The organism is Aquimarina latercula DSM 2041 (genome assembly GCF_000430645.1).
GTDB lineage: Bacteria > Bacteroidota > Bacteroidia > Flavobacteriales > Flavobacteriaceae > Aquimarina > Aquimarina latercula.
In genome coordinates, this window is record NZ_KE387186.1 from 185,254 (window position 1) to 242,924 (window position 57,671).

The following is a 57,671-nucleotide window of genomic DNA, read 5'->3' on the forward strand; positions in this document are numbered from 1 at the left end:
AATGCTAGAAATATTGCGGTTTTTTTGATCATTTTAAATTTTAATTCAATAGTGGTGTTTTAATTTTAGGCTAAAACTATGTTTAAAAAAGATATCCAAAAAAACTTAATGAGAAGAGGCTATAGTTGGATACCTTATAATTGTATTAGGTTTAGTATTTTTGTTTAATTATAATAGCAAAACTAAAAAAGTTAGCCATGACTAACAAATTAAATTTGAATAATTTAACAAAAAGCGAAGAAGATTATTTAAAAGCTCTTTTTCAGTTATTAGTAGAAGATAATTCTGTAAAGGTTGGAAATAATCAATTAGCGGAATATCTTAAAGTGTCTCCAGCTTCTACTAATAATATGATTAAAAAACTGAAAGCAAAGAATTATGTAGTAAGTGAGAAGTATGGGAAATTAGAGTTAACAGAAGAGGGCAGAGCTATTGCTGTTAGATTGATTAGAAAACATAGGCTTTGGGAAACTTTTTTATATAATTACCTAAACTTTAGTTGGGATGAGGTCCATGAGGTGGCAGAGCAGTTAGAGCATATAAAATCGTACAAACTGATTGATGAGCTAGATCGGTTTATGGATTTCCCAGAAAAAGATCCACACGGAGAACTAATTCCTACTTCAAAAGGTGAGTATAAAGTAGTTCCGAAAATCACACTATCCTCATTAGAAGAAGGTGCTGTGTGCAAGTTGATTGCTGTAAATGATGGTTCTGTTAATTTTTTGAGATTTGTTTCAGAAATAGGATTAGCGTTAAGTAGTGAAATTAAGGTACTCGAAGTACGAGAGTTTGATAAGTCTATTCGAATTCAGTTTAACAATAGTATAGAAACAGTAACTAGAAAATTTGCGGATAATGTATTTGTAAAGGTGTTGTGATTTAATAATAAATGTTAAAAAAAACAAGACTATTGCGGATTGTGGCATATACCTATTATCTTTGAGGCACACAATCAATTTATGGAGCTTACGTTAAAAAGACCGATCTGTTTCTTTGATCTGGAAACAACCGGTATAAATATTTCTAAAGATCGAATCGTGGAAATCTCTATTCTTAAAGTTTTTCCGAATGGAAATAAGGAGAGTAAGACTTGGCTTGTTAATCCAGAGATGCCAATTCCGCCAGAAACTACAGAAGTACACGGGATTACAAATGAAAAAGTAGCTAATGAACCAACTTTTAAACAATTAGCAAGTATAGTTAGTGATATGATAAAGGGTTGTGATCTGGGAGGTTTTAATTCTAACAGGTTTGATATTCCTTTATTGGCAGAAGAATTGTTACGTGCTGATGTAGATTTTGATATGAAAAATACAGTAGCAGTAGATGTTCAGACGATTTTTCATAAAATGGAAAAAAGAACCTTGGCTGCGGCTTATAAGTTTTACTGTGATAAAGATTTAGAAGATGCACATTCTGCTGAGGCTGATACCAATGCAACGTATGAAGTCTTAAAAGCACAGTTAGATAGATATCCAGAATTAGAAAATGACACAAAATTTTTAGCAGAGTTTAGTTCTAGAAAGCAATTTGCGGATTTCGCTGGCTTTATTGCTTATGACAAAGAAGGAAGAGAGATATTTTCTTTTGGAAAGCATAAAGGTAAATTAGTCGAAAAAGTAATGGAAGATGAACCAGGTTATTTTGGTTGGTTGCAGAATGCTGATTTTCCTTTATATACCAAAAAAGTGCTTACAGCTGTAAGACTTCGTAAGTTAAATAATAGTCTTAAGCTATAACTGTTATCACCAATTTTTATGAAGATTATTTGTATTGGGCGCAACTATACGGATCATATAGAAGAATTGGAAAATGAAAAACCAACTGATCCAGTGGTTTTTATGAAACCTGACACTTCAATTCTTTTAAAGAAACAGCCTTTTTTTATTCCTGATTTTTCTAATGATATACATCATGAAGTAGAAATTTTAGTAAAAATTAAAAAATTAGGAAAGTATATTGATAAAAAATTTGCTCATAAATATTATGATAAAATTGGACTTGGGATAGATTTTACAGCAAGAGATTTACAAAGTAAGCTTAAGGCAAAGGGATTGCCTTGGGAAAAATCTAAGGCTTTTGATGGCGCGGCTGTAGTAGGGAAATGGATTGATAAAAATGAGTTTTCTGATGTGAATAATATCAATTTCCGCTTAGAAAAAAACGAAGAAATTGTACAGGAAGGAAATACAAAATTAATGTTGTGGAAAATTGATGAGCTTATAGCCTATGTGTCACAATATTTTACCTTGAAAATTGGAGATATTATTTTTACAGGTACGCCGGCGGGCGTAGGAGCGGTAAAAACAAATGATAACCTGAAAGGCTATATCGAAGAAAAGGAATTTTTTTCAATTAAAGTAAAATAGTCTAAAGTGTTGATAACATTTTCTTTGGACTCATATATTCGAAATAACGTTTTCTTACCGTAAAATTTTCGTCTAAAAAAATAATTGCAGGTAAAGAGAAAGTAGTGTCCTTTCTAGATGCTAATAATGCTGGAATTTCGTGGATTGCATTTCTCGAGGTAGTATAATTCTTGTTTGTGAAAATTGAACCGTCAAAATTAATTGTATCTCTGCTCTCTGCATCCATTTTTACGGCATAATAATCCTTAGATATTTTTTCTATAATCTCTGGTTTGGTATATACAACTCGATCCATTTTCTTACAGTAAACACACCAATCTGCATAAAAATTGATAATTACTTTTTTTGGCTTTACGGCAAGAGAATCATCTAATTGCTCAAAAGTGATCCAATTAATGGTTTTGTTTTCTTGAGCTTCTGTTTTTAAGATTATTATCAAGAAAAAGAACAGTATGATTTTTAAAAATTTCATAACTAATGAAGTTTACCAAATTTTATCCCTATAAAGAATGTTCTAGGAGTTCCAGGACCATAAATATAATCAGAATCCCGAAGTGGTCCGATATCAAAATCATCTTGGTAGCTATTAAATATGTTTTTAATACCTCCGCTAAATGTAATTTGAAAGTTATCCGAAATATCTGAGTGATATTCAAGTTTTAAATTCATATCAAAAAATGAATCTGTATCTACTAGATCTAAAAAACCAGATTCACTTATAACTCTGGGAACTGTCATTCCTCCTGTGTAAGTACCAGTAACATCTATATTAAATCGCTCGCTAGGAATCCAGGATGTATTTAGATAGCCATACGTATTCGGGTTTCTTATGAATTCGTTTACAGCTACATTATTTTCTCCGGGTATACTACCATCTATTTCAAAAAGTATTTGACTTTCATTATAAGATGCTTTTTGAACGGTTCCGCCTAATTGGAATCGCCATTCTTTTGATGGAGATATACCGATTTCAAAATTAGTTCCAAATACCTTCGCTCCTGATCCATTCCTTACTTCTTCAAGAATAGAACCGTTTTCAAGAACTGCACCGGTGCTAACTAAAGTAAAAGGATCTTCAAGACTTGTATAAAATCCTTCAAGTAAAAAGTCTGCTTGAACCTTTTGTATGTTTTTTGTGTAATTTAAAGAAGCTGTAAACGCATTAGAAAATTCTGTATCTAAGTTTTCTGATAAAATGACAAACTGAGGTTCTCCACCAACTGATGAGATGTGCAAATCTTCATTAAACGCTTGTGGGGCTCTAAATCCTCTAGCATACCCTCCTCTAAATTTTAAAGAATTAAGAATGTTGTACGATATAGTTATTCTTGGACTTAGTACAGTTTGTTTTATAGAGACGTCTCGAGAAATTCCGCCTATATTGTATGCGCCATCAACATTTACATAATCGAGTCTAGTTCCTAGAAGTGCTGTGAAATCGTTGTTCGGTTTCCACTCGTACTGAGCGTAAGAACCAATAGTATGAACTTGTTGATCAATTAATCGGTTATATCCTGCAATAATATCTTCGGTATCGCTAATGTTGTACTCCGTTCCTATTGTAATAATATCCTTATTTTTTAAATTTTGAGTGAATTGAAAACCTGTAAGCAAAGCCAAATCCTTGGTAATCCCGTATGAGTTTAGCGCAAGAATACTATCTTGTCTAGTTCTAGAACCACCTAATCCACCATAATAACTATCTCTGTCAGTATATTGACCAGAGGTGTAGATTGATAAGTTGTTTGTTCCTTTTTTGTTTTCTAGTTCGTATGTTAAACCTCCTAAAAAAGTATTGTGATCTAGTTCTTCTGTAATATCCGTAAAATGAGGAGCAAGGTCAAGACGATCTCCTCCACGACGATATTCTTTAATAGTGGTTAGGTCTAATGAAATTTTACTTCGATCATTTGGTTTTAGGAATGTTTTTAGCCCAAAAGTAGTATTTTGTAGCGTTGTTAATTCTGTGAATCCGTCATTATTAGCATCAAACTCTTCTCGGTCTCTATTTAATCCAAATACTGTAATTCCAGACATTAAATCATCACTTACAAGAGATGCGTTGAAGTTTAAAGAGCGATCAGGAATTTCTCCATCTATAAGACCTAGGTATGTTCCTATTTCCCATGTGTTTAGAACTGGATCTTTGGTTATTATATTTATGGTTCCTGCAATAGCATTAGAACCATAAAGGGCGGAACCACCACTTCTTACTACTTCAATACGTTCAACAATGTTGGTAGGTATTTGTTCTAGTCCATAAACACTATTTAGTGCACTAAAAACAGCTCTGCTATTTATTAATACCTGGGTGTAACTACCATCTAATCCATTAAGTCTTACTTGGGTGAATCCACAGTTTTGACAATTGTTTTCGACTCTAACCCCTGGAGAATAGTTCAAACCCTCGGAGATTGATATTGATTGGGTAGCTTCTAGTAGTTTTGGACTTAAAACATTTACAACCACAGGAGCGTTTTTTCGATTTACTCTATTTCTAGTGGCGCTTACTACGACTTGATCTAGATTTAAACGATCTTCTCTAAGAATGAATTTTTTTACTGGATTATTAGTTGTTATTGTAATGTTTTCTGTCAAAGTCTGATGTCCTAAAGAGCTGATTTTTATGTGGTAATCTCCTGTAGGAATATTTTTGATTTCAAAAAAGCCGTCTCCATCCGCAGATGTATATGTATTAAAAGAAGGGTTCGATATTGTTATGTTAGCATAAGGTAATGAAGATTCAGTTGTGTTAATGTTGCCTTTTAGGTTTCCTGTTTGACCTATTAATAAATAAGAGTTTATTATGGTTAAAAAGAATAGAAATGGTTTCATAATTAAATACTATGGCTTCTTTATTAGTTTCGGCAAATTTAAAAAGTTAGTTAAGACTAACAAATTGTTTTAACAAATAATAAAGTATATTTTAGTTTAGTTTAAGTTTATTAAATTTTTTATATTGGGATAACCTATATTTATAGTTATAATAGATCTTTTGAACTCGTTATTTTATAATTTGATTAAAGAATAATCAATGAAATATTTTAGTTTGAAGATTGGAGATGTTATCTTTACAGGAAGACCAATTAGAAGGTTTGCAATAAAAGCACAATATTTATTGATTGGTTTTATAGAAGGATAATAATTTTTTTCAATTATAATTAAGTAAATGAGTAAAAGTTACAGCTTAGAGAGTGTAAATGAATTATCAGGTGGTGATGATGAATTTATAACAGTATTGGTTCAAACGTTTTTAGAAGAAATACCTCCTGATCTTGAAGGTATGGGGCAAGCAGTTAAAGATAACGATCCTAAGACTGCCTATCAATTCGCTCATAAAATGAAACCTAATCTACAATTATTTGGAATTGATCTTTTAAAAGAAATTAAACAAGTTGAAGCTTGGTCAAAATCTGGTATGGATCAATCTGAAATATCTTCTATTCTTGATCATATTACGGCAACTGTTAATGGTGCAATTGAAGACCTGAAAGTTGATTTTCAATAAATATGCTTGCAGAAATAATTACCATAGGAGACGAAATTCTTATTGGACAGATTGTAGATTCTAATTCCGCTTTTATAGGAAAAGAACTTAATAAAATAGGTGTTGATGTTTATCAGATTACTTCTATTCAAGATGATAAGCAACATATTCTCAATGCACTAGAAGAAGCAAAAAACAGAGTGGATATTGTGCTTATTACTGGTGGTTTAGGACCTACTAAGGATGATATTACGAAGCACACTATTTGTGAATTTTTTGATGATGCATTGGTTCAAAATGAAAAGGTTTTACGACATATCGAATCGATTTTCGCAAAGTATATACAAACTCCAATTACTGATATTAATCGAATGCAGGCACTTGTTCCTAGTACTTCTATAGTATTGATGAATCAATATGGGACAGCTCCTGGTATGTGGTTGGAGAAAGATGAGACAGTTTTTGTGTCTATGCCAGGCGTTCCCTTTGAGATGAAAAACCTTATGACGGATGAGGTGTTGCCAAAACTTCAAGAACGATTTGATAGACCATTTATAATTCATAAGACAGTGCTGACTTATGGACTAGGAGAAAGTGCAATTGCTGAAAAAATAGAGGCCTGGGAAGATGATTTACCAGCCTTTATTAAATTGGCTTATTTACCAAATCTAGGAAGAGTTAGATTGCGACTTTCTGCACGTGGAACAAATGAGAAATTGTTAATTGATACCATTGAAGAAAGAATAGTTGATTTAAAGGTTCTTATTGGTGATATTATTGTTGGTTATGAAGAAGATGAATCTATTGAGGTGTTAATTGGTAAAATATTGACCTCTCAAGGACATTTTCTTGCTGTTGCAGAAAGTTGTACAGGAGGTAAAATTGCACAGTCTATTACTTCTTATCCTGGGACATCTTCATTTTTTAAAGGAGGAGCAGTAACGTATGCTACTCAATCCAAAAGTGATATTTTAGGGGTTTCAGAGGAAATAATAAAACAGTTTACTGTTACAAGTAAAGAAGTTGCAGAGGCTATGGCTTTGGGTGCAAAAGATAAATTTAAATCCGATTATGCTATTGCTACAACAGGAAACGCTGGTCCAACAAAAGGAGATGGTGATGTCGAAGTGGGAACAGTTTTTATTGCGATAGCCACACCAGAAAGAGTTTTTTCTAAGAAATTTGTATTTAGCAATAACAGAGAGCGCACTATAGGTAAGGCTGTTAATAAATCTTTTGAGCTTCTTCTTGATGAATTGAGCTAGTTTTGTTAACCATTTAGTAGTTCTTTTGACCATATGATCGCCTCTTCTAAATTACTAAAATTATAAAATGGTTTCTGTGCAAAATGCTTTTCAATTTCAGTGGATTTTTCAGTTAATAGGTTATAAGTAATTACTCCGTATCCTTTAAAATTATCCATATATAAAAATGGACAATCTAAATAATCCGTTGGGATTATAGAGTGAGAATTTATTCTATTGGATATGTATGTGAATGGTTGTCCGTTTCCAAAGTGTTTTTGTACTATAGGGATGAGATCCTGAAGCTTTCCTAATGTAATGGTAACCCCCTCTTTTATTTCTGCAATAATATAGTTGTCATAAATATAGTAAGTACCTAGTTTCAGGTCATATCGTTCTATTAAAGTGTTGTTTGTGTTGATGGTCATAACTTTTGTCTTTTTATTAGTTATGAATCGGTCGAGTTCTTAAGTAGATAATTTCTTTTTAAATGCTGAATTTCAATATTTTATGAAATTTTTGTGAATTTCAAACGTTTTAGTTGTTTAGGATGCTAATCAGCTACTTATAAATTAGATGCTATTGACTTAGATATTGAGGACATTGCTTTTTTGTAAAAAACTTAAGTGTATTTAACTTATGTTACTTTAAAGGTTAATCAAGATCTGATAGTGGTTTAATAAGTTCTTGTGCCCATAACAAAGCTTCATTGAGATCATCAAAAATTTTAGTTTCATTTTCTAGGAAAGACTGTTCAAGAGTTGCTACCTTGGTGTTAATAGCATCATAAGTTACTACACCATACCCAATAAAGTTGGGAAATAATTTAGATGATTTAAAATGTCCAGTAGGAACAAAGGAATATGAATTTTTTCTATTAGAAATATATACAAATGGAGTAGAGGTTCCATAATAAGAATGAATTATCTCAAATAATTCACTGCAATTTTCGAAGGTTAGGGTAACTCCTTCTTTTACTTCAGAAATAATATGATTCTTATAAAAGTAAAATAATCCAATAGCAAGCTCATGCTTGTGAAGAAGCTTTTTGTTAAAATCATGAATCATGTCTAAATAAAATGTTTTCCAATTACCGTTGTAATATACTCATTTTCATAGAAAAGGTCGATTTAACAGCTTTAAAACAATACAGTTTTATGTTTTTAGTTAATTTTTTAAAAATAATTAAATACAATCAGGTGTAATGATGGATTTAATCAACTGTAATTATTTCGTCTACCCAAAGTACCGCTTCCTTTAGATTGTCAAATATTTTGGTTGGAACATCAAGAAAGGATTGTTCTAAAGAAGCTATTTTGTTATTAATTGCATTGTAAGTTACGACACCATATCCTTTTAAATTTGGGAATAACTTCCCGGATTTGAAATGAGTAGTGGGTTCAAAAGAGTAAGAATTGATTCTATTCGTAATGTATACAAAAGGGGTGCTGATTCCATAATACTCCTTTGCTAACAAAAATAATTTATTTGCTTTGTCATAATTTATGGAAGCTCCCTCTTTCATTTCAGAAACTAAGTAATTTTTATAAAAATGAAAAGACCCTATATCAAGCTCATGTGTACGAATGAAATTATTATTGTTGTCCGGTAGCATCGCATTATTTTTTTCTAATATACAATTTAGACGGTATATAATGGTAATAAATAATAAGGTATTTTATGTTTTCCTTAACAGTATTTGGAGTTTGATTTTTTGATCTAAACTTTAGTACAAAAAAAGCGGATCCTAAGATCCGCTTGTTTACTACTCAATTACCCCATATCAAGTAGTTAGTTACAGTTATGAAAACTAACTGGTGTAAAATTAATTCTAATCTTTGATTTACTATACAGGTATAAATACGTGTTTTTAAATAGAAAGTGTTGATGTAGTTAAAAACTAATAGCGGTATCTTTGTATTACCTGATTATAAGGTGCTTTTTTACATTAACCTCTTTAATAGTAGCGTTGTAATACTTTAAATGAGTTTTTTTTGAAAAAACAGAAAAAATTACAAAACTATTATTGGTGGTTCGGTAAATAATTCGTTAATTTGCACCCTGTTTTGAAATAATACCAAAATTAAGAAGAGATGTCAAGAGTTTGCGAGCTTACAGGTAAAAAAGCGATGGTGGGAAATAACGTTTCTCATGCGATGAATAAAACAAAACGTAAATTCAACGCGAATTTAATAAAAAAGCGTTTTTATATTCCTGATGAAGATCGTTGGGTAACACTTAAGGTGTCTACTGCAGCGTTAAAAAATATAAATAAAAACGGTATTGCTGCTGTTTTAAAAGAAGCAAAAGCTAAAGGTTTCTTAACAAAATAATTCAGCTTCTAAAAAGATACTATAATGGCAAAGAAAGGTAATAGAGTTCAGGTAATCTTAGAATGTACAGAGCATAAAGCTTCTGGTAAACCAGGTACATCAAGATATATTACAACGAAAAACAAAAAGAACACTCCTGATAGAATGGAAATAAAGAAATTTAATCCTATTCTTAAAAAAATGACTGTTCATAAAGAAATAAAATAAGACAATGGCAAAGAAATCAGTAGCATCGTTACAGACAGGATCAAAGAGATTGACCAAAGCTATTAAGATGGTTAAATCTCCAAAAACGGGAGCATATACTTTTGTAGAGTCTATTATGCAGCCTGATGCAGTAAATGACTTTTTTAAGAAAAAGTAATTCGTAAGAAAATATTTTAAAAAGAAGCCGTTTCAATTTTATTGGAATGGCTCTTTCTTTTTATATTTATACGATTTTATGGATATATCCATATTTAACTTATTAGCATTCTGAATATAACACATGAGTTTGTTTAAAAAAATATTCTCTTCTGAGAAAAAAGAAACCCTAGATAAAGGGTTAGAGAAATCTAAAACCACCTTTTTTTCTAAATTAAGTAAGGCAGTTGCCGGTAAATCTAAGGTAGATGATGATGTATTAGATAACCTTGAAGAAGTTTTGGTTACTAGTGATGTGGGAGTGAAAACTACCATAAAAGTTATAGAAAGAATAGAAAACCGCGTAGCAAAGGATAAATATTTGGGGACAGAAGAATTAAATCAAATTCTTAGAGAAGAGATTGCAGGTTTACTTTCTGAAACTAATTCAGGAGAAGCTACGGATTTTGAGATTCCAGCAAATAAAAAACCATATGTTTTAATGGTGGTAGGCGTAAATGGTGTTGGAAAAACTACTACTATAGGTAAATTGGCTTATCAGTTTAATAAAAAAGGTTTAAAGGTGGTTTTAGGCGCAGCTGACACGTTTAGAGCGGCCGCAATCGACCAGTTGCAAGTTTGGGCGGATAGAGTAGATGTTCCTATTGTAAAGCAAGATATGGGTAGTGACCCAGCATCTGTTGCCTTTGATACGTTAGAGTCTGGAGTAAATCAAGATGCAGATGTGATTATTATAGATACAGCCGGTAGATTACATAATAAAGTAAACTTGATGAATGAATTAACCAAAGTAAAGCGAGTGATGCAGAAAGTAGTAGGAGATGCTCCTCATGATGTTTTATTAGTTTTAGATGGTTCTACTGGTCAAAATGCATTTGAGCAAGCAAAACAATTTACAGCTGCTACAGAAGTAACTTCATTAGCTGTAACTAAATTGGATGGAACGGCAAAAGGAGGAGTGGTTATTGGAATTAGTGATCAATTTCAGATTCCTGTAAAATATATTGGTGTAGGAGAAGGGATTGAAGATCTTCAGGTATTTAATAAATACGAATTTGTAGACTCCTTTTTTAAGTAGTAAATACTGTTACCGAATAGTTAAAAAGGTGTTATGCTATAAGCATAGCACCTTTTTTTTATATTTTCATTCTTGAAAATACCTTGATAATCTTCGTTCAATGAAGAAAGTACTATATTTTTTAATATCGGTTTTAATTTTTATTTCTTGTAAAAAAGAAAAAGAGAAATCGCAAAAAGAGTTGCAACCTAAAGTAATTTGGGAGTCTTATGATGAATCTGAAGATTTAAAAGCAACACTAGATTTAGAGCAATCAAGAATGCATTTAAAACTTGTAAACTCTAAAGTTTTAGATAAAAATAAGATTTGGAAATCGTTAGAGTCTGAATTGGATTATTTTTCTGAAGAAGATTATAATACATTAAAACCTCTCATTTTAGAAAAGGATATTCCTTCTTTGCAAACAAGTATAAAACAAGGAGAGCTTACCTATGAGAAATTGGTGCTTTTTTATTTGTATCGCATTAGAAAATATGAAAGTGACAACTCACTTTCTTTAAATGCGTTGATATCTTTAAACCCAAAAGTAGTAGAACAGGCAAGAGTGTTGGATAAAGTTGATAAAAATATCATCGATATTAATTCAGTTTTTGGAATGCCAATCATACTAAAAGATAATATTGGTGCTAACAATATGTATACAACTGCGGGTGCTATAGCGTTGCAAAAGAATAAGACAAAAAATGCTTTTATAACGAAACGTTTATTAGATCACAATGCATTAATTTTAGGTAAAGCAAACCTTAGCGAGTGGGCATATTTTCTTTGTATTGGCTGCCCTGTTGGATATAGTGCGATAGGAGGTCAAACTCTTAACCCATATGGTAGAATGGTTTTCGAAAGCGGAGGATCTAGTTCTGGTAGTGGTGCCGTTGTTGCTGCGAATTTTTGTGTAGCAGCTATTGGGACAGAAACAAGTGGTTCTATATTGTCTCCCTCGAGTCAGAACTCTGTAGTAGGATTAAAACCTACTATTGGAGTTTTTAGTAGAAGTGGAATTGTACCTATTTCCAGTACGTTAGATACTCCAGGGCCTATGACAAAATCAGTGATTGATAACGCAATTTTATATAATGCATTTTTGGGTAAGGATACTTCAGATAGTGCCTCTGTTCAGGTAAAAACAGTTTCATTATCCGAAATTACAAATACCAACTTAGTAGGAAAAAAGTTTGGCGTCTTGAAAGCATATCTTAAAGATTCACTCTATGCCGGAGCGGTGAAAAATATTAAAAATTCAGGAGCAGAAATATTTGAGTTAGAGCCTAAAAATACTGATCTTCCTGGTTTTTTGACAATTTTAAATATCGATATGAAACACGATCTCCCTCAATATATAGCTAATTATGCAAGTGATAGTATCGCCATAAAAACTATTGAAGATATTATTACATTTAATCAGCAAGACTCATTGATAAGAATGCCATACGGTCAAGCATTGTTAGAAGGAATAATGAGTGATAGTACGACAACAAAAGAATTGAAAACGATCAAGGAAAATTTAAAGAGTGTGTCTAGAAATTATTTTGATACTCATCTAGATAAACATAATTTGGATGCTATTTTATCCATAAATAATTATCACGCTGGATACGCTGCTGTTGCCAAATATCCAGCCGTAACAGTTCCGATGGGCTATACGGATAAAGGAGAACCTAAGAGTTTAACTTTTATTGCAAAGTCATTTTCTGAAAATAAATTGTTAGCATTGGCATTTGCTTATGAACGAATTTCAAAAGAACGTCGAGCACCATTAAAGTATAATTAATTAATCAGTTCATTAATTTTAATCCATAGATCATTATCGAAACTTGATGGCCCTAATAATGATTCTCCAGAATCATTTCCCATTCTTACAATTACCAAATTCTGACTAGGAACTACATATAGTTTTTGATCATCTTTACCTAAACCTGCAATAAGGTCATCGGGTGCATCTGGTATTAATTCTCCTGGGAATTGATTTTCGAAAGCTGGAGCTCTAAAACTTGATTTACCATTCAACCACCATAAATATCCATAAGATTCATTAAGATTTTGAGAAGTAGTGGTCATTTCGGTAAAATAGCTTTGATCAGTAAGGATCTGGTTGTCACCCCAAGTTCCTTTGTTAAGGTTTAACAGACCAAATCGAGCCATGCTTCTTGCTGTACTGTAGTATATATGAGCAAAACCTAGACGAATCCAGCTGCCATTCATTCCAATTTTATTTTTCACCGAGATGTTAAAGTAGGTGTTATAGTCTGTATTTGTAGCTTGAGCTATGATATCAGTAAGAAGGGTATATGTTGCATTATGATAATACCAGAAATTACCTGGTTGATTAAGGTATGTTAAACATTCAAAATCAGTACAGTTTTGATTAGAAACAGTATAATCTAAACCAGTTGTCATGGTTAGGTGATTTTTTATCGTAATAGACTGTTCCTGAGAAGCGGTTAGATTTGCCCATTGAGTTCCTAAATATGTGTTAGAAGGTTCATTAATACTTAATAAATCGTCTTGTTGTGCAACTCCGATTGTAAATGCAGTCAATGTTTTTCCGGCCGAGTACCAAGGATTATTATCTGAGGATGCGGCTCCATTAAAGTATTTTTCGATTACAATTTTTCCGTTTTTAAGAATTATAAATGCTTTAGTGTTTTTTTCTTCAAGAAAATCATAAAGAGGTTGTTCTGCATTGATATTCCATTCTAAATCTAGAATTGAAGTATTTTCCCATTCTTCAGAGTTAATAGGTGGAAAATATAACTCATCTTGATTTGGATTTGGTTCTTCGGAAATTACTTCTTCGGTTTCATCAGAACAAGAAAGCATAGTGATTAATAAAAGGAATAGAAAGGGAATCGTTTTAGTTTTCATAGTTGGGGGGTATGAATTTTAGACTACACAATATACAAAAGGTTTAATTTACTTTTTTTACTTGATTGACTTATTAAGCATTATGTACTAAAACTTTGGTTATTCATTGTATCTTTGCACACCTTTATTCAGATGATATGAGAACAAAGACTTTAAAAAAGAATAAGATTAATGTAGTTACATTAGGTTGTAGCAAGAATGTGTATGATAGTGAGGTTCTTATGGGACAACTAAAGGCCAATAACAAAGAAGTGGTTCATGAAGAAGAAGGAAATGTTGTTGTAATTAACACTTGTGGTTTTATAGCAAATGCTAAAGAGGAATCTGTTAATACTATTTTAGAGTACGTACAGAAAAAAGATCAAGGTGTTGTAGATAAAGTTTTTGTTACAGGTTGTTTATCCGAAAGATATAAGCCTGATTTACAAAAGGAAATTCCAGATGTAGATCAATATTTTGGTACTACAGAACTACCAGGTTTGTTAAAGGCTTTAGGAGCAGACTATAAGCATGAACTTATTGGAGAAAGATTAACAACAACTCCTAAGAATTATGCGTATTTAAAAATAGCAGAAGGATGTGACCGTCCTTGTTCTTTTTGTGCTATTCCGTTGATGCGAGGTAAACATAAATCTACTCCTATTGAAGAATTGGTTACGGAGGCAGAGAAGTTGGCTGCAGATGGAGTAAAAGAATTGGTTTTAATCGCCCAGGATTTAACATATTATGGGTTAGATTTATATAAGGAAAGAAAGTTAGCAGATTTACTTCGTGAATTGGTAAAGGTTGATGGTATAGAATGGATTCGATTGCATTATGCATTTCCTACCGGATTTCCAATGGAAGTGTTAGAAGTAATGCGAAAGGAACCCAAAATCTGTAATTATATTGATATTCCATTACAACATATAGCGGATCCAGTTCTTAAATCTATGCGAAGAGGAACTACAAAAGCTAAAACTACAAAGCTTTTAAAAGAATTTAGAGCGGCTGTGCCGGAAATGACAATTCGTACTACATTGATTGTCGGATATCCTGGAGAGACACAAGAGGATTTTGAGACGTTAAGAGATTGGGTGAAAGAAATGCGTTTTGAGCGTTTAGGTTGTTTTACATATTCTCACGAAGAAAACACACATGCTTTTAACTTGGAAGATGATGTACCAGAGGAAGTAAAAATGGACCGTGCCAATGAGATAATGGAAATACAATCACAAATCTCTTGGGAATTGAATCAACAGAAGATAGGACAAGAATTTAAGGTTGTTATTGACCGTAAAGAAGGACAATACTTTGTTGGTAGAACTGAGTTTGATTCTCCAGATGTTGATAATGAGGTTTTAATAGATGCTTCTAAGTTTTATCTAAAAACAGGAGAATACACAACCGTTAAGATATATGAAGCAGAAGATTTTGATTTATATGGAGAAGTTGTTTAATTAACTTCCTAAAATGCTATTCTTTAATCTGATTCTATATTGTAATTAGGGTTTTGTTAGTATGAATGGTTAATCAAATATTGTTTATCCAGTTATTATTGTTATTAATTTTCTTTTCACCTAGGTGCACTCACTGCAGGTTTCATATTGTTATATAAAAAAATAGAATATTGGACTCTATAGGTTTTTAGATGGTTCAAACAAATTACAGTTTAAAACAAAAAAATCGAGGATTTTAATGATCCTCGATTTTGTCGCGTAATACTCTTTAGATTTTTTGGCTAATTCTAATTATGAGAGAACTTTATTTCTTTATTTTATTAAGGGACAAAGTTTTATAGTTAACGCTGTATTTTAAATTTAATTTTATTCGGGCGCAAAAGTATTTAAAAAAGAGATACGAAATTCTTAATTTCTGATGATGTTCATTATAGTAATATAATTGAGGTAAATGATAACTTGAGATTTTCGTAACGTAGTAAAGGTAAGGGGTAAGATATCATTAGTATAATAAAAAAAACTATTATTGGAATGTATTTTTTTTAGGTTTTTATTGAATTAAGTTCATTGTTGTTTTTTGTAAAAAAAACTTTAAACTTAACAATTTGATAATATTAGGTCTTAAATTCTGGGTTGTATTAAGATTTCTGTAGTAAAAAGATAAATACTCTAATTATAATGTATTAATTATGGTTTTGTCCTGTTTGGAGATAGATAGATTTCTTAAAATATTAATAGAGGTCTGATTATTTCAATTTCAGACCCCTATCACTATGTTGGTTTTATATATTAAATAGTTTCAAATAATTCATGTAAAGGTTTACGTACTTTTTTATCATGTTGAGTTGGATCTTCTTCCGAACGGTATCCAATTGTGGCAATAACTGCCGCAGAAAGTCCTTTTTCGGATAAACCTAATATCTCATCATATGCTTCGGGTTCAAAACCTTCCATCGGACAGGCATCAATTTTAAGTTCTGCACAGGCAGCTAATAAGTTTCCTAATCCAATATAGGTCTGTTTTGCAGTCCAAGCTTTCAAGATTTCACTAGGTAATTCCGTAATTTTAGATTTCATAAAGTCACCATACCCTTTTAGGTTACCCAAGTTTAAATTTTGTGTATCAGCTTTCAACTTTAGATAATCATCGATTACTTTTTCATTTACAGTTGTATAGTTACAAAATACAATTAAATGTGATGCGTCTACAACTTGTGTTTGCCCCCATGATTTCGGCTGTAATTTTTGTCGAATTTCTGGATTCGTTACAATCAATACCTTATATGCTTGTAAACCATAAGATGATGCTGAAAGAGAAATTGCTTCTTTGATTTTTTCAAGATCGGACCCCGATATTGTCTTCTTTGGATCAAATTTTTTGGTAGCGTACCGCCAATTTAGGTTTTCTAATAATTTCATAATTTATTGTTTTATTGTGTGATAGGGACTTCCATTATTAATATTTTAGAAGATTCGTTTGGTCTAATTTGAAGTTGTTCTATATCCCAGATTCCTAATCCATCTCTTTTATCTAATATTGTTCCTTCTATAGAAATGTTTCCTTCTAGTATAAAAACGTATACGCCATTGTCTTTGTTTTTTAATGTATACGTATGTGTACTATCTTTTTCTAAATAGCCAATATGAAACCAAGTATTTTGATAAATCCATACACCATCGTCTTCTTTATTAGGTGATAATATTTGATGTAAATTATTTTTTATTTTTTCTTGATCAATGGTAATTTGATCATATCTAGGAGTTACATTTTTTTGGTTTGGAGTCACCCATATTTGTAAAAACTTTACTTTCTTGTCAGGGTTTTTATTGTATTCGCTATGAAATACACCGGTACCCGCACTCATTACTTGAATATCACCTTCTTTGATTACAGTGGTGTTCCCCATGCTGTCCTTGTGCTCTAGATCACCTTCAAGAGGTATAGAGATAATTTCCATATTATCATGTGGATGTTTACCAAACCCCATTCCTCCAGAAACTGTATCATCATTAAGAACCCTAAGTGCACCAAAATTCATTCTTTCTGGATTATAATAATTTCCAAAACTAAAAGAGTGATGAGAATTTAACCAGCCAAAATTTGCTATTCCTCTTGTGTCTGATTTATGCATGATCGTTTTCATAATATATCCTTTCTTTATAATTCTTTTACAAAGGTCAAGTTTTGAATTATGATTTAAAATATGAGAATGCGGAGGAATATTATAAAAATCCGATCTTTAGTTTTTTTGTCTAAAGTTTGAAGGAGTAATATTTGTACATTTTTTGAAAAAATTACTAAAATTAGCTGGTTCACTAAATCCAAGATTATATCCAATCTCCTTAGTCGTTTTGTCAGAAAAACTTAATAACCTTTTTGCAGCAATAATAATTCGAGATTGTAAATATTCCTTTGCAGTTTTGCCTATAAGTGATTTTATAGTTCTGTTTAGGTGATCCGGAGTAACGTGCAATGCGTTAGCATATTGATGTACTTTGTGCCATTGGAAAAAACGTTGCTCCACTAAGTTTTTGTATTCTTTAAGTATCATAGATCCCGCTTGTAATTGTTGCGGATCTTTCGGATGAATATCACAAACGTTGTTACTATAAATCAAAAAAAGTTTTACGAACGCTCCTATCGCTTCTAATCTAAACTTAGAATTAGAATGATGTGTTTCGAAGATTTCTGAACTGTAAAAGCTTAATTGTGCTAATTGTTTTTCATTTAAGGGAAGTGGAGGAGTATAGCCATAATCCTGAAAAAGATTAATATCCTCTATAAATCGATAATCGATATTATTTTTTACCAGAAATTGTCTGGAAAATGTAATTACCCAACCATAAGATTTTTTTTCTTCTTTGATTTGATGGACTTGCCCTGGACTTATAAAAAAGGCTTGTTGATCTTTTAGAGTAAATTCGTTGAAGTCTATAATATGTATACCTTTAGCTTTAGAAACTAAAATGATAATATAAAAATCATGTCTATGAGGTAAATCTACTTTACCAGCTGTTTTATCATAAATGTCTTCCATTTTTTTGATGTCAAACATTATGTGGTTATCTATTTCATCAGTAAGTTTATACGTCTTAATAGAAGTCATTTGTTAATCCTAGATAGTACTTTTTTTGTTTTAATATACGACTCTATATTAGAACTTTAATTAATCATAAATAGAATAATTTATAATTAATAGTTTTTTAACTATTTAGATAGTATATGGGTGAAATATTTATAATTAAAAAGGGAAAGCTTAGATGAGCTTTCCCTTTTTAATAAATATTGTGTCTTTTTTAATTTTTATCAAAAAAGATGTGTAACGTGACTAGTTATTACCACCGATAATAATATCACCATCAGTGTTTTCATCATCTGTGTTATTGTTATCGTTTTCTTCTTCATTGAAAACTTGACTTTCGATTGTTTCGTTTTCACAAGAAACGAATGTTGTAGCTAATGCGAATACTAATAAGAATGTAAATTTTTTCATTTTGATTTGTTTTATTATTTAAATTTTATTTTGAGGTATTTTATTTTTAGTCTCCTAATCCGTGGTTATCCTCTTCGTGGATATGTACGATTTCAGGTTTATCATTTTCTTCACTAAATGTTTCTTCTTCAACAGAAGATTTTTCACAAGATGCAAGTGCAATAACTAGCATAAACAGAAATGGGATTTTTTTGATCATTTTAGTAAAAATTAATTATGTTTTGTTCTACTTTTTCAAAATCGAGTGCAAATGTATTCAAAAAACTGAATGCAAATCATAAAATTATCTTAACACTCCTTTGTTTACGGGCTTTTGAAGAAAAACACAGTGTTCAGTCTTTAATAAAAAAGGGAAAAAAATCAATATTTAATATGGTATTGAAATGAATCTATAAATTATACTTAGTTTTTAGCTGTTTGTATTGAGAATGTGATAAAAGTGTAAAAATGATTGAATTAACAATATGGTAATATTGGAGCCTAAAATTAGTATAAAATTGAATTATATTTATTATTTAAGCTATTTTAATAATAATATTTCAAAAAAAATAAACATCATTAAAACTATTATATGTGTAAATTCCCTCTTTTTGTATAGTTGATAATTCTAAAACTTAAGAAAGCGTACTATTTATACATAATCATTTCAAATTCGATCATTATGTATGTTATTTGATGGTTGTTTTTTATGATTCTGATTTTAAAATTTTCATCATTTCTGCTCCGATTCCTGCTTCAAATGGATGTGAACTTGTAGCTAATAGGTCAGCAGTATTAAAATAACCTCCATATATAAATATAGTAGCATGTATGTCAGCACCTCGATCAATTAAAAATTGTGTGATTTCTGGAAGGTTTTTGGGAGCTTTTTGTCTCCACATTTCTACACCATTACTAGCTGTATAAATTAATAATGTAGCTTTGTGTCCGTATTTTGATGTTTTTGTTACTAAATCGGGATAGCTAGTGACAAGCCTTTTTAATTCTGTAAAATCACCGTTAATTAATAAATTGACAGCTTTTTCAAAGTTTTGATCATAAGAATCTTTTAATTTTTCTACTTCGTTCCAATTTTTAAAACCATATTCATTTGCTATAGTGGTTCTACAATCATCAATAGTCAGGTTAAGTTTTTTTAATTTTTCTATGGGTATCCCTAAATAATCTGGGTGGTAATTATTTATTTCATGGAAGATCACATCTTGGTTTTCTAACATACCCTCTAACATTCTGTTCACTATTTTATCTAAATGATCTCTGATTAAAGGGTAAGAATCAGTTTGATAAAGAAGATTTCCATAAAAATTAGTTATTTTCATAATACTTGATTCATATGTAAATCTTCTTTATTATTTAAGGATACTATGCCTATACAACGGTAGCTTGTATATCTGTGGTAGTATATACCTAGTCTACTTGGCTTAGCTACTTTTTTAGGATTCTTAATTAAAATCGTTATAGAAGTAACTCCATGATTAGTTAGAGTTTTTTCAGATGGAGAAAAGTTCCTAGCATCTTTTTTAAATCCTGTTCCTTTTTTTCGAATTATTTGTTGTGAAATTTCCATTTGTTCACGACAGTTACATTCTACATCATAAAACAAAATTTCACGATATTCTCCAAATTAGGTTTTAAGATTAATTTCCGCTAATCTAATAATCACTTTAATTATTTTATAAAATTCAATATTAATCTTTTACAATTTCGTTTTCTTTATTAAGTAGTATTGGTGTACCGAATCCGAGTTGTTCTAGTTTTTTCATTTGAGTTTTGGCATCTCCCACTACTAGATATATCATTTTATTTGGATTGAGGTATTGATTGGCTAGTTTTTTAACCTCCTCAACTGTCATATTATTTACGACTTCTTCTCGTTGTGTAATATAATCATTAGGATATTGTAGTGTACTTATATTAGTTAATATGTTTAATTTAGCTCCTAGGGTTTCAGAAGCTCTGGCATTACTTTTAATCAAAGAACTTTTTGTGATTTCAAGGTCATCATCGTTATAATTTTTCCCGTAATTTTCTAAAATTTCTTTTACCAAACTAGTAGATTCATACGTAACATTAGATCGTACTCCACTAGAAATAACAAAAGAACCTAACGTAGGTGTTCCAGAAAAACCTGATCGAATACCATATGTGTATCCTTTCCCTTCTCTTAGTTGTTGCGTAAGTTGGGATGCAAATCCCCCTCCACCTAATCGATAGTTCATAATACTTACGGGATAATAATCTTTATCTGTAGCTGGCATTGCACGATATCCAAAACGTAACATAGATTGCTTAGCGCCTGGAACGTTATAAAAATACACTTTAGATCTTTCTGGAGAAGTTGGAGCTTTAAGCTCTGGGAATCTCACATCTTTTGGAACCCAATTTTTATTAAGTTCGGTAAGAGAAGTGGTTACTTGTTCTTTAGAGATATTACCAGCAATATGTAATTTGGTTACAGATGGTGAAAGATTATTATTATAATATTGTTTAAGATCTTTTATAGTAATTTCTTTTACAGAACCTTCTGTTCCCAAATTATTATGCGAAAGTATATGGTCTTCTCCATAAATTAACTTGGCATATTCATTTCCAGCGATACTACGAGGACTTGCTTTTTGCTGTTGTATTTGGCTGGTAACGCTTTGCTTTATTAGTCCAAATTCTTTTTCGTCCCATCTAGGTTCTAATAGAATCTCTTTAATCAATGTAACCGTTTTATCATAATTTTTGGAGAGTGTACTTCCACTGATAACAATACTTTCGTCTGTTGCATAAACATTTAATATTGCACCAAGACTTTCTATAGCATTTTCTAATTCTTCGGCAGTTTTGTTTTTTGTACCTTTAGTCAATAACTCTGCTAAGAGATTAGAAACACCAACTTTATTAGATTTTTCTAATAATAAACCGCCTCTAATATTCATCCTAAACTGCACTAAAGGGACTTCGTTATTTTCAATTCCATAAACTTTTATACCCGAGGTAAGATTATCTTCCCATACTTCTGGAACGGTCACTTTTGGGGTATCTCCATATGCTGGTTCTACTGATCGATCAAAATTAGAAGGTGTTTTATCGTAAGTAGCAACTATACTAGCATCAAAATTTTCTTCTGCCCCTTCTACAATTTTTTCCTCTACAACTTCAGCTAATGTAGAGTTGTTTAAAATTAAATCTGTTTGCCCAATAGGAACAAAACTGGTAGCTACGTAATGCTTTCCTTTTATATATTGATTATATACTCGCATGATATCATCTGTAGTCACCGCAAGTATGTTTTTGATATCTTGGTTTATAAAATCTGGGTCCCCAGCAAAAATCTCATATTGAGCTAGTTGAAATCCTTTACCTAATACACTGGATAGACTATTGTAAAAATTAGTTTCTAAACCTGCTTTTATTCTATCAAGATCCTCCTGAGAAATACCTTTTGTTTCGAACTTGGTAAAAGATTCTTGTACTGCTTTATCCACTTCATTTAGATCTACTTTTTCGAATCCTCTTACGATTAGTCGAAATTGGCCAGCTAATTCGGATCCATAATGAAACATAGTAACATTAGGTGCTAGTTGTTTATCTTCTACGATAACTTTATTGAAAGGAGCTTTTTTTCCTTCTGATAGATAACTTGATAATACATCCAACGCATAAGAATCTGGATGGTATTGGTGTACTGCAGGCCATGTCATTGTTAGTTGAGGAAGTCTAGCAAAATTGTCTTCGTAGTATAACTTCTTAGTTTCAGTTAATGATGCAGGTCGTTTTTTTAGAGGTTCGATATCTTCTCCTTTTTTAATTTCATCAAAGTATTTATGAACCCATTCTTTTGCTTGAGCGGTGTCAAAATCTCCAGCTATAGTAAGTGTTACATTATTTGGTACGTACCATCTATTGTAAAAATCCTTTACATCTTGTAATGTGGCATTTTGAAGATCCTCTAAAGATCCTATCACCTGCCAATTGTATGGATGGTCTTTTGGAAACATATTTTTATCTATTACATAAGATACATGTCCGTAAGGACGGTTATCTACACTTTGACGTTTTTCATTTTTTACAACTTGTTTTTCCTTGGCTAAAACAGGGTCGGTAACGGTATTGATAAAGAACCCTAGTTTGTCTGCTTCTGCCCAGATCATTTTTTCTAAGGCGTCTTTAGGCACAGTCTGAAAATAATTTGTACGATCCCTACTTGTAGAACCATTTGCTCCAGATCCTCCTATGCGGGCACTCATTTTATCAAGTCCTCCTTTACCTAAATTTTCTGATTCAAGAAATAACAAATGTTCGAATAAATGTGCAAAACCAGTTCTTCCTTCAATTTCTCTGGCTGAACCCACATGAGCAGTTAGCGCAACTGCTACTACAGGATCAGAACGATCTATATGAAAAATAACTTGTAATCCATTATCTAAGGTGAATTTTTCAAAATCAACTTTGAATTCTTTTGTCTCCGATAACTTCTCCGTATCTGCAGTAGTTACAGGAGTATCTTTTTTACAGGATACTAGACATCCAATAAATAAGAGTGATATTGCTAAAATTTTGATTGTTTTCATAATTGATGAGTTTACGTTTGTTTGTTATTTTTAGGGGTTGATTCGTTTAAAATTATAAGTTTTTGCCAAATTTTTCTACTTAATCCAGTGGTAAGTACTTCGATTTCATTTGCTGCTTGTACCACATTTTCATCCGGCAAACTCTGAGAGTATAATGCAGCCACTTTTCCTACTAGCGCCATAGCCTCAGAACAATAATCTAAATATCGTTGGAGTTCGAATCTTGTAAAGGTTCTTTTTGGTGAATTTTCCGTTGCAGATTCTGGTAAATCAGTTAGATTAGGGTCTTTAGTTAGCTGATGCATATCAATTACGTGTGCAATTCCCCTAAGTTCATTAAGAGCCTTTAAGGCTCGTTTTGTTTTTAATCGTGACTCTAGGGTAATTAAGAAGAAAATTGCAGCACCAATTAGTACAATGTCATTAAATATAGCTTCTGACAGTGCAACGATATTGCTGAGAGTAGTATTTTTTATTTCTAAATCTACATATGTTATGCTATAAATTAATCCTCCTAATCCTATAAGAATTACCAAATAAGCAAAGACCCTTAATGATAGATTAGGTTTCGAAATCCAATCTATATTTTGTTTACTATCTAGTGTAATTTGCAGAAAATTATGACATACTTTTTTTAAACCTGAATTAGGAAATCTATCTTCGATACGTTTTTCTAGTAAAGAAATTGTGTCGATTATTTTTTCAGGTTGTAACTGTACGTTTTTATCCATTTATTTAATTAAGCAGGAAGCCTTTTTATAATAAACTTCATTTGTCCTCGATGGTTAGATTCGTGCTCACAAACATGAAACCATTTTGCATAATTATTTGTGGGTTGATTACTGAAAAAAGGCTCAGATTTCATGATCCAAGTATCATCTCTTTTTGCAAACTCTTTTTGGGTTATTTCTCTTACTTCTTCAAGTGTTTTTAGGTAATAATCAATGGAATTCCCTTTAATTATTTCTCTTCCTTTTTTACCTAAACCACTCGCAATATTCCATTCTTTTTTGATGTCATCATCCCATTTGCCCCAAGAAATTTCATCAAAAGTGTTAAGTTGATAGTATCTTTCTGTGGCTGCTAGATGTAATAACATAGCACCAATAGAATTAGATTGTTCATCAATTTGAAAATCCAATTGTTCTACTGTAAGATCTTTTACTGTTCGGATTACCCAAGCTCTCATCATGGTCATGGTAGATAATAAAGTGCCTATCTGAGGTGAATACCCTTTTTGAGGGCCTACTAAGTAGATATTGTCAGCAGTGTTTGTAGGAAAACCCTCATTTGCAAAACTCATCAATGGGGTAGCTGCTAAGCCAGCTGCTAGTATTGATGAACCTTTAATAAATTTCCTCCTAGTAGTAGTATTTGATTCTTTTTTCATCTTTGAGTTTTTATACATTTAGAATATAGTAAGTCGTCTAACTAATTTGTTTAGTTCACTTACTAATTAAAGTCTAAACTTGTTGTTATTAGTAAAGAAAATTGCATTAACAAAAAATAGTTTTCCATTTTCCCAGAAAGATCTAAACAATGGATTGTCTACCATGTAAATAATACTTCCACTACCCATTCTAGCTTCACCAAAAACTAAGGAGTTTTTAAGTCCTTTAAAGGCTTCCTTACCAGAAAAACCAGATACACTCGTTGGTTCTTTCATATACGCCACATTATATCCATCTTGTAAAAATTGGTAAGAACTACTACCTAATTTTAAACTAAAATAAGTGTCTTCATACCCAAAAGCTAAAGGGTGCGAAGTATCTACTTGAGTTTTGTAAATACTTCCTGTAATGAAGTCTTTAACTCGTTCACGTTCGCGCTTATCATAAGGTACTAGATTACCCAAAGAATCTTTCTTTTCTTCTTTACTTTTATTACTTTTTAAATCAAAGCCATCTTTGTTTGCAAATGCATTAACTGCATTGGCAATAGCAATAACTTTTCCTCCACTACGAATCCATCCTTTTAATTTATCCAAAGAGCTCTTGTCTAAATATCCTCCGTAATATCCATTAGGAAGTATTAAAACATCATACTTGTCTAAGTCTATTCTTTTAAAATAATCAGTATCAATAGATGTTATTGGATATTTTAGTTGTTGTTCAAAGAAATGCCAAATTTCTCCATAGCTTAATGAAGAGGTGTAATTACCTTTTAAAACGGCTATTTTTTGATTATTGATAAGCTTTACATCTGGAGAACCAAAGTCTACTCCACTTGATGCAAAACTAGAAGCTGTAGTATATATTTTTCGACTATGTTTGTTAGCAATATCGATTACTTTCTTATCATAATCTATTGTTTTTCTATTATCACTTTTGGTTATAATTAGACTACCTTTCTTAAATTTTTGACCATTATTTGCAAAATCCTTTTCACTAAATCGAACTCTGATTTTATTTTTGAGTAAATCAGCTAAGAAATTAGCATCATTTAAACTATTCCATTTTACAATATACCCTGCTCCTGCAGAATTGGCAGTATTGTTGATTTGTTTGTTCTTTTTAGTTCCATTGGCAGGTATTAATGAGGTGGATGCAATTGCATCTAAACCATATGCATGTGGAATGCTCCATGCCGTTATATCATAGGTAAGAGGTTCACTTAGTTTAGCATCAGGTTCGAATAATACTTTTACCATTTTACCTTTAGGTTGATCTGTACTAACCACCAGTGCTCCATTTGCATCAATACTACCTTGTTTATTTTCTCTAAAATTAAAACCAGATATTTTTGCACTATTAGTATATCCGTATTTTATTTCGTGTTTATCTAAAAGTTTGGTTAAAGCATTAATTTTATCGGCCTGACCGTTTAGTACGTAACTCTTATATTTTAATCCTGTATTGTTAAAGAATTTCTTGAATTCTAGATTAAGTTTTTCAGCATTTTTTGAAGAAATTTCTACTGTAGATAAACCAGTAGTTGTGTGATGTAATGCTCGATCTTTTAGTGTCAAAACATAGCCTTCGTCCGTTTGGATACCTAATCCAGCACGTCCATGTCCAGCTTGCTCGTAGGTCATACCAATAGCTCCCATAAATGTTGGATAGGTATCTCAATAACTAGGGTATAAAAGATCAAAGCGTTCTTTGGTAAAGAATAACCAACCTTCTGCATCAAAGTATCTCGCATGATTTTTACCAATCTGTGTTTGGAAATCTCTTTGCCAGGGCGTTATTATTTCATGAAATGGTTCCGCAGCAGGAGCAAAGTAATATGGTTCGTTAATTCCTTGTTCATGGAAATCCACATGAACGTGAGGCATCCACTTATTATATGCCGTTAGACGACGATAAGATTCTACCTGCGTAGCCCAGGCCCAATCTCTATTAAGATCGAAAAGATAATGATTTGGTCTACCACCAGGCCAAGGTTCATTATGTTCAGTGGCATTCTGATCTGTGTTATAAGGTGTTGCCTTGGTTTGGTTGTACCAGTTTGCATATCGATCTCTACCATCAGGATTTACGCAAGGATCCATAATAACCACAGTGTTATTTAACCAGTCTTTTTTAGTGGTAATCAATTCATATATGGTTTTCATTGCTGCTTCTGTACTAGAAGCTTCATTACCATGAACGTTATAACTAAGCCAGACGATAGCCATTTTTGGATTACTTGTTCCTGTTACAATCCCTGTGTTTTTTAGATGGTCTATTCGTATATTTTCAATGTTTTTTTGATTCTCTGAACTTGTTATAATCGCATAAGTAAGAGGTCTTCTTTCGTTGGTTTTTCCATAAGTATGATATGTTACTAATCCTGAGTTAGAAGCTACGTGATTAAAGTAGTTAACTACATCTGCATGTCTTGTAAATTGGCTACCTATTTCATATCCTAAGAATTCTGCAGGAGTTTGAACATTGTTTTGTGCGAATACCCAGTTTGTAGAAATTATAAATAGGGTTAAGAATAATTTTTTCATTGATGATTTTTTAATTTTGGTAAAATACCGCCTTAAATTTAGGATATTAATTGTATTAACTAAAATTTAGGATTTGGGATAACCTATATTTATAAATTTATGTTATCGCTATGTAACTAATGTCAGTAATGGAAGTTGATCGACTATTAAAAAAAATATAAAATAATAAATACAAACACAATCTAATGTATATTTATCGATCAAAAAAGACGACCCTATGCCAAGTGACTGTATTCCGTTTAGATCAACAAATTACTTCTCATCTTTTATTTGTGATTATTTAGACGAAAAACCTGAGCTTAAAGAATTTTATCATAGATATCCTAAGATTGATAATTTTGAAGATCAGATTCTGGAGAAACAGCAGTCGTTTTCAGCAGAAAATCGAAAAGTTCTTAAAGGAGCTTTATTTGCTCAATATACCAAAGTAAACATTTCCGAAACTACTCGAAATAATATTGATCTGTTGGATAAGGATACTACATTTACAGTAACTACAGGTCATCAATTAAACCTTTTTACAGGTCCTTTATATTTTTTGTATAAGATAGTCTCGACAATAAATTTAACTTCTATTTTAAAAGAGAAGTATCCTATCTATGATTTTGTTCCTATATATTGGATGGCAACAGAAGATCATGATTTTGAGGAAATCAATTATTTTAATTTTAAAGGAAAGAAAATACAATGGAACCGAAAGGATGGAGGAGCTGTAGGGGTTTTTGATACAGAAGGATTGGATAAAGTTTTTGAAGTGTTTTCTTCGGAAATTGGGTCGGGAAGAAATGCTGAACGATTAAAATCTCTTTTCCAAGAAGCTTATTTAAAGCATGAGAACCTTGCAGATGCTACTAGGTATTTAGCAAATGAATTGTTTGCAGAATACGGGTTGGTTATTGTTGATGGAGATGATAAAGATTTAAAAAGTCTCTTCATTCCATATGTAGAAAGAGAGCTCGAGGAACAGGTCTCGTATAATAAAGTAGTGCCCAAAGCAGAAAAATTAGCTTCTAAGGGGTATAAAATACAAGTTAATCCCAGAGAAATTAATCTGTTTTATCTTTCTGAAGGTTTAAGAGAACGTATCATAGAAAAGGAAAATCGTTATTTTGTAAATGATACAGATATTGTTTGGACCAAAAGTGAGTTGTTAAAAGAACTATCGGAGTCCCCGGAGCGATTTAGTCCTAATGTTATGATGAGACCACTGTATCAAGAAGTGGTTTTACCTAACCTCTGTTATATTGGAGGAGGAGGTGAGCTTGCTTATTGGTTGGAATTAAAAGACTATTTTGATACTGTGAAAATACCATTTCCGATGCTGTTATTGCGTAATTCTGTATTAATGCAAACAACAAAACAAGGGCAGAAAATTAAAAAACTAGAAGTTTCTGATGAAGAGTTGTTTTTGAAACAACACGAACTGATCAATCGCAAAGTCAGGCAGATATCTAATATTGATATTAATTTTGATCCACAACGAATACAGTTAAAAGAGCAGTTTAAAGGAATGTACGAACTAGCAAATCAAACAGATGTGACTTTTTTGAATGCGGTAAAGGCTCAAGAAATTAAGCAACTTAAAGGGTTAGATATGCTAGAAAAAAGATTGCTCAAAGCGCAACGTTTAAAACTTAGTGACCAAGTTAAGCGATTAACAATTATACAAAATGAGCTATTCCCTAATCAAAGTTTACAGGAAAGAAATACTAATTTTTCTGAAATGTATCTTGAATATGGAGAAAATTTAATTCCGGAGCTTGTCAAACATTTGAATCCTTTATTAGGAGAGTTTATTATTTTAAAGCAATAAGAATTTTGTAATACACGATTTATTGATCTAAGATTTTTCTATAGGGGTATTGTTTTTACAGCTATTCAAATGTTCAATAAAATTGATTACATAAAATGTGGTAAAACATCTTTACCTAGTTCTTCAATAACGATTTCTGCGGGTCTACTACCATATTTTAGATTAATAATTACATGATTAACTCCAGTAGATTCTAAAGTGTGTAGATGTTCTATAGCATATCCGGTACCGGATTTAAACCCTAAATGAATACCTTTTGGAGATGCGTTTTTGTTTTCTAGTAAATCAATATAGAGGGATTGCATATAAGGTTTCCAGGATTGTTCAGCCTTTTCTAAAGCATTAGACCAATTAGCTATTGTTTGTTTTAGAAAATTGAAATCTCTAGGATAATATAACCAACCATCCGCGTGTGTTGCAATCCAGTCTAATGATTGCCCGGAATGGCCGGTTACTAACATTGGAGTATGATATTGTGATTTTGGAAGCATATCAATTCTACCATCTGTTTTACCATAATACTTTGATTGACAAACAGGGAAGTCTTTTTGCAGTGCTTTAATGTAAAAAAAACTATCTCTAAATAACTCACTTTTATTTTCTAGGTTATAATTAAATGCGGGATATTCAACCGGTCGATCGCCAGATGCTATACCTACGATAATCCTACCTTTTGATAGTTGTTGCAAACTTTGTATTGATTTGGCGGTATGAATAGGATGTCTTAATGGTAGAATTACGCTTCCGGTAGCTAATGCAATTTCTTTGGTATGGTTCATTATATGAGTCATGTAAATCCAAGGATCATATAATTGTCCAGCATCTCCAAAAGAAGGGTCATTAAAAGGAACATCTCTAAACCAAAGGGCCTTAAAACCTAAATCCTCTGCTAGTTTCGCTAATTTTTCTTGATTTTCCATTTTTGCAATGGAACCATTGTAAGACTCTAACGGAAAAACAAGTCCCAGACTTAAATGATTTTTCTTGCCTATCGTTTTTAGCATAATTTACTTAGCTAACATTGAATTAGTAATTGAAATCAACTGATCTATTTTATTTTGATCATACGCATCTCCATGTGCTTTAGAAAAAAAACCTTTATCATTATCAAAATATTTACCAGAATCATTGGAGTATTTATCAGAAGTTGCTAAGTCAAATAGTATATCGACACCTTTTTCTGCAGAGGACCAATGGTTTCCATAAGCTTCTTTAACCATTTTAGTGTTTAGTAATGAACCAGGGTTTACAGCTATTATATTTACATTATTATACTCTTTTGCTAATTTAGTAGTCCACATGGTTAACGCTAATTTACTTTGAGCATATGCTTCTTGCTCCGAGAGATGACTTTTTCCTAATAGTGCATCTAAGGAAACAACAGATTGTGCAGCAGAGCTTAGGTTAATGATTCTGGGAGCTGTGCTTTTTTTGAGTAAGGTAATTAACTCCTCTGTTAATAAAAATGGAGCTAAATAATTTACTGCAAATCTAATATCTATTCCATCTTTATTATGTGTTGCAGGACTTTTAAATATTCCTGCATTATTTATAAGAACATCTATTTTAGAAACTTCTTGTTTGATTTTGGACGTCATTTCTCGTACGCTATTAAAATCAGAGAAGTCTCCTACAAAACCTATTATGTTCTCATTGTTTGTGATTTCTTTTATTTCAGTAACGGTACGTAATAATTTTTCTGGATTTCTTCCGTGTATGTAAATAGAATGTCCAAATTTAGCTAGTTTTATAGCGGTTAGTTTTCCTATTCCGTCAGTGCTTCCTGTGATAAAAATAGTTTTCATAGTGTTGTATTAAAATTCTATGTTTTTAAATGCAGGTGATTATACCCTACCGTTATTTTGTTTCTTCAATTTGGATGTTTCCATTGGTTCTCACATATAAAACAACTTCGTTGTTAGTATCGTTAGAAACTTTATGAATTGCATAATCCGTAGAACCAAAATAACTTCCAGGGTCTAAGCCTTTTATTTCATTGGTTTGTGGTAAGGTGTAGTTTAATAAACCGTTTATTATTACGGCGTGTACAATGGTCCCGTTGGTCTTTAATTTTCCATTAAAACCATTAGGTAATTTTATAAAAAATCCTTTATGTTGGTCAATAGATTTGCTTTCCCAGAGAAAACTGATTTCTGCATCACTATTGGTAGTTATCCAATTGGTTGCATAATGATCAAGCCATATAATATTAGATACATCTATGTTGATTGGTCTCTCGCCATTATCAAAAGCTTTGTCTACAGGTCTTACTAGATATGGACCTTTGTCTATTTCTACCAATGCTATGTTTTCTGTTCCTTTTGCAGAAGTGATATGTGATTCTCCTGCAGGTTGTGTCCAAAAACTACCAGATTTCATCCACATATTTCCAGCTTTTGGATCATCGTTATGAATGGAACCACTAATAACAATAGCTCTGTAAGTAACATTATGGATGTGTGGAGGAGAAGAAAATCCATCTATAAATTTAGCTAAAAATCCTGTTGGTACTTCTTTGTTTCTATCTCCCCAAATAGTTCCAGCTTGGGGGCTTTGATCACCACGAGCAGGATTTAATTTTTCCCATTGAATTTGTGAACTTAGCAAAACTTTATTAGTTGGTTCTTTAATGCTTTCTGAAGTTGTTTTTTCTATTGGGTTTTCAGAATTACAACAAGAAATTACTGCACTGGCAACTAAGATTACGAAAATTGTGATGATCTTTCTCATGATATTATTTTGGAAATAATTAAAGATTTCTAAATCATGTTTATGCAATGTGGCTCATTTCATTTAAGACAAATTCCTCTACAGCTCCATCAGTAGCTTTCATATAAGCTGCCAAATGATCATTGTTCATGTGTTCTTGCCACAATGCTCTACTTTCCCAGTTTTCATGAAACAAGAACAAATTTGCGTTTTCATTATCTTGATGTAAATCATAATTAATACATCCTTTTTCTGCTCTAGTAATATCAATAAGCTTTAATAATTCGGATTTTACTAGTTCTCTTTTTTCTTCTTTAGCAAGTATTCTTGCAACTATAGTAAGTTTTGTCATTTTATTAAATTTTTAAATAGTTTCCACAACTTGATTTATGTTTCTTCTAGACTTAGGTCTTTTACTTGGTTGATTATTATCTTCTGGATCTCTATATCCAATGGCAACTGCCACCATTGTATGATAATTTTCTAATTCTAATATAGTATTGTAATTGTCAGGTTCAATTCCTTCCATAGGTGTTGCATCGATTCCCATTTCGGCGCAAGCACTTAAGAATACACCTAACGAAAGATATAATTGATGCCCGAACCAAGATTTAATTTGTTCTTCGGATTGTGGCTTGATAAATTCTTTAAAATAACTAACAGCCCCAGCAGGTAATTCTTTTTCTATTTGTTTTTCGAAAAGAGAGATATTGTCAATTCTACTAAAAACTACAACAGTGTCGCAGTCTATTACTTTACCTGCATTTAACCATGATACTTTAGAGAGTTGCTCTTTAGTTTTTTGATTGGACACAAGTGTAAATTTCCAAGGTTGACTATTAATAGAAGATGGACTTAAGTTTAAAATCTCTTTTAATTCATTGATTGTTTCCGAGTTTATTTTTTTATTTGGGTTATACTTTTTTGTGGTATAACGATTTTGCATTGAATTTAGGAAGCTCATAGGTTTTAATTTATTACTATAAAAATTATAGTAGCAAAATTAACTATAGTTCAATACCTTTGCAATAACGGTCAAAAAGGATAGTTTAAAATAATGAAGGAGTCAGAGCATAAAATGTTAAAATTTAGAGGGAAAGAATACCCTTGTTGTGCAAGTTTAACCATGGGTATGATTGGTGGCAAATGGAAGACAGTAATTTTATTTCATTTGCTAAAAGAAACACTACGATATAGTGAGTTAAGAAAGGAGATGCCGACGGTTACTGAGAGAACATTAAGTCTACAATTAAAAGCGTTAGAAGAAGATGGGTTAATCAATAGAAAAGTGTATACTTCTAAACCTCCTTTAAAAGTAGAATATTCGTTAACAGATTTTGGAAAAACTTTAACACCATTAATAGAGTCTATTGCAAGTTGGGGAGATTTTGTTTTGGAAAATTACTCGGATTAGAAATGTGTTTATTAATCTATTCTTTTTGAAAAATAAATGCGTCGATGCCCTTCAGGGAAGTTATTAAGTTCTCCTAGGATTTGATATCCATTTTTTAAATAAAAATCTTCTGCCTGAAAATCAAATGTGTCAAGCATTACTGTTTTTACTCCTTTTGCTTTAGCAATCTTTTCGACGTGTTTAATTAATATAGTTCCAATACCTTTTCTTCGATGTGTCTCTTTTACCCATAAAATTTTAATTTCTAATCCATTCCAATATCCAATACCTCCTAAAACACCTCCGATTTCCTCTCCATTGTGATCTTTGGCAATAAATTCTAAAGGAGTCCATACATCTGCAATTGCTGGCACCTTGCTCAGGTTATACGAATTAATTCCATCTACTATGGTTTCAATGTTTTCCTTTTTGCAGGATTCAATAGTAACTTTGGTTGTTGTTGCCATTATGATAAATAAACAGGTGAAAGCGATAAATTTTTAGTGAATAAAACAAATTTATAATTTTATTCATTAAAAATTTAGAATAATATCTACGAGAATATTATTACTCGGGATTTCTAGCTTTTTACGTAATCGATATTGTGCTTTTCTGACTCCTTCTTGAGTAATATTTAAGATATTTGCAATTTCTTTAGAAGTAAGGTTCATTTTTAGTAGCGCCATTAAGCGTAATTCGTTGGTAGTAACATTGGGGTATTTGTTTTTGATATTTGTATAAAAATTTTTGTGAACTTGTTCAAAATGTCTTTTGAAATTTTCCCAATTTTGATCATCATTTAAATCAAAGTTTATAATCTGTATTATTTTTTGATAGTTATACTGGGTATTTTGATCTTCGGAATATTTTATTAATTCTACCTTTTCTTTTACGTTTTTTAATGTTTTGGTCTTGTTTACAAGATGCAAAGAATTAGCGGTGAGTTCTTTTTTCTTTGTGTCCAATTCTCTAGTTAATATTAATTTTTCAAGACAGCTTAGTTTAAATTTTTTTCTAAAAATAGATATGAAAACCACTAGTATAATTATACCAATTATCAATCCAAGAATTAATAAGGTATACTGGTGTTTAACTTGTTTGTTTTGCTTTAGTAATTCATTGATTTTTGATTCTTTCTTACCAGTTTCGAATTTAGCTTGAAGTTCTCTGACTTGTTTGTTTTTTTCGATAACTTCTAAGGAGTCTTTTAACTTGGATAGTTCTTTGTAATACATGTACGCAGCAACACTATTTCCTTCTTTTTCTGCAATTAAAGCAAGTGTTTGATTTGCTTCTTTTTCTATAACTAGGTCTAATATTTTTTTGGAAGTTATAAGAGATTTTTCTGCATGAAATTTTGCTGAATCTAATAAATTTAATTTCAAAAATGATTTTGCAATAGCGTTGTTTGTTATAGCTTTTTGGATGTGATTTCCTTTAGGACTATAATTTTTTAGAGCTTTTTTTTGATAATCTAATCCTTTCGAGAATAACCCCATTTCATAATATGTGGTTCCAATTTCGGATTGTACAATAGCAATTGTTTTAGAGTTTCCTCTTTCTTTTCTTAATAATAGTGATTTTTGGAAATAATCCAATGCTTGGTTATACCTGTATAGGCCTCTTTTACTGATTCCTATATTTTGCAAAATAGAACTCAGATATCTTTTATTTCCTTTACTTGTTATTATTGGTAATGATCTATCAAGATATTTTAATGCTTCATAATATTCTTCTTGTTTTATTAGAATATTACTTATATGTATGTATGTTCGACTTATTCCTGGGGTATCATTAAGGTTTTCATATAGTTTGTTCGCAATAATAAAATGCTCTAATGCTATTTTTTTATATTTCATCAAACTGTAAGATACACCTATGTTTTCGATGGATTTTATATATGATATGGAGTCCTGTAAAGATTTAAAAACTTCTCCAGCTTTTTTAAAACTTTCAATAGCTTTAGTGTAATTATTTAAGTGATTATGTACAGCGCCGATTTGATGAAAAGCTGAAGCTTGACCCCAAAGATGATTAATTTTTTGGTTCATTTTTAAAGCTTTTTTGAAGTGCACCAAAGCAGAATCATACTCTTTTTGATAATAATACACAACACCAAGGCAGTTGTTTGCACCTGCAATACCTCTGGGTTTATTTATGTTATTGGCGATACCAAGTGCATGGCGAATATGTTTTTTAGCTAAAAAAGTATTAGAAGTAGCATATTGAATTCCTAAATCATTATATGCTTTAATCAATGTGGTATCGGGTGTGTTTTTACTTTTTGTTAAACGTAATAAACTATCTACAATTTGTTTGTTTTGAGCTTGTAGATTAGAATTAAATAAAATGATTATATAAAGAATACTGCTTACTTGAAGAGTTTTCATCTTTAGGGGTATAGGTTAGTTGAGGTGTTAAAAATAATTTTTTGTTTTAAAAATCAAGAATCCTTAACGGATAGTTAATGAAATCTTAAAGTCTATTTTTGTGTGTCATTATAAGAGATTGAAATTGAGTGTTAAATGATATTTTTTATGGGGAAATAAAAGTTGATTTTTTAGATGATTAGCTTAGATTTAGGGATACACCTTTTGTAGTACGTTCTAAAGACAGTAATTCTTTGGAAATAAAATTTTTAAGTCGGTTTTTTATTTAGAAATGTAATTGGTTTTTATAGGATTGTATAATTTAAAATAGACCTGAGCGTTATGAAAATAAACTCCAATCGTCATGAAATCACAAATTCTCATAGTAACTTTATTTTTATTTATAACTTTTAATCTTTCATCACAAGAAAAAGTATTGGTTTTTACTAAAACTAATGGTTTTACACATCCATCAATAGGTGCCGGTGTTACTATGATTCGAAATCTCGGGAATTCCAATGGACTTTGGGAAACTGATGATACTGATAATGCGAATGCATTTACGACATCAAATTTAGCTCAGTATAGTGCGGTTATATGGTGTAATACCAGTGGTAATAATTTATTAGATGCATCGCAACGTCAGGCTTTTGAAGATTTTATTGCTGCGGGAGGAGGCTTTTTAGGAATTCATGCGGCCACAGATACCTATAGAGACGGGAGTTGGACTTTTTATAATGAACTTGTTGGTGGGATAGTGCAATCTGGCCCTAATCATACGAGTAATAACTTTAATGCGGATATGACAGTAGTTAATTCACATCCTTCTGTAGATTTTTTAGGAAATGTAGGAGCTATTTGGAACAAGTCAGAGGAATATTATTACTGGAGAAACAATGGAGGACAATTGTTTGATGGTAATATAGATTTATTGATGGTAGAGTCAACGGGATCCAATGACTATGATGAGGCTAGACCAATTTCTTGGTTTAAAGAATATGGTGGAGGACGTTCATTTTATACTGGATTAGGACATAATTCTAGTGACTATACTAATAATTCAGATTTTATTAAGCACATAGAAGAAGGTATAAAATATGTGATAGGTAATACATTAAGTATTGGAAGTTCAGAAGCACAGATTCCGTTTCAGATTTCTCCGAATCCAGTAAGCGATATTATTAGGTTTTCCACTTCTGATGTGGCTAAAGAAAAATCATTAATGATTTACACTATTAATGGACAGTTAGTATATAAAGGAAAAATACCATCAGATGTTGCTTCTACTAATATTAATGTAGAAAATTTATCTAATGGATTGTATATAGGTAATGTTGTGTCTAATGGATTACAAAGTAATTTTAAATTTATTAAAAGAAATTAAGGGATAACATAGTGACCTTTCCAATTAGCGTTTTCTTTTTTGAATACAACTTTAATATGATTTGGTCTTGTTAATCTTAAGTACTCCATTCGTACTGGAATAAGTTTTATTGCAGCAAAAAAATGTTTTCCTTCTAGGTAATTTATCTCATCAGGATTTTTGATTTCGACTCCTGGAGACAGCTCCGTTGTGTAATCTTTTTTGGATTTTGAAGGGATTTGGTTCCAGATAGTGTCTAAAGTCGTTTGATTACTTATAATTTCTGCTTTTGCCTTTATTGTAATTTGTAACAAACGATTTTGATCGTAAAATAAGAGACTGACTCTATCGTTTGCTTGGATATTTGCAATTTTTTTAGATCGTTCATCAGTGTATATGATCATGTTTAAGTTATCATCTATATCTCTTAAAACTACAGTCCGTAGTCTAGGTGTATTATTAAAATCAGAGGTGGCTAAGGTAAAATATCTAAAAGAGTGTTTGTTGTTTGTAATAGCTGTTTTTAAATCAACCACTATAGAAGAGAATATAATGTCAGTCATTAGTTGTTAGGTTTTACGAATGTTTTAAAGTTAATCAATTTGTTAGCACAAGCTGTAAAAACATTCGACTAAAATTTACTTTAATTCATCTAGTTAGCCATACTTCCTTTTCCATCCAAGGAACACTTGTTTTTAGTATTTCTATATATTCACATGCTTTGATATGTGTATTTCCTTCGGCTTCCACGAAAGTAATGTTACATCCCAATTCTTTTGCTTCTGCGATTCGTTTTCTTACTCTTTTGATAGGGAAGAATTTGTCCTTTGTACCCTGTATTACATAAATCGGGATGTTAAGTTTTTCATCTACTTTACAACTGGACCCCATTAATATCATACCAGAAAAAATAGTAGAGTAATCTTTGGCGTATTGCCATCCAGCTATAGCTCCATTACTATAGCCTACTAATATGATTTTATCAGGGTCAATGGGCCAATTTTCTTTTGCGAGATCAATAAAGTCTAAAATTCTTTTTTCTAGATAATCTAATGTCCACGTTCGCCAAGCACCAGAAGGGCTGAAAATAAACCCTCCAGCATCCTGTAACCCAGGAGTAACTAGGCAACTATTAAATTTAGTATAATTTTTACTTCCAACACCACCGTGTAAAACAATGAATAATGGAACTTTTTGGCCTTTAGTAATTGTTGGTATTGTAAGATCATATTTCCACTCCGATTCTTTGTCTTTTACTTTAAGAATGCTAATTCGATTTCCAGGAGTTAATGGGATTTCTCTAAACGATTTGGTATCAATACTGCTAACATAATTGGTATTTCCTCTGGTATCTAATCCACTTTTACAAGAAATAACTAAAATAAAGAAGAGAATATAAAAAAGACAGTATAAAATTGAAGATTTCATAGTTTTTCTATAAATATACTAAGTATGTATCTATTTTTTTTAAGAATTGATAGGGTGTTTATAAAATAACCGTGTAAGTTGAAAATTATCCCAGTTAGGATTTCGGGGGTTGTAATTTAATTTTATTTTTGCCTATGCAAAATAACAAGGTACTTATTTTAGACTTCGGGTCACAAGTAACGCAACTTATAGGACGCCGAGTAAGAGAGCTCAATATTTATTCAGAAATACATCCGTATAATAAACCTCCAAAAAATATCAGTGATTATCATGCTGTAATTTTATCGGGTAGCCCACTTTCGGTAAGAGGTGAGGATGTTGCCCACCCAGATCTATCGGAGATACAAGGTAAAAAACCATTATTAGGTATTTGTTATGGTGCTCAATATTTAGCGCATTTTGGTGGTGGCCGTGTAGCAGAATCTAATACGAGAGAGTATGGTAGAGCTAATTTATCATATATAGGTAAAAATGAATTGTTTCAAAATATTTCTGAAGGTTCTCAGGTTTGGATGAGTCATAGTGATACTATTAAAGAATTGCCAACCAAATCAACTCTTCTAGCTAGTACTGAAGATGTAGAAAATGCAGCATTTAAAATTGAAGGAGAGGAAACTTATGCGATTCAATTTCATCCGGAAGTTTACCATTCTAAGGATGGGACGCAACTTTTAGAGAACTTTTTAGTGAACATAGCTGGAATAGCACAGGATTGGACTCCGGATTCTTTTGTAGAAGAAACGGTAAAAAACCTAAAAGAGCAATTAGGAAATGATAAGGTGGTTCTTGGATTGAGTGGTGGAGTAGATTCTACTGTTGCCGCAGTATTGCTTCATAAGGCTATTGGCAGTAATCTTCATTGTATTTTTGTTAATAATGGATTGCTTCGTAAGAACGAATTTACATCTGTACTACAGCAATATGAAGGTATGGGACTCAATGTAAAAGGAGTAGATGCTTCGGCACGCTTTTTGGATGCTCTAGCGGGAGAAAGTGACCCAGAAGGGAAAAGAAAAATAATTGGAAGAGTATTTATTGAAGTTTTTGATGATGAAGCTAACCAAATAGAAGATGCTAAGTGGTTGGCACAAGGAACAATATATCCAGATGTAATTGAGTCTGTTTCAGTAAGTGGAGGTCCATCTGCTACGATTAAATCGCATCACAACGTAGGAGGTTTACCTGATTTTATGAAGTTGAAAGTAGTTGAACCTTTAAAAATGTTATTTAAAGATGAGGTGCGAAGAGTTGGAGCTTCTATGGATCTTGATCCAGAATTGCTCGGGCGACACCCATTTCCTGGACCTGGATTAGCAATTCGAATTTTAGGAGACATTACTCCAGAAAAAGTTAGTATTTTGCAAGAGGTTGATGCCATTTTTATAAACGGACTGAAAGATAACGGACTGTATAATAAGGTATGGCAAGCTGGAGCAATTTTGTTACCAGTTCAAAGTGTAGGTGTTATGGGAGATGAGAGAACTTATGAGAAATGCGTAGCATTGAGAGCTGTAGAAAGTACAGATGGAATGACTGCTGATTGGGTAAATCTACCGTATGAGTTTTTGCAAAAAACATCAAATGAAATAATAAATAAGGTAAAAGGCGTTAATAGAGTAGTATATGATATTAGTTCAAAACCGCCTGCAACTATAGAGTGGGAGTAATATATTTTATATATTGACACTTTGATTCGTGAAGAATCAGATCCATTAAAATTAAATCGAATGAAAAAAGTATTGTTGTTCTTTTGTGTGCTTTTTATTACCAGTATTGGTTTTGCTCAGCAGTATAAAAGTCATAAAGTTGTTCAAGGAGAAAATGTATATAGAATTGCAAAACGATATAATACAACTCCTGAAGCAATTTATAAAATCAACCCTAATTCAAAAGATGGGATTAAGGAAGGTCAAATTCTAGCTATTCCTGTCACTAATGATGAAGAATATCAAATCCATGTGGTAGGAGAAGGGGATACCGTATTTAACCTTTCTCAAAAATATAACACTACACAAGAGGCGATTTTGAGTTTAAACCCAGATGCGGTAAATGGGATTAATCTGGGGCAGATTTTAAGAGTTGCGGTAATAGAAAAACCCAAAGAAGAAAATACACCAACAGAAAATGTAAGTGATCCTGTTTTAGATAGTATCAAACCGTTAGAAGAAATACGTCAGATAGTTCGTTTTAAAACCCATAAGGTTAGAAGGAAAGAGACTTTATATGGAATTGCCAAGAAATATAATATCACGATGGATGATATTAAGAAACATAATAAGAGGCTATATTCAGAACAAGTTCGAAAAAGGGATAAAATTAGAATACCTGTATATGCGGAAAAAGCAGTTGTAGAAACAGATGTGCCTAAAGATTCTTTGAGTAGTAGAGTTTCTACCACTACTAAGTATATAGTGAAGCCAAAAGATACGAGATATAGAATTGCTAGAAGACATGGTATTACTGTTGGAGAATTGGACCAATTAAACCCAGAAATGGATCCTAATTTTCCTATTGGCATGGAGATTTTGGTACCTACAACTATATTCGTTCCCTTAAAAGAAATTATTGATGCAGATAAGTTTGAATTGTATGAAGTTCAACCAAAAGAAACAGTATATAGTATACTAAAAAGAACTGAAATTTCTTCGGACTCTTTGTTTAATATGAATCCATATTTAAGAGATGGTCTTAAAGCTGGTATGGTAATTACACTTCCTAAAACAGGTGAAGTAGATTCTCTAGCGATTGATTTTCCAGAAAAGAAAATAGTTCCGTTAGAGAACATGCTCTCAAACTTTAAAATGAAAAAACTTGCTGTAATGTTGCCATTTGGATTAGATACACTAGATCCAAATGAAAGGCAAAAAACAGAAGATTTTTTGAAGAGTAGAAAAGCAAGAGGAACAAGAGTAGCTTTAGATTTTTATAAAGGAGTTCAGATTGCGGTTGATTCTGCTAAAAGTAGAGGGCTGAGTATTGATTTGACTGTTTTTGATACACAAAAGAATAATAATACAGGTCATATCAAACAGTTAATTGATCAAAATAGTTTTGATGAAATGGATGTTGTGATTGGCCCATTATATCAAGCTAATGTAGAGACTGTGGCTTCAGAATTAAAGAAGTATGATACTCCGGTGATTTCTCCAATTTCTAATAGAGAATCAAAATTATACAGTAATTTTTTCCAAACGATACCGACAGACATAATGCTTCAAGATAAACTGATTAATTATGTCGCTCAAGATTCTACGGATAAGAATATTGTTATTATCGTGCAACAAGGAAAAAAGAAGCATGAGGAAATAAAAAATAAATTGATTGCTAAATTTCCTGAAGCTAAGATAGCAAGAATAGAAGAAGGTAATTATGTATATGAAGTTCATCTTAATAAGGTATTGGCAAAGAACAAACCAAATTGGGTTTTTCTTGAGTCTGATGATGTAGCTATGATAAGTAATGTCACTCCTTTACTAAATGCAAAAGCAGAGAGTCATCAAATTACTTTATTCACTACGGATAAGCATAATGCTTTTGATGATGATAATATTAAAAATGAACATTTGTCTAAACTACATTTACACTATCCTTCTATCGATAAGGAATTTGATAATTATGATGAGACAAGAATGACTCCTTTTGTAGCGAGATATAAAAAAGATTATGGAACTATTCCTAGTAAATATGCGGTGAGAGGTTTTGATATTACATATGATATTTTAATGCGATTAGGTTCTGCAGATGATTTGTACCATGCAGCAACTTTTGAAGGTACAACAGAATATGTTGAGAATAAATTTAATTATGCTAAAAAGCTTTTAGGAGGCTATTATAACAAAGCTTCCTATATAATTAAATTCGATGATGAATTGAAGCTTACGGTAATAGAATAAAAATTATTTTGCCAATAATTAATTTTAAAGCTGATTTTAAAATCATTTTCTTTATTTTTAAATTCTGAACTATATTGTTTTAAAGATAAAACAGTTTCAAAAAGTGAATTTTAGTTTAGATTTTTAAGATATTTAAAGTCGTGGTATGGAAATTGATATACTTGATGTATATAGTTTTTATAGACTAAAATAAATTCGAAATTTTGGAAAAATTGTTTCGATTGGGATAGATATAAATTGTATATCTGAAGATAAATAAAATTATTTAAGCGAAAATTATCAATACTTAGCCCCGTATTGTATATTTTAGTTACTTGAATAAAAAAAAACAACAACTATTAGCCGGGCATAATTATTGCAATTATGGGTAAATTTTTTACTATTCTCTTAGTTTTAGTTTTTGCTAATCATGGATATGTAGAGCGTTTTTCTTATGCAGAAAAAAGTAAGTTAGATTGGTCGGATTTTAGGGGAGAACCTAAACTCGATAGTGATTTTGACGCTAGTGTCAATACAGGAATAACTTATCAATGGTCTATAAGTAAGGATTATGGGAAAATTGAATTAAAATATGAAGTGGACAGCTTTTGTTATCCATCACTATCGTGGGTGAAAAAAGGTCAGTCTACTAAATACCTTTTGTTACACGAACAACTCCATTTTGATATATCTGAATTGCATGCTAGAATAATGCGTAAAAAATTAAAAGAGTATAGACCTGGTAAAAACGTTCGTAAGGATCTTAATAAGATGTATAAGAGAGTGGAACGCATGAGAATCAATATGCAAGAGCAATATGATTTAGAAACGGATCATTCAAAAAATAAAGTAAATCAGAAGAAGTGGGAAGAGAAAGTAAAGAATTTGATGTGGTATTATAGAGCTTATTCAAAATAAATTTACACTTACTTAACTTTTAATGGATACTCAATCCCAGAAAGATTTTTTAGTTAAACTAGCCAATACCAAAATGCCTTTTGGTAAATATAAAGACCGATATCTTATTGACTTACCCGAGCATTATATTGTTTGGTATCATAATAAGGGTTTTCCCAAAGGTACTCTAGGTAAGCAGATGCAAATGGTTTACGAACTTAAGCTAAATGGTCTTGAGTATTTAATAAGAAATATCAGAAAACTTTAGAAAAGTATTTTTATAAAACCTCTGTAATTATTAGTGCCGTACACTATAGAATATTAGGTAAAAAAATGCAGCAAATTGATACTTGCTGCATTTTTTTTGTGTAAGATCAAAATGTGCTATGAAGCAGTTGCTTCAGCCTTATTAAATATATTTACATCTACCTGATTTTTGGTAAGATCTTCAAAAGTTTCATGTTTACGAATCAAATGTGCTTTGTTATTATGCCAAAGGACTTCTGCTGGACGAAAACGAGAATTATAATTACTGGCCATAGAGAAACAATAAGCACCGGCATTTTTAAAAGCGATAATGTCACCTTCTGTAATTTCAGAAATTCGTCTATTGGTGGCAAATGTATCCGTTTCACATATATATCCTACTATGGAATAAAAACGTTCTCTACCAGTCTGATTCGATACGTTAATAATTTCATGATGAGAATTGTAAAACATAGGTCTTATTAAATGGTTGAAACCACTATCAATTCCAGCAAAAACAGTAGAAGTAGTTTGTTTTACTACATTAACTTTGGCAAGAAAATATCCAGCTTCACTAACTAAAAATTTTCCTGGTTCGAAACCAAGAGTTAATTCTTTGCCATATTCCTTACAAAAGGTATTGAAGCGTTTTGTTAGTTTTTTTCCAAATTCTTCTATATTAGTTTCAATATCTCCTTCTTTATAAGGAACCTTAAAACCACTACCAAAATCTATAAAGTCTAAATTCTTAAAGTTTTTAGCAGTTTCAAAAAGGATTTCACTAGCATATAAAAATACATCAACATCCAGAATGTCACTACCAGTGTGCATATGAATACCATTGATATTCATACCTGTGTTTTCTACAATTCTTAGAATATGTGGAATTTGATGGATAGATATTCCAAACTTACTATCAATATGACCTACTGAGATTTTGCTATTTCCTCCAGCCATAACATGGGGATTAATTCTAATACAAACAGGTACATCTGGATATTTTGTTCCGAATTGTTCCAGTATAGATAGGTTGTCAATATTTATTTGCACACCCATTTCAGAAACTTCCTCAATCTCTTCTAAGGATACACCATTAGGAGTAAATATTATATTGGCTGGTTCTACACCTGCTAATAAACCTAATTTGACTTCTTGTATGGATACAGTGTCTAATCCAGCACCTAATGAATTCATTAGTTTTAAAATCGCAAGATTAGACAATGCCTTGACGGCATAGTTAAGTTTAACATGTTTCACCTGTTTAAAAGCGTTTGTTAGGCGTTCATATTGTGAAACAATTTTTTCGGAGTCATAAACGTATATAGGACTCCCAAATTCTTCTGCGATTGCTAATAAATTTGCGTTTTCCATGGTAATTAAATTAAGCTTACGAAATTACTATTTTTGCTATAGATTTCCTCTAAGCGCCGCGTAATTAGCATAAAATTATGTAATCCAAAAAAAAATAAGCTTCAAATAACGAATTTTTACTTTTTGAACAGATATCATACATATCATAGTGGTTTATTTAGTATTTTTAAATAAAAAAATGTTAGCACTCTTTCCTTTACAAATGGTTGTATATCCAGGCGAACGATTACCTCTCCATATCTTTGAAAAGAGATATCAACAGTTGATTTCTGATTGTGAAGAGGAAGGTATCTCTTTTGGAGTGCCAACTTTTATTGATAAGAAGCTTGAATATGGTACCGAAGTTACTCTGCAAAAAGTAGAGAAAAGATATCCAGATGGAGGTAGCGATGTGGTATGTTTAGGTACTAGAGTATTTAAAATTGAAAGTTTTCTTCCCAAACTTCCGGGTAAATTATATGCTGGCGGTGAAGTACAATATTTGGAGGATAATGAAAATGGGATAGAAGAGTTACAAGAAGAATTATTAAAAAATATAGCAATTCTTTATGTAGAGCTCACTATAGAGAAACCTCCAATATTCAATATACCATTTATAAGTTACCAAGTAGCACATAAGGTAGGCTTAGCATTACATCAAGAATATCATTTGTTAAAGTTGAGAAGCGAATTAGAACGTCTTAATTATCTCATTGGGCATCTAAAAATTACAATTCCTGTAGTGAGGGAAATGAATAGGGCTAAAGAAGTAATTAAAATGAATGGACATTTTAAGAATTTTGACCCTTTAGATTTTGAAGATTTTAAATTATAAGTTATTCATAATTCGAATTCAACTAAATTTTTATGTTATTTTTTGAGATAATATAAGAGCTTCTATTGTATAACTTTTTTTACCCGAAAAGATTGGCACAGTAACTTCACTTTTCCTATTTTTGAAACTCCTATTCAAAAGGCAAAAAATAAGACTATGAACTTACACGAATATCAGGGTAAAGAGATATTAAGTAGCTTTGGTGTGCGCATCCAGCGAGGTATTGTTGCACAGAATGCTAAAGAAGCAGTTGCTGCTGCAAAACAATTAACTGCAGAAACAGGTACTGGGTGGCATGTGATTAAGGCACAAGTGCACGCCGGTGGTCGAGGAAAAGGTGGAGGTGTGAAACTTGCTAAAAACCTTCAAGAAGTTGAAGATATTGCAGGACAGATCATTGGGATGAATTTGATAACTCCTCAAACATCTGCTGAAGGAAAAAAAGTACACCAAGTATTAGTTGCAGAAGATGTGTATTATCCTGGAGATAGTGAACCAGACGAATTTTATGTTTCTGTATTATTAAATCGTACTACAGGTCGTAATATGGTTATGTATTCTACAGAAGGTGGAATGGATATCGAAACGGTTGCCGAGGAAACTCCGCATTTAATATTTACAGAAGAAATAGATCCTGCAGTAGGGTTATTACCTTTTCAGGCAAGACGTGTAGCATTTAACTTAGGTTTAAGTGGTGTTGCGTTTAAAGAAATGACCAAGTTTGTGATGGCATTATATACTGCGTATGTGAAATCTGATTCTTCAATGTTTGAAATCAATCCTGTTTTAAAAACAAGTGATGATAAGATCATGGCAGTTGATGCTAAGGTTACTATTGATGATAATGCATTATATCGACATAAGAACTATGTGGATATGAGAGATATTCGCGAAGAAAATCCAATCGAAGTTGAAGCGAACGAAGTAGGACTGAACTATGTAGATCTAGATGGTAATGTTGGATGTATGGTAAATGGTGCTGGTCTTGCAATGGCAACAATGGATTTAATTAAGCAAGCTGGTGGAGAACCTGCAAATTTCCTTGATGTTGGAGGTACAGCAGATGCTAAACGTGTAGAAGAAGCTTTTAGAATTATTCTTAAGGATGAGAACGTAAAAGCAATTTTGATCAATATCTTTGGAGGAATTGTTCGTTGTGACCGAGTAGCACAAGGAGTAGTTGATGCCTATAAAAATATGGGTGATGCTATTAATGTTCCTATTATAGTTCGTTTGCAAGGTACCAACGCAGATATTGCTAAAGAATTAATAGATAATAGTGGATTAGATGTACAGAGTGCAGTGCAGTTTCAAGAAGCTGCTGATAAAGTACAAGCAGTACTTGCATAATTTATATAAATAAATTTATACAATATTTTGAAGCGATCCATTATTTGGATCGCTTCTTTTTTTTAGATAAAAACATACTGTTATGAATAGGGAAGTAGGAAAAATAGTTGAAAAATTAAATATGAAGTCACATCCTGAAGGAGGGTTTTATAAAGAGACATATAGAAGTAAAGGAGTTATTCCTAAAGATGTTTTAGCTGAAGAGTTCTCTGGAGATAGGAACTATTGTACGGGGATTTATTTTTTATTGACATCAGATAATTTTTCCGCATTTCATAAAATAAAACAAGATGAAATGTGGCATTATTATTCAGGGAGTTCATTATATGTACATGTAATAACTCCAGAAGGAAAATATATCAAGCATGCCGTAGGAATGAATTTAGATCAAGGAGAATCACCACAATTAGTTGTTCCTGCTAACAGTTGGTTCGCATCAAGTGTAAAAGATGATGAAGGGTATTCTTTTGTTGGATGTACTGTGTCGCCGGGATTTGATTTTGATGATTTTGAGTTAGCAGAAAAAAACTTTTTAATAAAACAGTATCCAGATCACGCGGGAACAATTTCAAAATATACACGTCAGTAACTTTATTAAGTTAAATATGAAATCTTTTTTAAGTTTTGGTTGTTAAATAGTCTGAATTTAAATTAGAAGAAAACACTAGTTAAAGCTATTGAAAGGATTATAAATTGTGTACTTTTATTTAATTGTCATAAAATTGATTATAACAAGTTTTTATAGATGTATGAGATAGTTACTTGATATACTTTTTTATAACTATTATTAGAATATTATAAATACAAGAAATAAAAATATGATACCTGAAATAGAGAAGTCGTTAAACGATCAAGTACAGTATGAAGCTACGGCATCTGCACAATATCTCTCAATGGCTTGTTGGGCAGATGTAAATGGTTACAATGGAATAGCAGATTTTTTTTATACACAATCAGAAGAGGAACGTGTGCATATGACCAAATTGGTCAAATTCATAAATGAAAGAAATGGAGAAGCTGTAATTCCTGCTATAGAAAAACCTAGAAATGATTTTAAATCATTAAGAGAATTGTTCGAAATTTTCTTGGAAAGTGAAGAGTTTGTAACTGCACAAATTAATAATGTTATTTTTCAATGTTTAGAACATAAGGATTATAATGTACATAATTTTATGCAGTGGTATGTAGCAGAACAATTAGAAGAAGAAGCTGTAGCAAGAACATTATTAGATAAATTAAAGATTATTGGTGATGATAAATCAGGACACTATTTGTTCGATAGAGATATCAATACTTTTCAGATAAGTAATTCGCAAGAAGAGTAGATAACTATTTGTTAATAAGTCATTAAATAAAAATAAAAGATTCTTTTTTTGAGAATCTTTTTTTTATATTTTTGCGCTTTATTTAGATTCAATAAAAATTAAATAATAGTGCAGAGTTCTGATATCCCATCTTTATATTCACCTTGTGCTTCATTAAATTGTGAAGCTAGTTGTGGAGGCAAAAAGAAAAAGTGTTGTAAAAAATACAAGAAAAAAGGTAAATCTAATTGCAAAAGATGTCCAAAACTTTAGATGGACTTTAAAGTATATAAATTCTATATAAGCACGCAATAGCGTGTTTTTTTGTTTTTAATCAGAAAGAAGATGTTTATCTATATTTTTTAATATAGTTTATCTAAATTTTGTTAAATAGAGTTTAGTGAGTTAGTTCTTTTTGAGAAATGAAATATAAATGAAAATTTATGAACTAAAAGATTGATAGATCCTTGGGGTTTTGCCAATCTTTTTTAGATTTGTATATCTCCCAGATTGTTAGTTTTACCAGCCTACATACAACTAGTTTTTTTATGATAAGATATGTAGTATTATTTTGTGTATTTATTACAAGTGTAGTAACCGCACAAGAGAGTGAGTTTAATAAATTACTTGAGCAGTTTAATGAACAGAATAAAGAAATTCCAATCGATCTGGCTTTAAAATATTTTGATTTTAAATCTACAGAAAGAGCAAATGCTTTATTGACAGGAAAAGTAATTGTTAAGACCGATAATTATGTTATCCTGTCAACTATAATGAGCTGCAATGTAGGAGTAAGTTGCGAGCAATCTTCTATAACATCATTTACTCCTTTTGGTGATAGGGTTAATACTATTTCATTCGAGAGAAAAATAGCTGATTGTTCTTTTGATGATTCAAGGATGTCAGTTTTCGTATCCAATAATTTGTTAGTTTTTAAGGAGGTTAGAGAAAAATTGGATTGCATCGGAGATGGTAAACAAATTGGAATAAAAATGTGGTTAGAATTTCAACCAATAAAAGAAGATGGGACTTTTTCTAAACCTTATACAGATTTAAAAGCAGTAGAAAGGGAAAATTATATATTTTCTCATCGAGTTTTTACTGCAGAGGAGTTAAATAGTAAAACTGATGAAGAATTAGCAATTATTAAAAATGAGATTTTTGCTTCGCACGGATATATGTTTACTAAAAAGAAGTGGCAGGATTATTTCGAATCTAAATCTTGGTATTTGCCTTCAGATACTGATGCAGCTGATAAGTTAACTGCTATAGAAAGAAAGAATGTGGAATTAATTTTGAGTCTTATACAATGAGATCACTCTTATTAATGATTTTCTTGTTATGTTCTGCATTATCTTTTGGTAAGGTAAGAACGATTCATGTTTTTGTAGCCCTTTGCGATAACCTTAATCAAGGTATTGTTCCTGTGCCAAAAGCCATTGGAAATGGTCAGGACCCTAAAAATAACCTCTATTGGGGAGCTGGGTATGGTGTAAAAACATTTTTTAATCGCAAAACAAAAGATTGGCAACTAGTTAGAGCTATTCCATCTAAGGATCCCTATATTTTAGAAAGATTATTGTTTAAACATGTTAGTAAGGATGTTTATATGTTAGCAGACGCTTATGACGGTGCTAGAATCAAACAAAGTATAGAACACTTTTTGAAATCATCTAATGGACAGATGCCTTTGCAAATTGCTCAAAAAAATAAGACTTTAGATTTTGGAGGAGGAGCTGATTTATTGGCGTATGTTGGTCATGATGGTTTAATGGATTTTAGTGTGGATGTCAGTTATAAAGAATCTGTTACTAATCCTAAGAATGTTATCATTCTGGCATGTTATAGCAAAAGTTATTTCTCTCCAGAAATTAAAAAAGCTAAAGCAATTCCTGTGTTATGGACCACCCATTTGATGGCACCAGAAGCATATACATTAAAAGCAGCAATAGACGGATGGATTAGGAATGAATCTGGTAAACAGATTGATGAAAGAGCTGCACAATCATATCATAAATATCAAAAATGTGGTATTAGAGGAGCTAGAAATTTATTTACTACCGGTTTTTAAATTCTGAATATTCCGCCGTTTTATTATAGACTTAAAGCTGTACGGTAAACCACTAAAAACATTTCCCTTTTTTCAGGGGATTGATTCTTTTCTATTAGTTATATCTTTGAGTATAATAGGGTAGAAGATGTTTTGTTTTTTAACAAGACTCTTTTTTTGCCTATATTTCTAATATGAATGTAACTACGTTATGTTTATTTTATAACTAAACAACCATGGCTGACAATCAAAAGTATATTAATGATTTGCTTGAAAAAATAGCAATTCTATCTAATAAACAAGAGGTCTTTCGTAGAGAAATTTTGAATCTTAAAAATGAGGTTCTTCGTTTTAAAAATGAAGAGGAACAAAAGAACATTGAAGTAACCGAAGATACGATAACTACTCCTGTTATTGAACCAGTTTTAAAAGAGGTAGAAGATAAAGCTGAAATAAAAGAGCCTTTATTACAAAATCAACCAGAGGTGTCATTTTCTCAGCCTAAGGTTAAGCGAGATGAAAAGCCAAAAGGGAAGTCTAATTTAGAAAAGTTTATTGGAGAGAATCTTATAAGTAAGATAGGAGTTATTATTCTGATTATAGGAGTTGCTATTGGTGCAAAATATTCTATAGATAATGAACTCATTAGTCCATTAACACGAATTATATTGGGATATCTTACCGGAATCGGTTTGATCGGTGTAGGCATGAAGCTAAAAAAGAAGTATGAGAATTTTAGCGCTGTTTTGGTAAGTGGAGCAATGGCTATATTATATTTTATTACTTTTCTTGCTTATAGCTTATATGGTCTTATTCCGCAAATGTTTACGTTTGGATTAATGGTAATATTTACGATTTTCACGGTATTTGCAGCCATACAGTATAATAAACAGGTCATAGCACATATTGGACTAGTTGGCGCTTATGCAGTTCCATTTTTATTAAGTGATGGATCAGGAAAAGTAGCCGTTTTATTTAGTTATATGGCGATTATTAATGTAGGGATCTTAATCATATCTTTTAAAAAGTACTGGAAACTTTTATATTATTCTTCCTTCATACTTACGTGGTTAATTTATTTTAGTTGGTATGTAATGGATTATGAAACGGAGGTTCATTTTGGATTAGCTTTTACCTTTTTGTTAGTGTTTTTTATCACATTTTATTTCATGTTCCTTGTATATAAATTGAATAGAAAAGAAAAATTTGGTACAGGAGATGTTATACTTCAGTTGATTAATGCATTTGTTTTTTATGGAATTGGTTTTTCTATGTTGAGTAACCATGAAATTGGATCACAGTTATTAGGCGTATTTACTTTAGCAAATGCAATAGTACATTTTATTGTTAGTGTAATAATCTATAGATTAAAATTAGCGGATCGAAATTTATTTTACTTTAGTTCTGGAATGGTATTGGTTTTTATCAGTATTGCATTTCCAGTTCAGTTAGACGGAAATTGGGTAACCTTGCTTTGGGCTGCTGAAGCAGCATTGTTATTTTGGATAGGAAGGACTAAAAAAGTACCTATTTATGAAAAACTAGCATATCCAGTTATTGCCTTAACATTTTTTAGTTTAATTCAGGATTGGTGGATGTATTATGCAGAATATGCCTATATGCCTGGTACTGATGAAATTTCGGTAATTCCGTTTTTTAATATTTCGGTACTTACCTCATTATTGTGTGCGGCCTCTTTTGGATATATTCTCTTTTTGCATCGTAGTGAGAATCATCCTTTTCCTTGGTTAAAATATAAGACTTGGTATCAGTTAATCTCCCTTTGGATATCGGCGATGTTTCTGTTTGTCTTGTATATGACTTTTTTCTTAGAGGTTATTGATTATTGGGGTAGTTTAGATAGTAATCAAGAAGGTTTTATGGGAATTTGGTTAATTAATTACACCTTAGCTTTCTTATCAATTTTATCTTTTGTAAATATTAAAAAGATTAAGAATGTAGTTTTTGGTTATATTAATATTGCGCTCAATATGTTTGCATTATTGATGTTTTTAACTACTGGATTGTATTTGTTGAGTGAATTGCGAGAAAGTTATTTGGACCCTACACTTTTAGAAACAGGTGAAGCAGGATTGTATCATATCGGTATTCGATATATTTCATTGGCATTTTGTGTTTTATTATTAATAGCTAGTTATAAATATGTTAGACAAGGTTTTCTAAAAGGCGTTTTTACAATTGTCTTTGATGTGGTTCTGCAAATTGCTATAATCTGGTTATTGAGTAGTGAATTAATCCATTGGTTAGATATTGCTGGTTATACTTCTTCTGATAAATTAGGACTAAGTATTCTTTGGGGGATATATTCTTTGTTATTGATCGTTATAGGATTTTGGAAGAAAATAAAGCATATACGAATAATAGCTTTTATACTTTTTGGAGTCACACTCATAAAATTGTTTTTATATGATATAGCGCATTTAAACACGATCTCTAAAACAATTGTATTTGTATCGCTAGGTTTATTATTGCTTATTATTTCTTTCTTATATAATAAATACAAACATATTATTACAGATGAGGTTAAAGATTAATATTGTACAATTGGTATTGTTCTTAATTTGTTTACAAGCTTATGCCCAAATTGATAAGTATACCTACAAAAAAGAATTATTAAACGTGTCGGATGATTGGCATGCCATCGTATTACCGAATGAGATTTTTAAAAATGTATCTTCTGACCTTTCAGATATACGAATTTATGGGATTACTAAGGGAAATGATACTGTAGAGGCTCCATATCTTTTAGAACAAAAGAAGTCTAAAATATCAAGTAAAAATATCGGATTTAAATATGTTAATAAATCTACTACGGATAAAGGCTCATATATCACTTTTAAAGTTACGTTAGATGCTATAATTAATCAAGTTCAGTTATTTTTTGAACAAGACAATTTTGATAGATTCATAAAAGTAGAAGGGAGTCAAAACCTAAAAGATTGGTATACTGTTGTAGATGATTATCGTGTGTTGTCTGTTAATAATGAATTGACGAAGTATTCATTTACAACCCTAAAGTTCCCTGACTCTAAGTATACATATTATAGAGTTTTTGTTAAAGGTAAAGACGCACCTGATATAAAAAAGGCTGAGATTACCTTAAAAGAAAAACAAAGAGGTAGTTACAAGAAGTTTACTGTTAAATCAACGGAAATTGTAGAACAAAATAAAAATACAATAATTACTATTGATTTAGGAATGCCTGTTCCTGTAAGTCATATAAAAATTAAGACTAAGAATACTTTCGATTATTACAGGCCTTTTCGAGTGAAATATCTTAGAGATAGTATTCAGAGAGAAAGCGGATGGAAATATAATTATCAAAATATTACCTCAGGAGTTCTAAATTCTATTGAAGAAAACGAATTTAACTTTTATAGCACAATTACTAATAAGATAAAAATAATTGTTAATAATCAGGATAATGAACCATTAGATATTGATGAGGTTGTAGTTAAAGGTTTTGATTATGAGTTGATTACTAGGTTTAGTACTTCTGCTAATTATTTTCTGACTTATGGTAATGAAGATGTGAATAAACCATCCTACGATCTTCAGTACATGAAAGAAAGAGTTCCAGGAAAATTAGTAAAACTTCAATTAGGACCAGAACAAATAATACCTAAAAGCCAAGAGAAAACTGTGGAACCACTCTTTAAAAATAAAGTTTGGTTGTGGGCTATAATGCTTATTGTTATTGCTTTGTTAGGAGGTTTCACGCTGATGATGATGAAAAAAAAGTAATTTTTTAAAAAAATTGTCCAAATCTTTATAACCACTTCGTCATAGGATCATATAAACCATAAATAAATAATAGTATGAAACAATTTATGTTACTTTTTAAAGGTGGAGACGACGTTTGGGATGCAAAATCCGAAGAAGAACAAAATGCACACATGGAAAAGTGGATGCAATGGATTGGGCAAATGGCAGAAGAAGAAAAATATGTTGGAGGAGAACGCCTTTATCCTGCAGTAAAAACAATTCATCCTGGAGGAACAAAAATTACTGACAGGTCTTTTGCCGAGGCTAAAGAATTAGTCGGAGGTTATATTACCGTATTAGCAGAAACATTGGATGAAGCTACAGAAATGGCAAAAGGATGTCCAGGACTACTGTGGGAGTCATCTGTAGAAGTCAGAGAAGTTTGGCCAGACGATGTTTAATTTAAAAGATAGGAGATGAAAGAGTTTTTGATGCTAATTAGAGGAGGACAAGAACAATATAGTTCGGTGTCTCCGAGTGAAATGCAAAAGCATATGGAACAATGGCAAGAATGGATGGTTGGATTAGCTAAAGAAGAGAGATTGTTAGGAGGGCAGCCTTTAATAAGTGAAGGAAATACATTGTTAGAAGGAGGCAAGAAAGTTATGGATAGACCATTTGCAGAAGGAAAGGAGCTAGTAGGAGGATATCTTCTGATTAAAGCGGATTCTTTAGATCAGGCAACTACGATAGCTAAAGGTTGTCCAAGTTTTGAATATGATTGTAGTGTAGAAATTCGCGAAATCGCTCCATTAGAGCAATAGTATAAGTTGGAGTCAGAAGATCACATAGATAATACGTTAAACCATCTTTTTAGACAAGAATCTGGAAAGATGGTTGCTGTTTTAATTAAAATTTTCGGTACGGAAAATATTGAAATGGCAGAGGATGTAGTACAAGACGCATTGGTAAGTGCTCTAGAAACATGGAAATATAGAGGAGTACCTGATAATCCCAAGGCTTGGTTGTATAGAACTGCAAGGAATAAAGCAATCGATATTTTAAGGAAGAAAAAACACAGTAAAACTATTGATTTTTCGGATCCCGAACGTAAGTTGTTAACCTCAGAATATACATTAACAAGTACGATGGATAATTTTTGGAAAGAACAGTATATACAAGATGATTTTTTAGCAATGATGTATGCTTGTTGTCATCCAGATATTTCTCCAGAAAATCAAATTACTTTTATTCTAAAGTCCCTTTGTGGATTTAGTACAAAAGAAGTTGCAAGATCTTTTCTAACCTCAGAAGATACTATTTCTAAAAGATTATATAGAACTAAAGAATATTTTAGAAAACGAAAAATACGTCCTAAAATACCATTACCCGAAGAGATTATTGATAAAACTAAAACAGTATTAAGTACTATATATTTAATGTTTAATGAGGGGTATAATGCTACTCACGATGATAATTTGGTGAGGAAAGATGTAATTTTTCAAGCGATTTGGTTGTGTAAATCTTTATTAGATCACGAACAAACACAATTATCGGAAGTATATGCGTTGATGGCATTAATGTTATTTCATACTTCTCGTGTGGATAGTCGTATTAATGAATATGGTGAGTTGATACTGTTATCAGATCAAGATAGAGATTTATGGAATAAGGAATTAATCTCTCAAGGAAACAAGTATTTAAATCAATCGGCTTTTGGAGAATCTTTATCTACCTATCATCTCGAAGCTGCTATTGCTTATCAACATTGTATTTCTGAAAGTTATACAAAAACAAATTGGAAAGAAATATTAGTATATTACGATTTACTTTTAAAAATAGATAGCGACCCAATTGTTTTTTTAAATAGGAGTTTAGTTGTTTTAGAACTTTTTGGAGCTGAAGAAGCACTAAGAACTATTAAGGAAATAGAAGATCATAAATTGGTTAGTAATTATTACCTCTATTATGCGATCTTAGGCGAAATTCATGAGCGTATGATAAATCCAAACAATGCTGTGGATTATTATCAAGAAGCAATAAAACTTACGCAATCAAGACCTGAACGACGTTTACTTAAGCGAAAAATAGCAAGGATTCTTAACTAAGAAAACAATATTTCCTATTTATTATTGGCAATTCTTCATGGATTCATAATAAGCGCGATACGCTTCATAACTTACTTTTTTTCGACCTTTCTCTAGAACAATTGTGTTTTGATTAGAGAATTCCGAAAAAGGAATTGTCTTTTTAGGAAAGCCATCTATCACTATTTCCATATAACTATTGGTAGTAATTTTATTGGTGTCAATTTCTATTTTAAACTTACCATCATAATCCGAAAATGCGTATGCACAAGATTCATCTGATAATTGTAGCTTTACAACTGCAATAGGAACAACAGAACCATCAGGTTTTTTTATAGTACCTTCAATAGCTTTAATGCCTACATTACTAGTCGATGTTTCAGAAATTTGGTGTGTAATATTAGGATTAACTTCTGTAGTGGTATTACCAGAAAGATCTTCAATTGTCCAGTTATCCAGTTTTTTTCCTTTTTTGTAAGTGCCTTTTACAATTACACCTGATGCATCTTGCCTCCAATAATCACCGTGCTTCTTTCCATTTTTATAGTTAATTTTTTCTTTAGAACCACTTTTTGTAACGTTCCATAGGCCTACTTTTTCACCTTTTTCATAATATCCTTCTTCAGTAAAAGTAAAACCATTATCAGAGTTATAGTAGTAGCCATTTCTTTCGTTGTCTTCATAATTTTCTACCGTAGATAAATCTAGAGAACCTTTTTTTCTAAAAATCAAAAAATGAACCCATTCTCCGTGTTTTTTTCCTTTTTTGTATTCAATTTTATGAATACCAATAACTTTTTTATCCTTTAACTCTCTTACGTAGTATTTACCATCAAGTTCATTTTCTTTATTAATCTCCAGAAGTTCATTATACTCTTCTTTACTAAGTTCTATGTATCCTCCTTCGATAGGAGTTTGTCCCTTGACTATAAAAGAAAATAATAATACGAAAGTGAAGACAATGTGTGATTTTTTCATCCTTATTACCGATTGTATTTGTTTAATTTAATTCTCCCAAACTGTACTACTAAAGTTAAGTTATTTTTGTTGTTTTTCAAATAACTTGCAGTATTCAGAGTTTGTTTTTAATTATAAATCAAAGACAGTACCAATTTGTTACCTAGTTTAAATAATTTTAAAAGAAAAAAATCAGTAGATCCCATTCATTGTATAGAGAAGTTGTTTTTTTCGATACTAAATTAATACCTAATAAACAATCAAAGGTATTACCGTAAATGAGATATGATTATTATTTGTAGCTTTACAAGTAACGAAGACATGCCATTTTGTAATAGTTTTATGTGGCATCATCTTTGCAAACCATTAAATAATTAATATAAATTTTTACAATGAACAAAGGAACAGTAAAGTTCTTTAATGACGCCAAAGGTTTTGGTTTCATTACAGAAGAAGGTTCGAACAAAGAACATTTTGTACACATTTCAGGATTAGTAGATGAAATTCGTGAAGGTGATGTAGTAGAGTTTGATCTACAAGAAGGAAAAAAGGGGTTAAACGCAGTAAATGTAAAAGTAATTTAATACATACTACATAACTTTTTTAATCAATAAGCCTATCAATTTTGATAGGCTTATTTGTTTTCGAAATTTAACAACTAATATGTGCAATTTGCCAATAGTTCTGGTTTAATTACCAGAGATTACCAGATTACTTTTATATCTTACTTTCTTATCTCCTTATAGCGTATCCA

General features: G+C 31.4%; 58 protein-coding genes and 1 pseudogene (1 of these 59 running past the window's edge). 30 read left to right on the plus strand and 29 right to left on the minus strand.

Annotated features, from left to right (window positions below; all coding sequences use genetic code 11):
* On the minus strand, positions 1-32 hold the 5' portion of the coding sequence (locus H526_RS0125355) for a metal ABC transporter solute-binding protein, Zn/Mn family (RefSeq protein WP_035086680.1). 886 nt of this gene lie to the left of the window's left edge; the window shows 32 of its 918 coding nt (coding positions 1-32); the start codon lies at positions 30-32; its stop codon lies off the left edge, out of view.
* A gap of 165 nt (positions 33-197) precedes the next feature.
* Here H526_RS0125355 and H526_RS0125360 point away from each other — a divergent pair, with 165 nt between their 5' ends.
* The 3 genes from H526_RS0125360 to H526_RS0125370 all read left to right on the plus strand — a co-directional run bounded on the left by H526_RS0125360 (position 198) and on the right by H526_RS0125370 (position 2,372).
* A complete protein-coding gene (locus H526_RS0125360) occupies positions 198-881 on the plus strand; it encodes a metal-dependent transcriptional regulator (protein WP_027395512.1) in 684 nt (227 codons plus the stop codon).
* Positions 882-962: 81 nt separating this feature from the next.
* The gene (locus tag H526_RS0125365) at positions 963-1,742 is read left to right on the plus strand and encodes a 3'-5' exonuclease (protein WP_027395513.1); all 780 of its coding nucleotides are present in this window, start codon (positions 963-965) and stop codon (positions 1,740-1,742) included.
* 18 nt (positions 1,743-1,760) lie between these two features.
* Positions 1,761-2,372, plus strand: coding sequence for a fumarylacetoacetate hydrolase family protein (locus tag H526_RS0125370; RefSeq protein WP_027395514.1), 612 nt, complete (start codon positions 1,761-1,763; stop codon positions 2,370-2,372).
* 1 nt (position 2,373) lies between these two features.
* Here H526_RS0125370 and H526_RS0125375 read toward each other — a convergent pair whose 3' ends face one another.
* On the minus strand, positions 2,374-2,844 hold the full coding sequence (locus H526_RS0125375) for a thioredoxin family protein (protein WP_027395515.1): 471 nt from the start codon (positions 2,842-2,844) through the stop codon (positions 2,374-2,376).
* Positions 2,845-2,846: 2 nt separating this feature from the next.
* Complete coding sequence (locus tag H526_RS0125380; protein ID WP_027395516.1) at positions 2,847-5,207, minus strand: TonB-dependent receptor; 2,361 nt, start codon at positions 5,205-5,207, stop codon at positions 2,847-2,849.
* 334 nt (positions 5,208-5,541) lie between these two features.
* On the opposite strand from H526_RS0125380, the gene H526_RS0125390 reads away from it, so the two are divergent.
* Positions 5,542-5,880: an Hpt domain-containing protein gene (locus H526_RS0125390; RefSeq protein WP_027395517.1), complete on the plus strand. Its 339-nt coding sequence runs from the start codon at positions 5,542-5,544 to the stop codon at positions 5,878-5,880.
* A gap of 2 nt (positions 5,881-5,882) precedes the next feature.
* Positions 5,883-7,124: a competence/damage-inducible protein A gene (locus H526_RS0125395; protein ID WP_027395518.1), complete on the plus strand. Its 1,242-nt coding sequence runs from the start codon at positions 5,883-5,885 to the stop codon at positions 7,122-7,124.
* A 5-nt stretch (positions 7,125-7,129) separates the two neighbouring features.
* Here the strand turns inward: H526_RS0125395 and H526_RS31305 are convergent, their stop codons facing one another.
* The 3 genes from H526_RS31305 to H526_RS0125410 all read right to left on the minus strand — a co-directional run bounded on the left by H526_RS31305 (position 7,130) and on the right by H526_RS0125410 (position 8,718).
* The gene (locus tag H526_RS31305) at positions 7,130-7,531 is read right to left on the minus strand and encodes a hypothetical protein (protein ID WP_051336355.1); all 402 of its coding nucleotides are present in this window, start codon (positions 7,529-7,531) and stop codon (positions 7,130-7,132) included.
* Between the two features lie 226 nt (positions 7,532-7,757).
* Positions 7,758-8,171 carry a hypothetical protein gene (locus H526_RS0125405; RefSeq protein WP_027395519.1) on the minus strand — a complete coding sequence of 138 codons (414 nt, stop codon included), beginning with the start codon at positions 8,169-8,171 and terminating at the stop codon, positions 7,758-7,760.
* A 145-nt stretch (positions 8,172-8,316) separates the two neighbouring features.
* Positions 8,317-8,718 carry a hypothetical protein gene (locus tag H526_RS0125410; RefSeq protein ID WP_051336356.1) on the minus strand — a complete coding sequence of 134 codons (402 nt, stop codon included), beginning with the start codon at positions 8,716-8,718 and terminating at the stop codon, positions 8,317-8,319.
* Between the two features lie 478 nt (positions 8,719-9,196).
* On the opposite strand from H526_RS0125410, the gene rpmB reads away from it, so the two are divergent.
* From rpmB to H526_RS0125435, 5 genes are all read left to right on the plus strand, one after another.
* A complete protein-coding gene (gene rpmB / locus H526_RS0125415) occupies positions 9,197-9,436 on the plus strand; it encodes a 50S ribosomal protein L28 (RefSeq protein ID WP_027395521.1) in 240 nt (79 codons plus the stop codon).
* A 24-nt stretch (positions 9,437-9,460) separates the two neighbouring features.
* Positions 9,461-9,643 (plus strand): 50S ribosomal protein L33, encoded by a 183-nt coding sequence (gene rpmG, locus H526_RS0125420; RefSeq protein WP_027395522.1) that lies wholly within the window; start codon positions 9,461-9,463, stop codon positions 9,641-9,643.
* Between the two features lie 4 nt (positions 9,644-9,647).
* Positions 9,648-9,800 (plus strand): DUF4295 domain-containing protein, encoded by a 153-nt coding sequence (locus H526_RS31575; RefSeq protein WP_081415706.1) that lies wholly within the window; start codon positions 9,648-9,650, stop codon positions 9,798-9,800.
* Positions 9,801-9,923: 123 nt separating this feature from the next.
* Positions 9,924-10,877, plus strand: a complete 954-nt coding sequence (gene ftsY, locus H526_RS0125430; protein WP_027395523.1) for a signal recognition particle-docking protein FtsY — start codon at positions 9,924-9,926, stop codon at positions 10,875-10,877.
* A 100-nt stretch (positions 10,878-10,977) separates the two neighbouring features.
* Positions 10,978-12,645 (plus strand): amidase family protein, encoded by a 1,668-nt coding sequence (locus H526_RS0125435; RefSeq protein ID WP_027395524.1) that lies wholly within the window; start codon positions 10,978-10,980, stop codon positions 12,643-12,645.
* Here the strand turns inward: H526_RS0125435 and H526_RS0125440 are convergent.
* Positions 12,642-13,739 carry a serine hydrolase domain-containing protein gene (locus tag H526_RS0125440; RefSeq protein WP_027395525.1) on the minus strand — a complete coding sequence of 366 codons (1,098 nt, stop codon included), beginning with the start codon at positions 13,737-13,739 and terminating at the stop codon, positions 12,642-12,644. The two genes, H526_RS0125435 and H526_RS0125440, sit on opposite strands and share 4 nt — an antisense overlap.
* Positions 13,740-13,876: 137 nt before the next feature.
* Here H526_RS0125440 and rimO point away from each other — a divergent pair, with 137 nt between their 5' ends.
* Positions 13,877-15,178, plus strand: coding sequence for a 30S ribosomal protein S12 methylthiotransferase RimO (gene rimO / locus H526_RS0125445; RefSeq protein WP_027395526.1), 1,302 nt, complete (start codon positions 13,877-13,879; stop codon positions 15,176-15,178).
* A 789-nt stretch (positions 15,179-15,967) separates the two neighbouring features.
* Here rimO and H526_RS0125450 read toward each other — a convergent pair.
* From H526_RS0125450 to H526_RS30220, 11 genes and pseudogenes are all read right to left on the minus strand, one after another.
* Complete coding sequence (locus H526_RS0125450) at positions 15,968-16,597, minus strand: NAD(P)H-dependent oxidoreductase (RefSeq protein WP_027395527.1); 630 nt, start codon at positions 16,595-16,597, stop codon at positions 15,968-15,970.
* 11 nt (positions 16,598-16,608) lie between these two features.
* Complete coding sequence (locus tag H526_RS0125455) at positions 16,609-17,322, minus strand: pirin family protein (protein WP_035086683.1); 714 nt, start codon at positions 17,320-17,322, stop codon at positions 16,609-16,611.
* A 96-nt stretch (positions 17,323-17,418) separates the two neighbouring features.
* Complete coding sequence (locus tag H526_RS0125460) at positions 17,419-18,285, minus strand: AraC family transcriptional regulator (protein ID WP_027395529.1); 867 nt, start codon at positions 18,283-18,285, stop codon at positions 17,419-17,421.
* A 222-nt stretch (positions 18,286-18,507) separates the two neighbouring features.
* Positions 18,508-18,672, minus strand: a complete 165-nt coding sequence (locus tag H526_RS32015) for a hypothetical protein (RefSeq protein ID WP_155839785.1) — start codon at positions 18,670-18,672, stop codon at positions 18,508-18,510.
* A 46-nt stretch (positions 18,673-18,718) separates the two neighbouring features.
* Complete coding sequence (locus H526_RS32020) at positions 18,719-18,871, minus strand: hypothetical protein (protein WP_155839786.1); 153 nt, start codon at positions 18,869-18,871, stop codon at positions 18,719-18,721.
* 487 nt (positions 18,872-19,358) lie between these two features.
* Entirely contained in the window at positions 19,359-19,991 is a 633-nt protein-coding gene (locus H526_RS31310; RefSeq protein ID WP_027395530.1) for a hypothetical protein, read from the minus strand.
* Positions 19,988-20,239 (minus strand): GTP cyclohydrolase II, encoded by a 252-nt coding sequence (locus tag H526_RS32250; protein WP_027395531.1) that lies wholly within the window; start codon positions 20,237-20,239, stop codon positions 19,988-19,990. The genes H526_RS31310 and H526_RS32250 overlap by 4 nt, the downstream gene beginning before the upstream one ends.
* A gap of 121 nt (positions 20,240-20,360) precedes the next feature.
* Positions 20,361-23,231, minus strand: coding sequence for a M16 family metallopeptidase (locus tag H526_RS0125490; protein WP_027395532.1), 2,871 nt, complete (start codon positions 23,229-23,231; stop codon positions 20,361-20,363).
* Between the two features lie 11 nt (positions 23,232-23,242).
* Positions 23,243-23,962, minus strand: a complete 720-nt coding sequence (locus H526_RS0125495; protein WP_027395533.1) for a hypothetical protein — start codon at positions 23,960-23,962, stop codon at positions 23,243-23,245.
* Positions 23,963-23,970: 8 nt separating this feature from the next.
* Complete coding sequence (locus H526_RS0125500; RefSeq protein ID WP_027395534.1) at positions 23,971-24,621, minus strand: DinB family protein; 651 nt, start codon at positions 24,619-24,621, stop codon at positions 23,971-23,973.
* Positions 24,622-24,687: 66 nt separating this feature from the next.
* Positions 24,688-27,168: pseudogene (locus H526_RS30220) on the minus strand (M14 metallopeptidase family protein).
* Between the two features lie 217 nt (positions 27,169-27,385).
* Here H526_RS30220 and bshC point away from each other — a divergent pair.
* A complete protein-coding gene (gene bshC, locus H526_RS0125510) occupies positions 27,386-28,981 on the plus strand; it encodes a bacillithiol biosynthesis cysteine-adding enzyme BshC (RefSeq protein WP_027395535.1) in 1,596 nt (531 codons plus the stop codon).
* Positions 28,982-29,067: 86 nt separating this feature from the next.
* Here bshC and H526_RS0125515 read toward each other — a convergent pair whose 3' ends face one another.
* Genes H526_RS0125515 through H526_RS0125535 form a run of 5 tightly spaced genes read right to left on the minus strand, consistent with a single transcriptional unit; the run spans position 29,068 to position 32,654 of the window.
* Positions 29,068-29,985, minus strand: coding sequence for an LLM class oxidoreductase (locus H526_RS0125515; protein WP_035086685.1), 918 nt, complete (start codon positions 29,983-29,985; stop codon positions 29,068-29,070).
* A gap of 3 nt (positions 29,986-29,988) precedes the next feature.
* The gene (locus H526_RS0125520; RefSeq protein ID WP_027395537.1) at positions 29,989-30,786 is read right to left on the minus strand and encodes an SDR family NAD(P)-dependent oxidoreductase; all 798 of its coding nucleotides are present in this window, start codon (positions 30,784-30,786) and stop codon (positions 29,989-29,991) included.
* Positions 30,787-30,838: 52 nt separating this feature from the next.
* Complete coding sequence (locus tag H526_RS0125525) at positions 30,839-31,711, minus strand: DUF4437 domain-containing protein (RefSeq protein WP_035086687.1); 873 nt, start codon at positions 31,709-31,711, stop codon at positions 30,839-30,841.
* 40 nt (positions 31,712-31,751) lie between these two features.
* Positions 31,752-32,042, minus strand: a complete 291-nt coding sequence (locus tag H526_RS0125530; protein ID WP_027395539.1) for a putative quinol monooxygenase — start codon at positions 32,040-32,042, stop codon at positions 31,752-31,754.
* Between the two features lie 12 nt (positions 32,043-32,054).
* Positions 32,055-32,654: an NAD(P)H-dependent oxidoreductase gene (locus tag H526_RS0125535; protein ID WP_027395540.1), complete on the minus strand. Its 600-nt coding sequence runs from the start codon at positions 32,652-32,654 to the stop codon at positions 32,055-32,057.
* 114 nt (positions 32,655-32,768) lie between these two features.
* Here H526_RS0125535 and H526_RS0125540 point away from each other — a divergent pair, with 114 nt between their 5' ends.
* The gene (locus H526_RS0125540) at positions 32,769-33,104 is read left to right on the plus strand and encodes a winged helix-turn-helix transcriptional regulator (protein ID WP_081415711.1); all 336 of its coding nucleotides are present in this window, start codon (positions 32,769-32,771) and stop codon (positions 33,102-33,104) included.
* Positions 33,105-33,115: 11 nt separating this feature from the next.
* Here the strand turns inward: H526_RS0125540 and H526_RS0125545 are convergent, their stop codons facing one another.
* Both H526_RS0125545 and H526_RS0125550 read right to left on the minus strand, forming a co-directional pair.
* Positions 33,116-33,550, minus strand: coding sequence for a GNAT family N-acetyltransferase (locus H526_RS0125545; RefSeq protein ID WP_035086689.1), 435 nt, complete (start codon positions 33,548-33,550; stop codon positions 33,116-33,118).
* A gap of 66 nt (positions 33,551-33,616) precedes the next feature.
* Positions 33,617-35,473, minus strand: coding sequence for a tetratricopeptide repeat protein (locus tag H526_RS0125550; RefSeq protein WP_027395543.1), 1,857 nt, complete (start codon positions 35,471-35,473; stop codon positions 33,617-33,619).
* A gap of 343 nt (positions 35,474-35,816) precedes the next feature.
* On the opposite strand from H526_RS0125550, the gene H526_RS30225 reads away from it, so the two are divergent.
* Positions 35,817-36,836: a ThuA domain-containing protein gene (locus H526_RS30225; RefSeq protein WP_051336357.1), complete on the plus strand. Its 1,020-nt coding sequence runs from the start codon at positions 35,817-35,819 to the stop codon at positions 36,834-36,836.
* Here the strand turns inward: H526_RS30225 and H526_RS0125560 are convergent.
* Both H526_RS0125560 and H526_RS0125565 read right to left on the minus strand, forming a co-directional pair.
* Positions 36,833-37,378, minus strand: coding sequence for a pyridoxamine 5'-phosphate oxidase family protein (locus tag H526_RS0125560; protein WP_027395544.1), 546 nt, complete (start codon positions 37,376-37,378; stop codon positions 36,833-36,835). The two genes, H526_RS30225 and H526_RS0125560, sit on opposite strands and share 4 nt — an antisense overlap.
* An 85-nt stretch (positions 37,379-37,463) precedes the next feature.
* Positions 37,464-38,243: a dienelactone hydrolase family protein gene (locus tag H526_RS0125565; protein ID WP_027395545.1), complete on the minus strand. Its 780-nt coding sequence runs from the start codon at positions 38,241-38,243 to the stop codon at positions 37,464-37,466.
* Positions 38,244-38,377: 134 nt separating this feature from the next.
* Between H526_RS0125565 and guaA the strand changes: the two genes are divergently transcribed.
* The 4 genes from guaA to H526_RS0125585 all read left to right on the plus strand — a co-directional run bounded on the left by guaA (position 38,378) and on the right by H526_RS0125585 (position 43,280).
* Positions 38,378-39,910: a glutamine-hydrolyzing GMP synthase gene (gene guaA, locus H526_RS0125570; RefSeq protein ID WP_027395546.1), complete on the plus strand. Its 1,533-nt coding sequence runs from the start codon at positions 38,378-38,380 to the stop codon at positions 39,908-39,910.
* 60 nt (positions 39,911-39,970) lie between these two features.
* The gene (locus H526_RS0125575) at positions 39,971-42,136 is read left to right on the plus strand and encodes a LysM peptidoglycan-binding domain-containing protein (RefSeq protein ID WP_035086691.1); all 2,166 of its coding nucleotides are present in this window, start codon (positions 39,971-39,973) and stop codon (positions 42,134-42,136) included.
* A gap of 363 nt (positions 42,137-42,499) precedes the next feature.
* On the plus strand, positions 42,500-43,033 hold the full coding sequence (locus H526_RS0125580; protein WP_035086693.1) for a DUF922 domain-containing protein: 534 nt from the start codon (positions 42,500-42,502) through the stop codon (positions 43,031-43,033).
* A gap of 22 nt (positions 43,034-43,055) precedes the next feature.
* Positions 43,056-43,280, plus strand: a complete 225-nt coding sequence (locus H526_RS0125585; RefSeq protein ID WP_027395549.1) for a DUF3820 family protein — start codon at positions 43,056-43,058, stop codon at positions 43,278-43,280.
* Between the two features lie 116 nt (positions 43,281-43,396).
* On the opposite strand, the gene lysA is transcribed toward H526_RS0125585, so the two are convergent.
* Positions 43,397-44,629, minus strand: a complete 1,233-nt coding sequence (gene lysA / locus H526_RS0125590) for a diaminopimelate decarboxylase (protein WP_027395550.1) — start codon at positions 44,627-44,629, stop codon at positions 43,397-43,399.
* A 178-nt stretch (positions 44,630-44,807) separates the two neighbouring features.
* Between lysA and H526_RS0125595 the strand changes: the two genes are divergently transcribed.
* The 11 genes from H526_RS0125595 to H526_RS0125645 all read left to right on the plus strand — a co-directional run bounded on the left by H526_RS0125595 (position 44,808) and on the right by H526_RS0125645 (position 55,981).
* Entirely contained in the window at positions 44,808-45,443 is a 636-nt protein-coding gene (locus tag H526_RS0125595) for an LON peptidase substrate-binding domain-containing protein (protein ID WP_027395551.1), read from the plus strand.
* A 156-nt stretch (positions 45,444-45,599) separates the two neighbouring features.
* Entirely contained in the window at positions 45,600-46,793 is a 1,194-nt protein-coding gene (gene sucC / locus H526_RS0125600) for an ADP-forming succinate--CoA ligase subunit beta (RefSeq protein ID WP_027395552.1), read from the plus strand.
* 82 nt (positions 46,794-46,875) lie between these two features.
* Positions 46,876-47,382, plus strand: a complete 507-nt coding sequence (locus H526_RS0125605; RefSeq protein WP_027395553.1) for a cupin domain-containing protein — start codon at positions 46,876-46,878, stop codon at positions 47,380-47,382.
* A 229-nt stretch (positions 47,383-47,611) separates the two neighbouring features.
* Positions 47,612-48,118, plus strand: coding sequence for a ferritin (locus H526_RS0125610; protein WP_027395554.1), 507 nt, complete (start codon positions 47,612-47,614; stop codon positions 48,116-48,118).
* Between the two features lie 527 nt (positions 48,119-48,645).
* Positions 48,646-49,410 carry a YARHG domain-containing protein gene (locus tag H526_RS0125615; protein WP_027395555.1) on the plus strand — a complete coding sequence of 255 codons (765 nt, stop codon included), beginning with the start codon at positions 48,646-48,648 and terminating at the stop codon, positions 49,408-49,410.
* On the plus strand, positions 49,407-50,168 hold the full coding sequence (locus H526_RS0125620) for a hypothetical protein (RefSeq protein ID WP_027395556.1): 762 nt from the start codon (positions 49,407-49,409) through the stop codon (positions 50,166-50,168). The genes H526_RS0125615 and H526_RS0125620 overlap by 4 nt, the downstream gene beginning before the upstream one ends.
* Positions 50,169-50,383: 215 nt before the next feature.
* Positions 50,384-52,702, plus strand: a complete 2,319-nt coding sequence (locus H526_RS0125625; protein ID WP_027395557.1) for a DUF2339 domain-containing protein — start codon at positions 50,384-50,386, stop codon at positions 52,700-52,702.
* Positions 52,686-53,912: a DUF3999 family protein gene (locus H526_RS0125630; RefSeq protein WP_027395558.1), complete on the plus strand. Its 1,227-nt coding sequence runs from the start codon at positions 52,686-52,688 to the stop codon at positions 53,910-53,912. The genes H526_RS0125625 and H526_RS0125630 overlap by 17 nt, the downstream gene beginning before the upstream one ends.
* A gap of 74 nt (positions 53,913-53,986) precedes the next feature.
* Entirely contained in the window at positions 53,987-54,334 is a 348-nt protein-coding gene (locus tag H526_RS0125635; RefSeq protein WP_027395559.1) for a YciI family protein, read from the plus strand.
* A 15-nt stretch (positions 54,335-54,349) separates the two neighbouring features.
* Positions 54,350-54,697: a YciI family protein gene (locus tag H526_RS0125640; protein ID WP_027395560.1), complete on the plus strand. Its 348-nt coding sequence runs from the start codon at positions 54,350-54,352 to the stop codon at positions 54,695-54,697.
* Between the two features lie 6 nt (positions 54,698-54,703).
* Positions 54,704-55,981: an RNA polymerase sigma factor gene (locus tag H526_RS0125645; RefSeq protein ID WP_051336358.1), complete on the plus strand. Its 1,278-nt coding sequence runs from the start codon at positions 54,704-54,706 to the stop codon at positions 55,979-55,981.
* Between the two features lie 21 nt (positions 55,982-56,002).
* Here H526_RS0125645 and H526_RS0125650 read toward each other — a convergent pair whose 3' ends face one another.
* A complete protein-coding gene (locus H526_RS0125650; RefSeq protein ID WP_027395562.1) occupies positions 56,003-56,938 on the minus strand; it encodes a toxin-antitoxin system YwqK family antitoxin in 936 nt (311 codons plus the stop codon).
* A gap of 371 nt (positions 56,939-57,309) precedes the next feature.
* On the opposite strand from H526_RS0125650, the gene H526_RS0125655 reads away from it, so the two are divergent.
* Positions 57,310-57,501 (plus strand): cold-shock protein, encoded by a 192-nt coding sequence (locus H526_RS0125655; RefSeq protein WP_027395563.1) that lies wholly within the window; start codon positions 57,310-57,312, stop codon positions 57,499-57,501.
* Positions 57,502-57,671 lie beyond the last annotated feature (170 nt).

Excerpts from the sequence above, each read along its gene's own strand:
- H526_RS0125435 (WP_027395524.1), top strand. The coding sequence starts at position 10,978 with ATGAAGAAAGTACTATATTTTTTAATATCGGTTTTAATTTTTATTTCT.
- H526_RS0125585 (WP_027395549.1), top strand. The coding sequence starts at position 43,056 with ATGGATACTCAATCCCAGAAAGATTTTTTAGTTAAACTAGCCAATACC.
- H526_RS0125610 (WP_027395554.1), top strand. The coding sequence starts at position 47,612 with ATGATACCTGAAATAGAGAAGTCGTTAAACGATCAAGTACAGTATGAA.
- rpmB (WP_027395521.1), top strand. The coding sequence starts at position 9,197 with ATGTCAAGAGTTTGCGAGCTTACAGGTAAAAAAGCGATGGTGGGAAAT.
- guaA (WP_027395546.1), top strand. The coding sequence starts at position 38,378 with ATGCAAAATAACAAGGTACTTATTTTAGACTTCGGGTCACAAGTAACG.
- rpmG (WP_027395522.1), top strand. The coding sequence starts at position 9,461 with ATGGCAAAGAAAGGTAATAGAGTTCAGGTAATCTTAGAATGTACAGAG.
- H526_RS0125650 (WP_027395562.1), bottom strand. The coding sequence starts at position 56,938 with ATGAAAAAATCACACATTGTCTTCACTTTCGTATTATTATTTTCTTTT.
- H526_RS0125550 (WP_027395543.1), bottom strand. The coding sequence starts at position 35,473 with ATGAAAACTCTTCAAGTAAGCAGTATTCTTTATATAATCATTTTATTT.
- H526_RS31310 (WP_027395530.1), bottom strand. The coding sequence starts at position 19,991 with ATGAAAATAACTAATTTTTATGGAAATCTTCTTTATCAAACTGATTCT.
- H526_RS0125605 (WP_027395553.1), top strand. The coding sequence starts at position 46,876 with ATGAATAGGGAAGTAGGAAAAATAGTTGAAAAATTAAATATGAAGTCA.
- H526_RS0125455 (WP_035086683.1), bottom strand. The coding sequence starts at position 17,322 with ATGAAAACGATCATGCATAAATCAGACACAAGAGGAATAGCAAATTTT.
- H526_RS0125595 (WP_027395551.1), top strand. The coding sequence starts at position 44,808 with ATGTTAGCACTCTTTCCTTTACAAATGGTTGTATATCCAGGCGAACGA.
- H526_RS0125580 (WP_035086693.1), top strand. The coding sequence starts at position 42,500 with ATGGGTAAATTTTTTACTATTCTCTTAGTTTTAGTTTTTGCTAATCAT.
- sucC (WP_027395552.1), top strand. The coding sequence starts at position 45,600 with ATGAACTTACACGAATATCAGGGTAAAGAGATATTAAGTAGCTTTGGT.
- H526_RS0125535 (WP_027395540.1), bottom strand. The coding sequence starts at position 32,654 with ATGAGCTTCCTAAATTCAATGCAAAATCGTTATACCACAAAAAAGTAT.
- H526_RS0125520 (WP_027395537.1), bottom strand. The coding sequence starts at position 30,786 with ATGAAAACTATTTTTATCACAGGAAGCACTGACGGAATAGGAAAACTA.
- H526_RS0125390 (WP_027395517.1), top strand. The coding sequence starts at position 5,542 with ATGAGTAAAAGTTACAGCTTAGAGAGTGTAAATGAATTATCAGGTGGT.
- H526_RS32250 (WP_027395531.1), bottom strand. The coding sequence starts at position 20,239 with ATGGAAATTTCACAACAAATAATTCGAAAAAAAGGAACAGGATTTAAA.
- H526_RS0125380 (WP_027395516.1), bottom strand. The coding sequence starts at position 5,207 with ATGAAACCATTTCTATTCTTTTTAACCATAATAAACTCTTATTTATTA.
- H526_RS0125460 (WP_027395529.1), bottom strand. The coding sequence starts at position 18,285 with ATGACTTCTATTAAGACGTATAAACTTACTGATGAAATAGATAACCAC.
- H526_RS31305 (WP_051336355.1), bottom strand. The coding sequence starts at position 7,531 with ATGACCATCAACACAAACAACACTTTAATAGAACGATATGACCTGAAA.
- H526_RS0125500 (WP_027395534.1), bottom strand. The coding sequence starts at position 24,621 with ATGAAAAAAGAATCAAATACTACTACTAGGAGGAAATTTATTAAAGGT.
- H526_RS0125410 (WP_051336356.1), bottom strand. The coding sequence starts at position 8,718 with ATGCTACCGGACAACAATAATAATTTCATTCGTACACATGAGCTTGAT.
- H526_RS0125540 (WP_081415711.1), top strand. The coding sequence starts at position 32,769 with ATGTTAAAATTTAGAGGGAAAGAATACCCTTGTTGTGCAAGTTTAACC.
- H526_RS0125545 (WP_035086689.1), bottom strand. The coding sequence starts at position 33,550 with ATGGCAACAACAACCAAAGTTACTATTGAATCCTGCAAAAAGGAAAAC.
- H526_RS0125655 (WP_027395563.1), top strand. The coding sequence starts at position 57,310 with ATGAACAAAGGAACAGTAAAGTTCTTTAATGACGCCAAAGGTTTTGGT.
- H526_RS0125630 (WP_027395558.1), top strand. The coding sequence starts at position 52,686 with ATGAGGTTAAAGATTAATATTGTACAATTGGTATTGTTCTTAATTTGT.
- H526_RS0125575 (WP_035086691.1), top strand. The coding sequence starts at position 39,971 with ATGAAAAAAGTATTGTTGTTCTTTTGTGTGCTTTTTATTACCAGTATT.
- H526_RS0125525 (WP_035086687.1), bottom strand. The coding sequence starts at position 31,711 with ATGAGAAAGATCATCACAATTTTCGTAATCTTAGTTGCCAGTGCAGTA.
- H526_RS0125490 (WP_027395532.1), bottom strand. The coding sequence starts at position 23,231 with ATGAAAACAATCAAAATTTTAGCAATATCACTCTTATTTATTGGATGT.
- H526_RS0125620 (WP_027395556.1), top strand. The coding sequence starts at position 49,407 with ATGAGATCACTCTTATTAATGATTTTCTTGTTATGTTCTGCATTATCT.
- H526_RS0125560 (WP_027395544.1), bottom strand. The coding sequence starts at position 37,378 with ATGACTGACATTATATTCTCTTCTATAGTGGTTGATTTAAAAACAGCT.
- H526_RS0125515 (WP_035086685.1), bottom strand. The coding sequence starts at position 29,985 with ATGCTAAAAACGATAGGCAAGAAAAATCATTTAAGTCTGGGACTTGTT.
- lysA (WP_027395550.1), bottom strand. The coding sequence starts at position 44,629 with ATGGAAAACGCAAATTTATTAGCAATCGCAGAAGAATTTGGGAGTCCT.
- H526_RS0125565 (WP_027395545.1), bottom strand. The coding sequence starts at position 38,243 with ATGAAATCTTCAATTTTATACTGTCTTTTTTATATTCTCTTCTTTATT.
- H526_RS32015 (WP_155839785.1), bottom strand. The coding sequence starts at position 18,672 with ATGAAAAAATTTACATTCTTATTAGTATTCGCATTAGCTACAACATTC.
- H526_RS0125495 (WP_027395533.1), bottom strand. The coding sequence starts at position 23,962 with ATGGATAAAAACGTACAGTTACAACCTGAAAAAATAATCGACACAATT.
- H526_RS0125375 (WP_027395515.1), bottom strand. The coding sequence starts at position 2,844 with ATGAAATTTTTAAAAATCATACTGTTCTTTTTCTTGATAATAATCTTA.
- H526_RS0125405 (WP_027395519.1), bottom strand. The coding sequence starts at position 8,171 with ATGATTCATGATTTTAACAAAAAGCTTCTTCACAAGCATGAGCTTGCT.
- H526_RS0125640 (WP_027395560.1), top strand. The coding sequence starts at position 54,350 with ATGAAAGAGTTTTTGATGCTAATTAGAGGAGGACAAGAACAATATAGT.
- H526_RS32020 (WP_155839786.1), bottom strand. The coding sequence starts at position 18,871 with ATGATCAAAAAAATCCCATTTCTGTTTATGCTAGTTATTGCACTTGCA.
- H526_RS0125530 (WP_027395539.1), bottom strand. The coding sequence starts at position 32,042 with ATGACAAAACTTACTATAGTTGCAAGAATACTTGCTAAAGAAGAAAAA.
- rimO (WP_027395526.1), top strand. The coding sequence starts at position 13,877 with ATGAGAACAAAGACTTTAAAAAAGAATAAGATTAATGTAGTTACATTA.
- H526_RS0125450 (WP_027395527.1), bottom strand. The coding sequence starts at position 16,597 with ATGAAATTATTAGAAAACCTAAATTGGCGGTACGCTACCAAAAAATTT.
- H526_RS0125625 (WP_027395557.1), top strand. The coding sequence starts at position 50,384 with ATGGCTGACAATCAAAAGTATATTAATGATTTGCTTGAAAAAATAGCA.
- H526_RS0125395 (WP_027395518.1), top strand. The coding sequence starts at position 5,883 with ATGCTTGCAGAAATAATTACCATAGGAGACGAAATTCTTATTGGACAG.
- bshC (WP_027395535.1), top strand. The coding sequence starts at position 27,386 with ATGCCAAGTGACTGTATTCCGTTTAGATCAACAAATTACTTCTCATCT.
- H526_RS30225 (WP_051336357.1), top strand. The coding sequence starts at position 35,817 with ATGAAATCACAAATTCTCATAGTAACTTTATTTTTATTTATAACTTTT.
- H526_RS31575 (WP_081415706.1), top strand. The coding sequence starts at position 9,648 with ATGGCAAAGAAATCAGTAGCATCGTTACAGACAGGATCAAAGAGATTG.
- H526_RS0125615 (WP_027395555.1), top strand. The coding sequence starts at position 48,646 with ATGATAAGATATGTAGTATTATTTTGTGTATTTATTACAAGTGTAGTA.
- H526_RS0125365 (WP_027395513.1), top strand. The coding sequence starts at position 963 with ATGGAGCTTACGTTAAAAAGACCGATCTGTTTCTTTGATCTGGAAACA.
- H526_RS0125635 (WP_027395559.1), top strand. The coding sequence starts at position 53,987 with ATGAAACAATTTATGTTACTTTTTAAAGGTGGAGACGACGTTTGGGAT.
- H526_RS0125360 (WP_027395512.1), top strand. The coding sequence starts at position 198 with ATGACTAACAAATTAAATTTGAATAATTTAACAAAAAGCGAAGAAGAT.
- ftsY (WP_027395523.1), top strand. The coding sequence starts at position 9,924 with ATGAGTTTGTTTAAAAAAATATTCTCTTCTGAGAAAAAAGAAACCCTA.
- H526_RS0125440 (WP_027395525.1), bottom strand. The coding sequence starts at position 13,739 with ATGAAAACTAAAACGATTCCCTTTCTATTCCTTTTATTAATCACTATG.
- H526_RS0125370 (WP_027395514.1), top strand. The coding sequence starts at position 1,761 with ATGAAGATTATTTGTATTGGGCGCAACTATACGGATCATATAGAAGAA.